Origin of the sequence: Candidatus Aquiluna sp. IMCC13023 (genome assembly GCF_000257665.1) — a bacterium.
Taxonomy (GTDB): domain Bacteria; phylum Actinomycetota; class Actinomycetes; order Actinomycetales; family Microbacteriaceae; genus Aquiluna.
Genome location: NZ_AJKR01000002.1, coordinates 453,300 through 510,970 on the forward strand (window position 1 = coordinate 453,300; position 57,671 = coordinate 510,970).

General features: G+C 52.3%; 54 protein-coding genes and 2 tRNA genes (2 of these 56 cut by a window edge). 43 read left to right on the plus strand and 13 right to left on the minus strand.

The genetic code is table 11. The features are described from left to right. Positions 1-1,099 carry the final stretch of an ATP-dependent helicase gene (locus tag IMCC13023_RS03210; RefSeq protein WP_007541192.1) on the plus strand. Its footprint begins 1,970 nt before the window's first position, so the window shows 1,099 of its 3,069 coding nt (coding positions 1,971-3,069); its start codon lies beyond the left edge, outside the window; it ends in the stop codon at positions 1,097-1,099. On the opposite strand, the gene IMCC13023_RS03215 is transcribed toward IMCC13023_RS03210, so the two are convergent. Next, positions 1,074-2,189, minus strand: a complete 1,116-nt coding sequence (locus IMCC13023_RS03215; protein WP_162097427.1) for a phosphotransferase — start codon at positions 2,187-2,189, stop codon at positions 1,074-1,076. The genes IMCC13023_RS03210 and IMCC13023_RS03215 overlap by 26 nt on opposite strands. Before the next feature lie 65 nt (positions 2,190-2,254). Between IMCC13023_RS03215 and IMCC13023_RS03220 the strand changes: the two genes are divergently transcribed. Beyond that, positions 2,255-3,895, plus strand: coding sequence for an ATP-dependent helicase (locus IMCC13023_RS03220; RefSeq protein ID WP_007541196.1), 1,641 nt, complete (start codon positions 2,255-2,257; stop codon positions 3,893-3,895). Here IMCC13023_RS03220 and IMCC13023_RS03225 read toward each other — a convergent pair. Further along, a complete protein-coding gene (locus IMCC13023_RS03225; protein ID WP_007541198.1) occupies positions 3,858-4,910 on the minus strand; it encodes a hypothetical protein in 1,053 nt (350 codons plus the stop codon). The two genes, IMCC13023_RS03220 and IMCC13023_RS03225, sit on opposite strands and share 38 nt — an antisense overlap. Before the next feature lie 32 nt (positions 4,911-4,942). Next, entirely contained in the window at positions 4,943-6,220 is a 1,278-nt protein-coding gene (locus IMCC13023_RS03230) for a zinc-dependent metalloprotease (protein WP_007541201.1), read from the minus strand. Between the two features lie 136 nt (positions 6,221-6,356). Between IMCC13023_RS03230 and IMCC13023_RS03235 the strand changes: the two genes are divergently transcribed. From IMCC13023_RS03235 to IMCC13023_RS03260, 6 genes are all read left to right on the plus strand, one after another. Beyond that, a complete protein-coding gene (locus tag IMCC13023_RS03235; RefSeq protein WP_007541203.1) occupies positions 6,357-7,424 on the plus strand; it encodes a YlbL family protein in 1,068 nt (355 codons plus the stop codon). A 10-nt stretch (positions 7,425-7,434) separates the two neighbouring features. Continuing rightward, on the plus strand, positions 7,435-10,317 hold the full coding sequence (locus IMCC13023_RS03240; RefSeq protein WP_007541205.1) for a UPF0182 family membrane protein: 2,883 nt from the start codon (positions 7,435-7,437) through the stop codon (positions 10,315-10,317). 32 nt (positions 10,318-10,349) lie between these two features. Continuing rightward, positions 10,350-10,423, plus strand: a tRNA-Met gene (locus IMCC13023_RS03245). Positions 10,424-10,711: 288 nt separating this feature from the next. Beyond that, complete coding sequence (locus tag IMCC13023_RS03250) at positions 10,712-11,263, plus strand: hypothetical protein (protein WP_040324870.1); 552 nt, start codon at positions 10,712-10,714, stop codon at positions 11,261-11,263. A gap of 77 nt (positions 11,264-11,340) precedes the next feature. After that, positions 11,341-12,534, plus strand: coding sequence for a S1C family serine protease (locus IMCC13023_RS03255; protein ID WP_007541211.1), 1,194 nt, complete (start codon positions 11,341-11,343; stop codon positions 12,532-12,534). Positions 12,535-12,540: 6 nt separating this feature from the next. Further along, on the plus strand, positions 12,541-12,777 hold the full coding sequence (locus tag IMCC13023_RS03260) for a DUF3039 domain-containing protein (protein ID WP_007541213.1): 237 nt from the start codon (positions 12,541-12,543) through the stop codon (positions 12,775-12,777). On the opposite strand, the gene IMCC13023_RS03265 is transcribed toward IMCC13023_RS03260, so the two are convergent. Then, positions 12,774-14,045 carry a nicotinate phosphoribosyltransferase gene (locus tag IMCC13023_RS03265; protein ID WP_007541215.1) on the minus strand — a complete coding sequence of 424 codons (1,272 nt, stop codon included), beginning with the start codon at positions 14,043-14,045 and terminating at the stop codon, positions 12,774-12,776. The genes IMCC13023_RS03260 and IMCC13023_RS03265 overlap by 4 nt on opposite strands. A gap of 56 nt (positions 14,046-14,101) precedes the next feature. On the opposite strand from IMCC13023_RS03265, the gene murI reads away from it, so the two are divergent. From murI to rdgB, 3 genes are read left to right on the plus strand one after another with little or no spacing between them, the layout of a single operon-like run. Further along, entirely contained in the window at positions 14,102-14,923 is an 822-nt protein-coding gene (gene murI / locus IMCC13023_RS03270) for a glutamate racemase (protein ID WP_007541217.1), read from the plus strand. Next, positions 14,916-15,656, plus strand: coding sequence for a ribonuclease PH (gene rph, locus IMCC13023_RS03275; protein WP_040324871.1), 741 nt, complete (start codon positions 14,916-14,918; stop codon positions 15,654-15,656). The genes murI and rph overlap by 8 nt, the downstream gene beginning before the upstream one ends. Further along, entirely contained in the window at positions 15,656-16,231 is a 576-nt protein-coding gene (gene rdgB / locus IMCC13023_RS03280; protein ID WP_007541221.1) for an RdgB/HAM1 family non-canonical purine NTP pyrophosphatase, read from the plus strand. The genes rph and rdgB overlap by 1 nt, the downstream gene beginning before the upstream one ends. Here rdgB and IMCC13023_RS03285 read toward each other — a convergent pair. Continuing rightward, a tRNA-Arg gene (locus IMCC13023_RS03285) sits at positions 16,232-16,303 on the minus strand. It abuts the gene before it with no gap. 255 nt (positions 16,304-16,558) lie between these two features. On the opposite strand from IMCC13023_RS03285, the gene argS reads away from it, so the two are divergent. From argS to yaaA, 20 genes are all read left to right on the plus strand, one after another. Beyond that, positions 16,559-18,217 (plus strand): arginine--tRNA ligase, encoded by a 1,659-nt coding sequence (gene argS, locus IMCC13023_RS03290; RefSeq protein WP_007541223.1) that lies wholly within the window; start codon positions 16,559-16,561, stop codon positions 18,215-18,217. A gap of 2 nt (positions 18,218-18,219) precedes the next feature. Further along, on the plus strand, positions 18,220-19,623 hold the full coding sequence (gene lysA, locus IMCC13023_RS03295; RefSeq protein ID WP_007541225.1) for a diaminopimelate decarboxylase: 1,404 nt from the start codon (positions 18,220-18,222) through the stop codon (positions 19,621-19,623). A gap of 2 nt (positions 19,624-19,625) precedes the next feature. Continuing rightward, complete coding sequence (locus IMCC13023_RS03300; RefSeq protein ID WP_007541227.1) at positions 19,626-20,930, plus strand: homoserine dehydrogenase; 1,305 nt, start codon at positions 19,626-19,628, stop codon at positions 20,928-20,930. Continuing rightward, positions 20,930-22,012, plus strand: coding sequence for a threonine synthase (gene thrC / locus IMCC13023_RS03305; RefSeq protein ID WP_040324874.1), 1,083 nt, complete (start codon positions 20,930-20,932; stop codon positions 22,010-22,012). Before IMCC13023_RS03300 ends, thrC begins: the two co-directional genes overlap by 1 nt. Next, positions 22,009-22,926, plus strand: a complete 918-nt coding sequence (thrB, locus tag IMCC13023_RS03310) for a homoserine kinase (protein ID WP_040324875.1) — start codon at positions 22,009-22,011, stop codon at positions 22,924-22,926. The genes thrC and thrB overlap by 4 nt, the downstream gene beginning before the upstream one ends. A 74-nt stretch (positions 22,927-23,000) precedes the next feature. Continuing rightward, the gene (gene rho, locus IMCC13023_RS03315) at positions 23,001-24,680 is read left to right on the plus strand and encodes a transcription termination factor Rho (RefSeq protein ID WP_007541232.1); all 1,680 of its coding nucleotides are present in this window, start codon (positions 23,001-23,003) and stop codon (positions 24,678-24,680) included. Between the two features lies 1 nt (position 24,681). Then, entirely contained in the window at positions 24,682-25,758 is a 1,077-nt protein-coding gene (prfA, locus tag IMCC13023_RS03320; RefSeq protein ID WP_007541234.1) for a peptide chain release factor 1, read from the plus strand. Then, positions 25,758-26,594 (plus strand): peptide chain release factor N(5)-glutamine methyltransferase, encoded by an 837-nt coding sequence (prmC, locus tag IMCC13023_RS03325; RefSeq protein ID WP_007541236.1) that lies wholly within the window; start codon positions 25,758-25,760, stop codon positions 26,592-26,594. Before prfA ends, prmC begins: the two co-directional genes overlap by 1 nt. Before the next feature lie 12 nt (positions 26,595-26,606). Then, a complete protein-coding gene (locus IMCC13023_RS03330; RefSeq protein WP_040324876.1) occupies positions 26,607-27,269 on the plus strand; it encodes an L-threonylcarbamoyladenylate synthase in 663 nt (220 codons plus the stop codon). Beyond that, positions 27,269-28,384, plus strand: coding sequence for a glycosyltransferase family 4 protein (locus tag IMCC13023_RS03335; RefSeq protein ID WP_007541243.1), 1,116 nt, complete (start codon positions 27,269-27,271; stop codon positions 28,382-28,384). The genes IMCC13023_RS03330 and IMCC13023_RS03335 overlap by 1 nt, the downstream gene beginning before the upstream one ends. Then, complete coding sequence (locus tag IMCC13023_RS03340) at positions 28,374-28,778, plus strand: Cg1360 family ATP-synthase-associated protein (protein ID WP_050816719.1); 405 nt, start codon at positions 28,374-28,376, stop codon at positions 28,776-28,778. Before IMCC13023_RS03335 ends, IMCC13023_RS03340 begins: the two co-directional genes overlap by 11 nt. A 110-nt stretch (positions 28,779-28,888) precedes the next feature. Continuing rightward, positions 28,889-29,710, plus strand: a complete 822-nt coding sequence (gene atpB, locus IMCC13023_RS03345) for a F0F1 ATP synthase subunit A (RefSeq protein ID WP_040324877.1) — start codon at positions 28,889-28,891, stop codon at positions 29,708-29,710. A gap of 21 nt (positions 29,711-29,731) precedes the next feature. Continuing rightward, on the plus strand, positions 29,732-29,962 hold the full coding sequence (atpE, locus tag IMCC13023_RS03350; protein ID WP_007541251.1) for an ATP synthase F0 subunit C: 231 nt from the start codon (positions 29,732-29,734) through the stop codon (positions 29,960-29,962). A gap of 15 nt (positions 29,963-29,977) precedes the next feature. After that, positions 29,978-30,529 (plus strand): F0F1 ATP synthase subunit B, encoded by a 552-nt coding sequence (locus IMCC13023_RS03355; RefSeq protein ID WP_007541254.1) that lies wholly within the window; start codon positions 29,978-29,980, stop codon positions 30,527-30,529. A 3-nt stretch (positions 30,530-30,532) separates the two neighbouring features. Next, positions 30,533-31,324 carry a F0F1 ATP synthase subunit delta gene (locus IMCC13023_RS03360; protein WP_007541255.1) on the plus strand — a complete coding sequence of 264 codons (792 nt, stop codon included), beginning with the start codon at positions 30,533-30,535 and terminating at the stop codon, positions 31,322-31,324. A 30-nt stretch (positions 31,325-31,354) separates the two neighbouring features. Then, a complete protein-coding gene (gene atpA, locus IMCC13023_RS03365; RefSeq protein WP_007541257.1) occupies positions 31,355-32,992 on the plus strand; it encodes a F0F1 ATP synthase subunit alpha in 1,638 nt (545 codons plus the stop codon). A gap of 20 nt (positions 32,993-33,012) precedes the next feature. Then, positions 33,013-33,912: a F0F1 ATP synthase subunit gamma gene (locus tag IMCC13023_RS03370; protein ID WP_007541259.1), complete on the plus strand. Its 900-nt coding sequence runs from the start codon at positions 33,013-33,015 to the stop codon at positions 33,910-33,912. A 15-nt stretch (positions 33,913-33,927) separates the two neighbouring features. Next, positions 33,928-35,364, plus strand: a complete 1,437-nt coding sequence (gene atpD, locus IMCC13023_RS03375) for a F0F1 ATP synthase subunit beta (protein WP_040324878.1) — start codon at positions 33,928-33,930, stop codon at positions 35,362-35,364. Beyond that, complete coding sequence (locus tag IMCC13023_RS03380; protein WP_007541264.1) at positions 35,364-35,633, plus strand: F0F1 ATP synthase subunit epsilon; 270 nt, start codon at positions 35,364-35,366, stop codon at positions 35,631-35,633. The genes atpD and IMCC13023_RS03380 overlap by 1 nt, the downstream gene beginning before the upstream one ends. After that, positions 35,634-36,371: a peroxide stress protein YaaA gene (yaaA, locus tag IMCC13023_RS03385; protein WP_007541267.1), complete on the plus strand. Its 738-nt coding sequence runs from the start codon at positions 35,634-35,636 to the stop codon at positions 36,369-36,371. Here yaaA and IMCC13023_RS03390 read toward each other — a convergent pair. The 6 genes from IMCC13023_RS03390 to IMCC13023_RS03415 all read right to left on the minus strand — a co-directional run bounded on the left by IMCC13023_RS03390 (position 36,368) and on the right by IMCC13023_RS03415 (position 41,440). After that, positions 36,368-37,798: a hypothetical protein gene (locus tag IMCC13023_RS03390; RefSeq protein ID WP_157775968.1), complete on the minus strand. Its 1,431-nt coding sequence runs from the start codon at positions 37,796-37,798 to the stop codon at positions 36,368-36,370. The two genes, yaaA and IMCC13023_RS03390, sit on opposite strands and share 4 nt — an antisense overlap. Further along, on the minus strand, positions 37,782-38,267 hold the full coding sequence (locus IMCC13023_RS03395) for an RNA polymerase sigma factor (RefSeq protein WP_007541271.1): 486 nt from the start codon (positions 38,265-38,267) through the stop codon (positions 37,782-37,784). Before IMCC13023_RS03395 ends, IMCC13023_RS03390 begins: the two co-directional genes overlap by 17 nt. A 43-nt stretch (positions 38,268-38,310) precedes the next feature. After that, positions 38,311-38,865, minus strand: coding sequence for a DNA-3-methyladenine glycosylase I (locus IMCC13023_RS03400; RefSeq protein WP_007541273.1), 555 nt, complete (start codon positions 38,863-38,865; stop codon positions 38,311-38,313). Then, positions 38,862-39,359, minus strand: coding sequence for a methylated-DNA--[protein]-cysteine S-methyltransferase (locus IMCC13023_RS03405; protein WP_007541275.1), 498 nt, complete (start codon positions 39,357-39,359; stop codon positions 38,862-38,864). The genes IMCC13023_RS03400 and IMCC13023_RS03405 overlap by 4 nt, the downstream gene beginning before the upstream one ends. A 71-nt stretch (positions 39,360-39,430) precedes the next feature. Next, on the minus strand, positions 39,431-40,924 hold the full coding sequence (locus IMCC13023_RS03410) for an aspartate aminotransferase family protein (protein WP_007541277.1): 1,494 nt from the start codon (positions 40,922-40,924) through the stop codon (positions 39,431-39,433). 42 nt (positions 40,925-40,966) lie between these two features. After that, positions 40,967-41,440, minus strand: coding sequence for an Lrp/AsnC family transcriptional regulator (locus tag IMCC13023_RS03415; RefSeq protein ID WP_007541280.1), 474 nt, complete (start codon positions 41,438-41,440; stop codon positions 40,967-40,969). Positions 41,441-41,596: 156 nt separating this feature from the next. Between IMCC13023_RS03415 and IMCC13023_RS03420 the strand changes: the two genes are divergently transcribed. The 5 genes from IMCC13023_RS03420 (at position 41,597) to IMCC13023_RS03440 (ending at position 47,252) form a co-directional block, all read left to right on the plus strand. Next, complete coding sequence (locus IMCC13023_RS03420; protein ID WP_007541282.1) at positions 41,597-43,033, plus strand: gamma-aminobutyraldehyde dehydrogenase; 1,437 nt, start codon at positions 41,597-41,599, stop codon at positions 43,031-43,033. A gap of 135 nt (positions 43,034-43,168) precedes the next feature. After that, positions 43,169-44,413: a polyamine ABC transporter substrate-binding protein gene (locus IMCC13023_RS03425; RefSeq protein WP_007541284.1), complete on the plus strand. Its 1,245-nt coding sequence runs from the start codon at positions 43,169-43,171 to the stop codon at positions 44,411-44,413. After that, positions 44,414-45,541 carry an ABC transporter ATP-binding protein gene (locus tag IMCC13023_RS03430; protein WP_007541286.1) on the plus strand — a complete coding sequence of 376 codons (1,128 nt, stop codon included), beginning with the start codon at positions 44,414-44,416 and terminating at the stop codon, positions 45,539-45,541. Then, entirely contained in the window at positions 45,541-46,455 is a 915-nt protein-coding gene (locus IMCC13023_RS03435; protein ID WP_007541289.1) for an ABC transporter permease, read from the plus strand. Before IMCC13023_RS03430 ends, IMCC13023_RS03435 begins: the two co-directional genes overlap by 1 nt. Continuing rightward, positions 46,452-47,252: an ABC transporter permease gene (locus IMCC13023_RS03440; RefSeq protein WP_040324880.1), complete on the plus strand. Its 801-nt coding sequence runs from the start codon at positions 46,452-46,454 to the stop codon at positions 47,250-47,252. The genes IMCC13023_RS03435 and IMCC13023_RS03440 overlap by 4 nt, the downstream gene beginning before the upstream one ends. Here IMCC13023_RS03440 and IMCC13023_RS03445 read toward each other — a convergent pair. Further along, positions 47,238-48,599, minus strand: a complete 1,362-nt coding sequence (locus tag IMCC13023_RS03445; RefSeq protein ID WP_007541294.1) for a transaminase — start codon at positions 48,597-48,599, stop codon at positions 47,238-47,240. The genes IMCC13023_RS03440 and IMCC13023_RS03445 overlap by 15 nt on opposite strands. Before the next feature lie 68 nt (positions 48,600-48,667). Then, positions 48,668-49,993, minus strand: coding sequence for a 4-aminobutyrate--2-oxoglutarate transaminase (gene gabT / locus IMCC13023_RS03450; RefSeq protein ID WP_007541296.1), 1,326 nt, complete (start codon positions 49,991-49,993; stop codon positions 48,668-48,670). A 76-nt stretch (positions 49,994-50,069) separates the two neighbouring features. Between gabT and dxr the strand changes: the two genes are divergently transcribed. The 7 genes from dxr to infB form a co-directional block, all read left to right on the plus strand. Continuing rightward, complete coding sequence (gene dxr / locus IMCC13023_RS03455; RefSeq protein ID WP_007541298.1) at positions 50,070-51,155, plus strand: 1-deoxy-D-xylulose-5-phosphate reductoisomerase; 1,086 nt, start codon at positions 50,070-50,072, stop codon at positions 51,153-51,155. 28 nt (positions 51,156-51,183) lie between these two features. Next, complete coding sequence (locus IMCC13023_RS03460) at positions 51,184-52,485, plus strand: M50 family metallopeptidase (protein WP_007541300.1); 1,302 nt, start codon at positions 51,184-51,186, stop codon at positions 52,483-52,485. Positions 52,486-52,538: 53 nt separating this feature from the next. Continuing rightward, entirely contained in the window at positions 52,539-53,693 is a 1,155-nt protein-coding gene (gene ispG / locus IMCC13023_RS03465) for a flavodoxin-dependent (E)-4-hydroxy-3-methylbut-2-enyl-diphosphate synthase (protein WP_040324881.1), read from the plus strand. A 14-nt stretch (positions 53,694-53,707) separates the two neighbouring features. Beyond that, positions 53,708-55,471, plus strand: coding sequence for a proline--tRNA ligase (locus tag IMCC13023_RS03470; protein ID WP_040324883.1), 1,764 nt, complete (start codon positions 53,708-53,710; stop codon positions 55,469-55,471). 20 nt (positions 55,472-55,491) lie between these two features. Continuing rightward, entirely contained in the window at positions 55,492-56,469 is a 978-nt protein-coding gene (nusA, locus tag IMCC13023_RS03475) for a transcription termination factor NusA (RefSeq protein ID WP_007541305.1), read from the plus strand. Between the two features lie 24 nt (positions 56,470-56,493). Next, the gene (locus IMCC13023_RS03480; protein WP_040324884.1) at positions 56,494-56,751 is read left to right on the plus strand and encodes a YlxR family protein; all 258 of its coding nucleotides are present in this window, start codon (positions 56,494-56,496) and stop codon (positions 56,749-56,751) included. Between the two features lie 73 nt (positions 56,752-56,824). Continuing rightward, on the plus strand, positions 56,825-57,671 hold the start of the coding sequence (gene infB / locus IMCC13023_RS03485) for a translation initiation factor IF-2 (RefSeq protein WP_040324886.1). The gene runs 1,769 nt beyond the window's last position; 847 of the gene's 2,616 nt are visible here — the first part of the coding sequence; its start codon is at positions 56,825-56,827; the stop codon falls past the right edge of the window.

A 57,671-nucleotide genomic window follows, 5' to 3' on the forward strand; every position in this document is an offset into this window, starting at 1 on the left:
GGACTCAAAAGGCTGGCTGGCAATTGGGAAGCTTCCCAATGAAATAAGGCAGGACCGCGATTGGATTCCCCAGCTGTCTTGGCGTCAGGCAACTACTCAAAAGCAACTGAAGGCGGCTACAGAGGAATTTGCTTCAGAAAACCGATCCAAGCACGATATCGAAGAACGCAGACTCGCCTACGTTGCAATCACTCGAGCTGGCAAGGACCTTTTGTTGTCTGCCAGTTATTACAAGGCAGGGATACTCAATGCCCGCCCGATCGCCCCTTACCTGGAGGAGCTAATTAGCGCTGGGCTTGTTTCGTTGCTCGAACCCATTCCAGAGCCAGCCGTAGCAAACCCACTTGCCAACCTGGCCAAGTCCGAAATTTGGCCTGCCGACCCACTTGGCAACGGTCGCGATCCCCAGCTTGCTGCCGCCCGAGCTGTGATCAGTGCGACACCGACGAAGGTCAGTCAGAGTCTGCAGCTGGCTGCAATCATTGAACAGGCAGAACTACTGAGAAACCCAAAGCCAGTCGAGCTTCCTTTGCGTTTATCTGCGTCCAAAATTGTCCAGCTACTTACTGAGTCAGATGCCTTCTGGGCGCAGATTGCCCGCCCGCTGCCAGTGTCGTTCTCTGAGGCTGCTGCGAGAGGAACTCAGTTCCACGAGCGCCTAGAGGAGGCGTTTGACTTGGAGGCGGATTTGGATGTGTCCGATTGGCAAGAGCAAGATCAGAAACTTGGGCAGGCTTTCCTCGACTCCAGGTTCAATAGTCTCGAGCCTCTATATGTTGAACAATCACTCGAGTTCGAACTCGGCGGAACGGTGGTTGTATGCAAGTTAGATGCGGTCTATCAAACTGATGACGGCTTCGAAGTTGTCGACTGGAAATCAGGCTCTTCACCAAAGTCAAAAGTGGAAGTCACCAATAAGGCAGTGCAGCTAGCCCTTTATCGAATTGGACTATCGCGATGGCTTGGGGTTGGGGTGGAGAGAGTGAAAGCTTCATTCTTTTTCGCGGGCGACGCCAAGGAAATATCTCCCGAAGTGCCGTCGGAGAAGGAACTAGCTGAAAAGCTGAGGGCTCTTAGAAAAGCTCCTCTTCGTTTTTAGTTTCTGGGTCGGCATCTTCAATGAAGTCGGCTTCCAGGATTTCGGCTAACCCCTCGTCCGGTTGCTGAGTAAGCTCTTGGGTCTCGAGGTCTTGATCTTCTTCAACGCTAGAGGCGTCGTCGTGAGGCACTGCGGCAACACCGAGGGATGCAATTCCGGCAAAGCTTGAGGCCCTGAGGCTTCGAAGGTTCCCGCTCTCGAGCTGGTTACGAAGCTCGGCAATCATGTCCTCGGCCTGACTGATTTCCTTTTCATCTTTGTTTTCGATGCAGTAGACCAGCCAACTACCAAGCTCAAGCTCGGAGTAGAGCTGGGCGCGTTGGCTGATGTTTTCGTCAGCCGTTTCTCTTGCCGCACGGTAGTTCAGAATGGTGTCCTCGAGGGTGGTCCTGAGAGCCCCTCCGGTTAGCCAACGAAGGTCTTCCGCGGGGTCGCCGACCTTTAGCGAGCTCCAACCTGAAAGGCCGTTGACTTTCTGGGAACTGACCATGACGGTGTCTTGACTCACGTTTCCATGAATAACTGTCGGGTGAAAACGAAACAGTCCAATATCTTCGGTCGCCGCCTCCCACCTAGAAAGCAGGGCTGCGGGGACTCTACCGGTCTGGGCAATGCTGTCTATCTCGGCAACCTTGTGTCTCAGGATGGCTGCGGAGTCATACTCCAGGAGACCGGCGTCTCTAATGATTTCTGGGCTTAGGTTGTGGATGCGCGCTAGCACCTCACCTATGCTCCTGGAAAATAGTCCGGGAGCATATTTCGCTAGGTCTGTAGTTTCCCCACCTAAGAGAGTCAGTAACAGGGCGCCGGTTCCATCGGAATCCATGCTTTGACCAATAAGTCGGGGAGTTTCTATCCCCAAGATTTCTTGGTGGGGCTCAATTATTTTGAGGGCCTGTAGTTCTATGGCAACTTCAGATTCCCCGGCTGGCGTGGCAGGAATCAACAGCTGGTAAGAGGCACCATCTTGGTCCCAGAGCTGGAGCTGATCCATGTCAGGGTTAGTTTCAACCCTCCGATAGCTACGGAAGGTGAACCCCGGGGCAGCATCGGCTGCCAGCGCGGCTAATATCAGACTAGGTCTTCCCACGGTCACAGGTTAGATTGTTCACCGCGCTCTTGGAGTAAACGCCACGCGCAGCATAAGGATTGCTAATGACTTCAGATCTGACTCCGAGCCAGCTTTTGGCCGGACTAGATGATGACCAAGCCGCTGCTGCCCAGGCACTGCAGGGCCCCGTCGCCATAATTGCAGGTGCCGGTAGTGGAAAAACTAGAACTGTCAGCCACCGCATTGCCTACGGTATTCAGACAGGTAGCTATGCCGCCAACCGAGTATTTGCTCTTACCTATACCAACCGTGCGGCTGCCGAGCTTAGAACCCGGCTCAGGTCCTTAGGGGCTCAAGACGTGGCGGTCAGGACCTTTCACTCTGCAGCGCTTGCACAGCTGCAATTTTTTTGGCCCCAACTGACAGACAGCTTCGCCCCGAAGCTTGTCACTCACAAGGGACCCCTGATTCAAGAGGTTCTAGAGCAAATGGGGATTCGCGCAACTGCCGAACTGAAGTCGAGCCTCCAAGCAGAAGTCGAATTCGTCAGGTATTCCATGAGGGATTTGGAGAAGTATCAAACTACAAGACCCGAGGGCTCTAGCCTCGGTGCCGAAAGATTCGGAGAGTTTTTCGGTGCTTTTGAATTACTCAAGCAAAAGCGACGAGTAATCGACTGGGAAGATGCCCTATTGCTCTGCGTTGGAATGCTAAGAGACCAGCCGCGAATGCTGGCGCATGTCCAGCAGCAATATCGTTTTTTCACCGTGGATGAGTACCAGGATATTTCGCCACTCCAGCAGGCTCTTCTCGAAACCTGGCTAGGGGAGAGGCAAGAGCTATGCGTGGTCGGAGACCCCAGACAGACCATCTATACGTTTGCGGGCGCTCGCAGCGACTTTTTGACCGGCTTTCAGGACCGGTATGAAAAAGCGCAAGTGTTTGAACTGAACCGAAACTATAGATCGAGCCAGGAAGTAGTGGCGCTTGCAAATCGAGTCAGTCCTCACACTCCTCTTGAGGCAATTCGTCAAGTTTCTGAAAAGCCCGTTTTTAGAACCTTCAAGAATGCCGGCGATGAAGCTGCGGGTGTGGTGCGGCAAATAAACGAGTTTCTGGAAAACAGCGTTGGCCGAGGTGAGATGGCGGTGCTTGCTCGAACCAACGCTCAGCTTGTAAAAATGGAGCAAGAACTAAAAGCCTCCGGAATCGATTACCAAGTCCGTGGATCTGGAAGGTTTTTTAAGCGTCCAGAGGTTATCCAGGGCACTGGTGCCATTAGAGCTCTTCAGACTTCAGAGCTTAAAGAGCCGTTGTTCATAGAAGTTTCCAAAATCATCTCTGCACTTGGCTGGAAATCAACAGCCGATAGGGATGAAAAGTGGCTCGCTTTGAACTGGTTCTTAGAGGTTCTTGAGGAGCTTGATGAGCCGAACTTGGACGAGTATTTGCGGGAACTGGACGAGCGGGAGCGCTCGGGACATGAGCCGATGCGTGACGCGGTTATGTTGGCAACCATTCATGGGACAAAAGGCCTGGAGTTTGCCAAGGTGTTTCTAATAGGAGTAAACCAGAACTATTTCCCAATCGGGTATGCAAAGACTGATGCCGAAATTGCAGAAGAACAGCGGCTTTTCTACGTTGCGATTACTCGAGCTAAGGATTTTTTGCAGGTCAGTTCAAGACTGGACAAGCACCCCTCAGATTTCATAAAGCGTTTCGGCAGCCACACTCCGACCAGCTAGCCTGGCTCGTTACCACCTCACCTGAACGCTCAAGGCGAATCATGTCTAAAGGTTCCTGATTCTCTAGCCCGTCAAGGAAGTTCAGGGACTTCGACAGGGCAATCCCAGTCGAGAACAACATCAGTGCACTATCGGCTAGATCACGGTCAAGGTTTGTCAACTGGGTCGCTATCTTGATCCAGTTGGGCTCATTGTTTATGCGGTGAAGCTCAATGCACCCTAGACATGGCGTGACACCGGGAATCACGATATGAGAGATCTCCACGCCTGATTCATCGAAACAAATAGCCAGGTGTGGGACGTCACGCGATAACCAAGGCTGATAGTCGGCGGGCTGGATGATGTCGTGGCACACAAGGATTGCTAAATCCGCCTGATCAAAAGCTGTGCTCACTCGGCTGTGAAGCTGAATGCTAAGGCCATCCGCATCGGATTTGGCGGCCCTTACTCGCTGCGATCCAAGTAAGGACTGCGGGTAGCCCAGTTCAACAGTGTCTCCCGGTAAGACTTTCGAGTGGTCATTGGTAAAGACTTTTGTAACCGCGGAGGCGTTCAGGGCCCTCAGCAGGGTCAGACCAGTTCGGTCTAGTTTGGAAAGAAAAACGCGAAGGCTCCTTCTTGCTCGTAAGGTTTCTGCTGGATCATCGAGCCCAAGCAGGTAGAGCCTCATTATTTCCGAGAAACGCTTGGAGACTTCATGCTCCGTGAAGGTGGGCATAAATGACGATGTTCTAGAAAGTAGCGGCCCTAAGCGTTCGATGAGTTCGTTGGTGGTTTCTGCATCGGCGCTCGCCATTTTTGGCAAGAGCGACAGCTGATTGTCGCTGACGCCAGCCTCTAAAAAATCCAAAGCTCTCCATTGTGCATTGGAAAGATTTGTAAGGACTGCTTCAGAGTTAGCTCCGTATTGTCTTGTTGTGTCGTCGATCCACAGTCTTGCAAGGCCAGGGTTTATTTGTCTTACCACCTGAGGTAGTTTGCAGCTCCCGAGAGATTCTCGTGAGACGTTCTCCACAGCCGGTGCCGCACTGACGAAATTGATCGGCTCTAGTCGGTCAGGAACTTGCGGAGTTCATCTTCAAAGTCTTCCCCACCATTTTTGATGCGGGCAATCAATGAATCTGGATTTTCAATTTCAAGTGCGGTGGGCATTTGGTCAGGGTGTGACCAGAGGGCATCCGAAGCGCCTTTGCCGATATCTGTTACCACCCGCTGCCACATCAAAGTAGCTTCTCTCCTGAGTCGAGGCCTCATTTCAAGGCCAAGCAGGGCTTCAAAGGTTTTGGCAGATGCCCCGCTGGTGGCTCGTTTGCGATTATATATTTCAACTACTGCTTGAATGTTCGGCAACCTTTTGGTTGCCTCCAGCGAGGTCGCGTCGACCCATCCTTCGATCAGTGCCAGAACGGTTTCTATGCGCTCTAAGGCCTGCTCCTGCTCGGGACTTCTTGGCGAAACCATTGCGCTTGCTTCAATGATTTGCTCCATTGAACCAGGATCAGTCGGGTCGATTCGAGACGCAATCTCCTCGATGCCGCTTAAGTCGACAGTGAGTCCGGCGGCAAACTCCCTTACCTGGGTGATGATTTGCTCTCGCAACCAACCGGCTTGGTTGTATAGCGAAGAGATTGCCAGCTCGCGGGTTGCAAGATAAATGACAACCTCGCTCTTTGGGGTCTCTAGGTCTTGAAGAAACTCTCCTAAGTTTTGTGCGATGATCCCGGGCCTGGTGCTCAGAGGTATACCAATTTCTCCTGACAGTAAAACCTCTGAAGAAAGCTTTCCGATGGCTTGACCCAACTGCATGGCAAATATCGAAGCTCCGGCATTGCCAATAAAGTTTTGCGCCGGCGCCAACATCTGGCTTAGCTCGGGTGGCAGTGTATTTCCTAAGTTCTCATTTAGCGCTGCGGCCATGCTGTTGGCGACCGGCTCCGACAGCTCTCTGAACAGCGGCATCGCTTCTTGTGCCCACATCGATCGAGTGAGCTTTTTTGGTGGATTTGGGTTCGTGAATTCCGTGGCCTCGCTTAGCCAGAGACGGGCCATGTCAAACGCAGTTTCCAGTTCGGCTTCGAGGGCGGAATTTGCCTGCTTCTCTGTTTTTTTGGAAAGTTCGAGCGCTTGATCAAGGGCAAGTTTCCAGTTCACCGGCTCTCCGGCTTCCCCGGTCATCTCCGATACTTGCCCAAAAAGGTCGCTCAGCATCGAGGGGTCCGCACTGAATCCGGCTATTTTGGCAAGATCCTCGGGGTCCAATTGCCCTGATTCCATCATCTTTCGAATCAAGCGTTCAAGTTCTTCACGATTTGGCTGTTCTTCCACGGGGCACCCCTTCTAGTAGAAAACTACCTCGACCTTGGGGCGGCAGACTGCAAATACGCTGCCAAATCGCGCATGTTCGCCAAGGGCGTTAGTGTCTTTGGCGCTATTACGAGCTTCACTGCCTAGCATTGGAAGGATGACTTTTTTCGATGCACCGAAATCGCCCAAACGAAGACGCTTCGCTGGCTGGATTGCTTTTGGAGTCGCCTCAATCGTCGCCGTTGGGCTGTTGGTAGTTCCGACCGGTTTTGTAATCGAACGCCCCGGACAAGTCTTCAATGTCATGGGGCAGATTGACGGGACGCAGGTCATCAGCTCAGCGGAAGTAGAGACCTTTGAATCTGAATCGCGATTCGATGTGACCACGGTCTCTTTGCTGGGGAACCGGGAATCGACCCCTAGTTGGGTGCAAGTTCTCTATGCATGGGCTGATCCCGATCAAGTGGTGCTACCCCTGGACGAAATCTTTCCTCCAAGCTTTACCGCCGAGCAATTCAGAGCCGAATCTTCGTTGCAAATGGAAGTTTCTCAGCAGGACGCAATCGCAGTGGCTTTGAAAAAGCTGGGGTATGAAGTCCCGAGGGCCCTTTACGTAAATACAGTCCTAGAGGGCACTCCGTCCTCCGGGATTTTGATTGCTGGCGACCTCATCACCTCGGCTGGCGGAGTACCGGTCGACACATTCGATGCATTTAAAGCACAAATTCAACTTGCCAAAGACTCTGCCTTGAGCATAGAAGTCATCAGGGACGGCCAGAAAACCTCCCTTTTGGTGACTCCTTCACTTCGAGATGAAACCTGGGTTATAGGTTCGACGATTGGCTACACATACAACTTTCCATTCGAACTCGATCTCCAGCTCGGAGATGTTGGTGGGCCAAGCGGCGGCCTGATTTTTAGCCTTGGAGTCCTTGATGCGCTCACCGAGGGGTCCTTGGCCGGCAGCGCACACGTGGCGGGCACTGGAACTATTGACCCGGACGGAAATGTGGGGCCAATTGGTGGCATTGCCCTAAAAATGCTTGGAGCCAAACAGGCTGGCGCAGAGTTGTTTTTGGCACCCGAGGCAAACTGCCAAGAAGCCATTGACAAGATTCCCAGTAACTTGACAGTTGTTTCAGTGAGAGACTTGACTGAAGCTCTTGAAAAAATAGAACTGTTTGCCAACGGTGAACAACTACCAGCAATGCAATGTAATAACTAGGAGATAGATATTGTCTGAAGCACAAGCAAAACCACAGCGACGAGTTTCGCCGCTGTCCATCGCCTTTGGAATCTTGGCTGTAATAGTTTTCGCTCTAGTGAGCGCCGCAGGCATTTACACCGATTGGCTCTGGTTCAGGCAACTTGACTTCGAAGTGGTCTTCTTCACTCAAATAGTTGGTCAGATAGTGGCATTCCTAATCGGATTTGTCATTATGACCCTTCTGGTTGCGATTGGCCTGATGACCGCGTGGCGATCTCGCCCGGTTTATCTAAAGATGCCGGATGAGTCACCGTTCCAGGCCTATCAGCAGTTGCTTGATGGACTAAGACGAGTAATCATGCTTGGCCTGCCAGCTCTTCTTGGAGTTTTTGGCGGTCTAATAGCTGCTCGCGAGTGGCAAACCGCAGCCTTGTGGCTAAACGGCGGCCTGTTTGGTGTTACCGACCCGCAGTTCGGGTTGGATGTTGGATTCTTTGTTTTTGATCTACCGTTTTACGGCTTCGCCGTGAGCTACGTGTCCGGCGGTATTTTTCTAGCGGCGCTAATCAATGCCGGCGTTCACTTGATTTACGGCGGCATCCGTTTCTCGGGTCGCGAAGTTACGGTTTCTAAGCCGGCTCGTATTCAGCTTTCAATCTTGATCGCGACTTACTTTATTCTTCAGGGCCTTAGCCTTTGGTTGGACCAGTATGGGACTGCAACTAGTGCTGGCGAACTCTTCACTGGAGTTACCTATACGGATGACAATGCTGTCATTCCTGGATTGCAGATCTTGGCTCTTATTTCTCTTGCGGTCGCGGTGGCATTCATCGTGACGGCCGTCCTGGGACAGTGGAGAGTTTCGATCATTGCGACTGCGTTGATGGTTGCCAGCTCACTGGTTCTTGGTGGACTCTACCCTTGGATTGTACAAACCTTCCAGGTGGTGCCAAACGAGAGAACTCTCGAGGGGCCTTACTTACAAAAGAACATCGACGCAACCAGAGTGGCTTACGGTTTGGACAAGGTCGAAGTTGTCGACTATGCAGCCAACGTCATCCCAGAACCCGGTGCTCTTCGAAACGACGCCAGGACGACCTCATCCATAAGAATTATGGACCCGGCTTTGGTCGGCGACGCTTTCCGTCAGCTAGAGCAATACCGTCAGTACTACAGCTTCCCGAACCGTTTGCACGTTGATCGCTACGCAGTCGATGGCGAGACTCGAGACACAATAATTGCGGTTCGCGAGCTTAATCAAGCGGGCCTTGGCGAGTCACAGTCTTGGTACAACTCATCGGTTGTCTACACACATGGGTTTGGCCTAGTCGCAGCCTATGGAAATAAGGTCGACAGCGATGGTAAGCCTCTGTTTTTCCAGTCCGGAATTCCAACCGTTGGAGACCTAGGGGATTTTGAGCCCAGGATTTACTTTGGTGCTAACTCACCGACCTACTCAATTGTCGGCGCTGATGATGGAGCCGAGCCTCTGGAATTTGATTTCCCAGCCGGCGAGGGTGAGAGCAACGAAACCTACACAACCTTCAGTGGTAATGGCGGTCCTTTAGTGGGAAACATCTTCACTAAAATCGCGTACTCATTGAAATTCCAAAGCGAGCAGATCTTGCTCTCAGACGCAATCAACGCTGAGTCGCAAATTCTCTACAACCGTTCCCCTGCGGAGCGAATTGCCGAAGTTGCGCCTTATTTGACCGTGGACACGGAAATTTACCCTGCGATTGTTGACGGAAGAATCAAGTGGATTGTGGATGGCTACACAACCACGACTCAGTATCCATATTCGAACCTAGAGTCATTCAACCTTTCGATTCTGGATTCCTCCTCTGAGACATTCAACAGGGACACTTCGACTGTGAACTACATCCGAAACTCTGTGAAGGCCACCGTTGACGCGTATGACGGCTCGGTAGATCTTTACCAGTGGGATGAAGACGATCCTCTGCTAGAGGCCTGGATGAAGCTATACCCAGACACCGTGCAGCCAAAGTCAGCAATGTCGGGCGATCTAATGGCTCACGTTAGGTACCCATCTGATCTATTCAAGACTCAGCGTTCGGTGCTTGGTAACTATCACGTGAAAGAGGCTGGAGCTTTCTACTCTCAGCAGGACGCATGGATGACACCAAATGACCCAGTGGAAGGTACCGGGCTTGGATCACTCCAGCCTCCCTACTACTTGACGATGCAAACCCCTGGTGAAACCGACAGCGCGTTTTCGCTCTACTCGACCTTCATCCCTCAGTCCACCGGTGAGAGCACCAGAAACGTGCTGACCGGATATCTGATTGCGAATGCTGATGCTGGAAGTGAAGCTGGCCAAGTCAGCGACAACTACGGCAAGCTGACATTGCTCAGCCTTCCAAGGGAGACCGTAGTTCCTGGGCCGGGTCAGGTGCAGAACAACTTCAATGCTGACAGCGAAGTATCGTCACTGTTGAACATCCTTAGACAGGGTTCGACCAATGTTATTAGCGGAAACTTGCTGACACTCCCTGTAGCCGGCGGCCTGCTTTACGTTCAGCCGGTGTACATCGAGTCAACTGGTGAGACCAGCTACCCGTTGCTTGAAAAGGTACTGGTGGCATTTGGTGATCAGATCGCCTTTGAGGACAGCCTAGATCAGGCTCTTGACGCCCTATTCGGCGGTGACTCCGGATTTGACCCTAATGACACAGATGCGCCAGTAGCCGACGACGCTGGCGAAGAGCCTGTCACAGAACCTGCTCCAACTGAGTCTGGCAACACCGCTTTGGACGAGGCCTTGACTGCTGCTAACAGCGCGTTGGCGGACAAGCAGGCGGCCTTGATGGCTGGAGACTTGGCGGCATTCGCAAAGGCAGATGATCGATTAACTAGGGCTATTGAAGACGCTTTGGCAGCATTAGATTAACCATCTAAAACCTGCTAGTGTTGGGACTTCGCCGCGGGGTGGAGCAGTTCGGTAGCTCGCCGGGCTCATAACCCGGAGGTCGTAGGTTCAAATCCTGCCCCCGCAACTAGTAAAAAACCCCTGAACCTAACAAGGTCAGGGGTTTTTTCTATGCTGTGGATAATTCAAATCCGCCATCTAGGTTTTGCTTTATTTTTTAGCCATGAACCAGAACCTAAGCACCTCGAGATCGGCCGGCTAAATGTTTATGGAGTTCGCAATACTGTTGGCCGCAACTACTTGCCAACCTCATAGCAGCACGGCCGACAGCTTTACTATTTGCGCCGAAAAGGTGGAACAAAGTACCTCCCGAACGGGCTCCAGCACTATCGGAAGCGCGCCAAAGGCTAAGCCCATGCGGCTGTGTTCCTATTACTTAAATAACTCGATTGACTCTCCGACCGAAGGGGTGATCACCGCTTGGGTCCCGGTGGGCGCAAGAAGTTGTATCGGTGACGACCCGCCGGAGCCTCAAGTGACCAAGAAAACTAGCGTCGTTCAAAGCTCCAATGCGCTTCGGGATTCCCTAACAAGCTTCTCAAATCGCCCCTTCGCAGCTTGGACTCCGGGTGAGGAGCTGGAGATTTTCGAATTTGGTCAATTCAGCGTGGAGGTAAATAACCGGACCACCACCGGCCAACTGCTGGGGCAAACCGCCCAGATTCGCTTCACTGCAAGCTCGATTGCTTGGCAATTCTCTGACTCGAGCACTGCGTCGGGAAGGTCTGTCGCGAAGTCTTTTCAGAATGTCGGTTCATTTTTAGCACGGGCGAAAGTCAGTTATCGTGTCGATTATCAAATGTTGGGAGGGAACTGGGTCCTTGATGCCGCTACCGTAACGCTCTGGTCAAATCAGCTGGAGATAGAGGTCACGGAGCCCCCAAGGAGAACTCTTTTGATTTTGTGAGGAAACTTTTCAGCTGGGACTCATACAATCCTCAGTGTTGTTGACCATAATCAGGTAGACAACGAAAGGTTTTATAAATGTCTCAGTGGAATCGCTCTGGAGAAAATCAATTTAGCTTCAGTCAGCCATACCTTGCTCCCTTGCAGGCTCCAGTCAAAAAGAAGAGACGCAATTTGCTTCCCGTTGCGGCGTTAGCTCTTGGTGCGGCCCTCGTCGGAGGCATTATTGGATCGAGCGGACTAACGCTCTCCGTTGCAAACTTGAGTCAGCCCGCTCCCATAGTTGTAAATAACGCTACCGAGGTGAACTGGGTCACGGGTGCAGCAGCAGCAGCTTCTCCCTCGGTTGTCACCCTGGCGGTCAACTCAGCCTCGAGTGGTGGTTCTGGTTCCGGTGTGGTGCTGACTGAGGATGGCTACATCTTGACCAATGCGCACGTCGCAACTCTCGGAGGACTCACTGAAACTGCCGCTATCTCAGTAATGCTTTGGGATGGTCAAGTACTTGCTGCTGATTTAGTCGGTTTTGACTCTGTCTACGACTTGGCAGTTTTGAAAATAGAAGCTGCGGGGCTAAAGCCAATTGTCTTTGCCGATTCGAACACCTTAAATGTTGGGCAGAACGTGGTGGCAATCGGTGCACCGCTTGGGCTTTCTTCCACTGTAACCCAGGGCATTATTTCGGCTCTCAACCGCACAATTCAGGTTGCAAGCTCCGAAGTAAGCGACGATCCGGGGCTTCAGTTTTATACCGGAAGTGGTGGAATACCAATTTCGCTTCAGGTGATTCAAACCGATGCGGCGATTAACCCGGGCAATTCAGGTGGTGCTCTTGTCAACAACAGCGGAGAATTAATCGGTATCAACGTTGCAATCGCCACTGCCGGGTCCGGGACCTCGGGAAGCATTGGCGTTGGATTTGCTATTCCGTCGAACACTTCGGAGAGAATCGCAAACGAAATTATCGAAACCGGCGTCGCTACCCACGGCTTGCTGGGCGCCCTAGTCGGGGATAGCCGAGAGGCCACCGGTGGATTCTCGAATGGTGCCTATGTTGAAGGAGTTACCGATGACGGTGCGGCCAAGGCCGCCGGCATTATGCAGGGTGACATCATCACTGTTTTTGAAGGGAGACGCGTTGAGGGCGCGAGTGACCTCACTGCTTTGGTAAGGGCGGAACCCGCTGGGGCCGAAGTTGAGGTCCAGGTGATTCGAGATGGCCAGAAGTTGGTTTTCAAGGTGACACTTGGCAGCGCTGCTGACCTACAATAAGGTCCTATGAGCGATTTAGATTCTGGAACTACTCTCGATAAAGAGCGTGTTGAGCAATTTGATCAAGGCGACCACGAGCGTTACTCCCACTACGTGAAAAAGAATAAAATTGTTGAATCAGCTGTATTGGGAGAACCAGTAATTGCACTTTGCGGCAAAGCCTGGGTCCCAAGCCGAGATCCAGGCAAGTTTCCGGTTTGCCCAGATTGTAAAAAGATTTACGAAACCTTCAAGGGCGACTAAACAAAATAAGTGGGGATCGCAGGGTCGCCATTTGACAATCTGAATCCAGAAGCATTTAGCTCGGAAATCGCCATTTTGTGGTGATTTCTTGCCTCAAAAACACCCTCTGGTCCCATCGCGCCGACAGAGCACTCTCCGTCTGCAACCAGCTGGACCTGAAGAGGCCTACCTTGAGACTCTCCGCCAACAAGTTCTGCAACAGCTGTGTTGTCCTGGATTTTTCTGCTGGCAAACTTTTTGCCACCCCTGTTGGCCTTTGAAGTTGAAGTCTTCGCGACGTCTACCCAACCCTCACCGTCCGAGTGAGCCACGAGCTTGTAGACGAACCCAACCGTCGGATGCCCAGAGCCAGTAACCAGAGATGTGCCAACGCCATACCTATCCACGGGCGCGGCGGCCAGCGCGGCGATTGTGTATTCGTCTAGGTCGCTAGTGACGACTATTTTTGTTTCAGTTGCACCCAGGGAATCGAGTAGCTGGCGGACCTTGCCGGCCGCCATGGAAAGATCGCCGGAATCTATCCGCACTGCGGCAATTTTGCCCTCGGTGAGCCTGACGGCTTCCTTCACCGCTGGTTCGATGTCGTAGGTGTCGACAAGCAATGTGGTTTCGGCACCCATTGATTCGATTTGAGACCGAAAGGCCTCGGTTTCGCTGTCGTGCAACAAGGTGAATGAGTGAGCGCTGGTTCCCATCGTCGGGACTCCCCAGCTTCTTCCAGCTTCAAGGTTGCTCGTGGCATCAAACCCGACGATATACGCAGCTCGAGCTGCGGCTACCGCCGCGTGCTCATTTGCCCGTCTGGCACCCATTTCAGCCAAGTAACGATCTCCAGCTGCGTAGCGCATGCGGGCTGCCGCACTTGCCACAGCGCTGTCATAGTTCAGAATTGAGAGTATTACCGTTTCCAGAATTACCGCTTCCGCAAAGCTCCCTTCTACCCTAAGAACTGGGGAGTTAGCGAAGAATAGCTCACCCTCCTGGTAGCCATAGATGTTGCCCTTGAAGCGAAAGTTCTCAAGCCAGACAGCAGTAGAGTCATCGACTATCTCGTTTTTCAGAAGAAACGCGATCTCTTCTTTTTCGAATCTAAATTTTTGGATTGCTTCCAGCAGGCGGCCGTTGCCAGCCAGGACACCAAACCTTCGACCGGCCGGCAGAGACCTAGTAAAAACTTCGAAAACTGTTTGGCGGTCCGCTTTACCCGAGCGCAGTGCAGCTTGAACCATGGTTAGTTCATAGCGATCGGTTAGCAGGGCTGTTGTCACGACTCCAGCCTACCTAAGCCACAACCGCTATTGCACCTCGGGCCTAGACTTGTGGGGTGGATACTAGACCAATTGGAGTTTTCGACTCGGGAGTCGGTGGGCTCACTGTTGCCCGGGCGATTATTGATCAGCTTCCAAATGAATCTGTTCATTACGTGGGGGACACTCTTAATTCTCCCTACGGTCCGAAGCCGCTGTCACTAGTTCGCTCATTGGCGCTCGAGGTTATGGATGACCTGGTGGCCTCCGGCGTAAAGGTTTTGGTTATAGCCTGCAATTCAGCCTCGGCGGCTGTTCTGAGGGACGCCAGAGAACGCTACACGGAAGGCTTAGGGGTGCCGGTGGTAGAGGTGATTCAGCCCGCCGTGCGGACAGCGGTTGCAACGAGTGGAAATAAAAAAGTCGGTGTAATCGGTACCAGCGCAACAATTTCCTCTCGGGCCTACGACGATGCCTTTGCTGCCGCGGTTGACTTTCAAATAAACAGCGTCGCCTGCCCGAGCTTTGTCGATTTAGTCGAGCGGGGAGTTACGTCCGGCCCTGAGGTTGTTGAAGCTGCGACTAGGTATTTGGCGCCCTTGATTCAGGCAGGCGTGGACACTTTGGTCTTGGGCTGCACGCACTATCCGTTATTGCAGGGAGTTTTGGGTTATGTAATGGGCGAGGGCGTGAACCTTGTTTCTTCGGCCGATGAAACAGCGAAGGACGTTTTTCGAGTTTTGACGGAGCACGATCTGCTGGCGCCAACTGGAAACCAGGCTAAGTATCAATTTTTTGCAACCGGCGATGAACAAGAATTCGAGTCGTTGGCCCAGCGATTTTTAGGACCGGAAGTTACCAAAGTGCAGCATCTAGAAAGAAAGAGCATTGATGACTAGGCAAGACAATAGAACCAACACAGAACTCAGGCAGATTAGTTTCGAACGAAACTTCACCTTGCACGCCGAAGGTTCCTGCCTCGTCTCTTTTGGAAACACGAGAGTTTTATGCAACGCCTCTTTCACTGAGGGCGTTCCCCGTTTCAAAAAGGGTTCTGGAGAGGGCTGGGTGACAGCCGAGTACTCGATGCTGCCAAGAGCCACTCACACTCGATCGGATCGCGAGAGCGTAAAGGGCAAAATCGGCGGCAGGACCCATGAAATCTCCCGACTCATCGGCCGCTCACTGAGAGCCGTGATAGATGTGAAGAGCCTCGGTGAAAACACCATAGTTTTAGATTGCGACGTGTTGCAGGCCGATGGGGGAACCAGGACGGCGGCAATTACTGGAGCGTTCATCGCACTCGCTGACGCGGTCAACTGGGGAAAACAAAATGGATTTATCGCGAAATCGGCGACCCCATTACTGGACACTGTTTCGGCAGTTTCGGTTGGAATCGTCGGCGGAGAGCCGATGACCGATCTTGCATACGTTGAAGATGTCCGAGCTGACACCGACATGAACGTCGTCGTCACCGGCAGAGGTTTGTTCGTTGAAGTCCAGGGAACGGCAGAAGCTGCACCTTTTGACAAAAGTGAGCTTGATGCGCTTTTGGCGCTGGCTTTGCAATCAACCAGTGAGCTATCCATCAAGCAGAAGGAGTCTCTTGGCTCGATTCTGGAAACTCGCTGATGGAGTTGATATTCGCCACCGGCAATAAGCACAAGCTCGCCGAAGCGGAGTTCATCCTCGGAGCATCTTTGCCGCAGCTGAAGCTTTTGCCACACGAAGGGCCAGAGCCAGTTGAAAACGGAATTAGCTTTTTAGAAAACGCCGCCATCAAGGCTCGCGCGGCTTTTGAGGCCACTGGCCAACCTTCTTTTGCGGACGATTCTGGAATCTGCGTGGAGGTAATGGGTGGTGCCCCCGGTATCTTTTCTGCCATCTGGGCTGGGGGACGGGACGATGCGATCAACAGGCAGCTGCTTCTAGATCAGCTAAGAGACATCTCATCCGAGCATCGCAGTGCGTCTTTTGTTTGCACGATTGCGCTCGTCGAGGAGTCGGGGGAGACATTTTTTACCGGTGTTTGGCCCGGGTCCATAGCAATGCGAGCTTCTGGCGATGGGGGATTCGGTTACGATCCGGTGTTTACTCCGGAAGGTTTCGGGGTTACGGCGGCACAGCTTGAGCCGGAAGTGAAGTCCAGCCTGTCGCACAGGGCAATGGCCATGAATCAAATGGCGAGTTTTCTAGCTAACAGGTAGTGCCCCCAGCAGGATTCGAACCTGCGCTCCCGCCTCCGGAGGGCGGTGCTCTATCCCCTGAGCTATGGGGGCTTTAGGGTGATGCCAGCTTACTAGCCGAGCACCTGAATCCGACTTCCGGGTGCTGAGGGTTCTTGATTCTTTAACTTTCAAAAAAAGCGGAGGTGTGCTGACTGTCTTTTCATCCGTTGTGTCGCTCAAAATAGGGATTTTTTCGACGCGCTGCTTGGGATGCGAACTCACGGCGCAAAGAGCATTGAGGGTATGATTTAAGTTCATAACGGCTTGTGTAGAGCATCTCACCGTGCCTAAATTTAGGAAATACCCATGACTCCAGAACAGCTGTCAAGTGCGATTCTCAATGCACTAAGTCAGCTGATGGCTGAAGGGGGACTGGCCAAGGCCGACCTTCCAGCCGCTGTGGTTGTTGAGCGACCCAAGAACCGTGACCATGGCGATTGGGCAACTAACGTGGCGATGCAGCTGGGTAAGTCTTTCGGGATGACTCCAAGGCAATTCGCCGAAATTCTTGCATTGAAACTGGAGACAGTCGAGGGCATCTCCAAGGTTGAAATAGCAGGCCCTGGTTTTATTAACTTGTTCGTTTCAACCGGGGCTTCTGCGTCGCTTGTAAAAACCATCGTCGATCAGGGTGCTGACTTTGGTCGGGGAGACAGCCTGGTCGGAGTAAAGCTGAACCTTGAGTTTGTCTCGGCAAACCCCACTGGCCCCATTCACTTAGGCGGAACCCGTTGGGCCGCGGTCGGAGACTCCCTAGCCCGAATCTTTGACTTTTGCGGTGCCGAAGTGACTCGGGAGTATTACTTTAATGATCATGGTGGCCAGATTGACAGGTTTGCTAGGTCCTTGGTCGCCGCAGCAAAAAACGAACCGGCTCCCGAAGATGGCTATTCTGGCCAATATATTTTCGACATTGCCAAAACTGTCATGGATCAAGCCGGAAAAGACCTTCTCAGTCTCGAGTCCGATGAAACTCAGGAGGCCTTCAGGTCGATTGGCGTCGAGTTCATGTTTGCTCAAATAAGACAGTCGCTTCATGATTTTGGAGTTGATTTTGATGTTTTTTTCCACGAGAACTCGCTTTATGAGTCCGGAGCGGTCGAAAGGTCGATTCTGAGGCTTGGTGAAAAAGGGCACACGTTTGTTGATGAGGGTGCGACCTGGTTGCGCTCGAGTACCTTCGGGGACGATCGCGACCGTGTGATTGTGAAATCTGATGGTTCTAATGCATACATCGCTGGAGATATCGCTTATTACCTGGATAAGCGAGAACGCGGCTTTGATCAGTGCATTTACATGCTGGGCGCAGATCATCACGGCTATGTTCAGCGGATGATGGCTATTTGCGCTGCCTTTGGCGACACTCCCGGCAAGCATATGGAGATTTTGATTGGGCAAATGGTGAATCTGGTTCGAGCAGGTCAGCCGGTGAAAATGTCCAAGCGTGCTGGAACGGTAATAACCATGGAGGATCTTGTCGAGGCGGTTGGCGTTGATGCAGCCAGATATTCACTGGCTCGATCATCAATCAACTCGAGCCTGGATGTTGATCTTGAGATTTTGACAAAAAAGACCAACGACAATCCAGTTTTCTACGTCCAATATGCTCACGCTAGGACCAGACAGGTGTCCAAGAATGCATCGACTCAGCTCGTGGAACGAAGTGAGTTTGTTCCAGAGGCGCTCTCACATTTGAGCGAGCAGAATTTGATTGCACAACTTGCTCAGTTTCCTCAGGTGGTCGAAACCGCAAGTGAATTCCGTGAGCCGCACCGGGTCGCAAGATATCTGGAAGAATTGGCGGGGACCTATCACCGCTTCTATGATCACTGTCGAGTAATTCCACTCTCCGGGGATCCCGTAGAAACTGTCCATCGTTCCAGGCTTTGGCTGAATGACGCTTGCACGCAGGTGCTTGCTAATGGACTTGGGTTACTTGGGGTTAGCGCCCCGGAGAGGATGTAGTCATGAAGAATCCGCTCACGCCCGATTGGCTGGATACGCCAGCTAGCCTTTCCGATCTGGACCCAAGAATTTGGCCGAGAACTGCGAAGCGCAATGAACGCGGTGAGCTTTTAGTTGGCGGCCAGACCGCTTCTGACTTAGTGCGTCAGTTTGGCTCTCCGCTTTATGTTGTCGACCAAGAAGATTTTGAGTCGCGTCTTATGAGCACGCGCAGAGCCTTCTCTGATGCCGCCCAGAAAATCGGCACGACCGCTAAGTGCTACTACGCCTCTAAGGCGCTCTTGACGACCGAGGTTGTTAGGTGGGTCGACCAAGCTGGTCTTTCGATAGATGTTTCTACAAGCGGAGAGCTCGCAGTGGCCTTGGCTGCCGGAATTGAAGGACCGAGAATCGGACTTCACGGGAACAACAAGTCACTCGTCGAGATCGGCAGGGCTATTTCTGCTGGAGTCGGGGCCATTGTCATTGACTCAGAGCTAGAGATAGAACGCATTGCTTCGGTCGCTAGCGCTCAGGACAAAGTACAAGCAGTTCGGTTGCGAGTAAACACTGGTGTCCACGCATTTACCCATGAATATTTGGCAACCGCGCGTGAGGATCAAAAATTTGGAATTGCGCTGGTCGACGTGCCAGACATGGTCGAGAAGATTCGGTCGCACTCGCAGTTGAAATTTCTCGGGCTTCACTCGCACATAGGGTCGCAGATCTTTGTTGTTGACGGTTTTATTGCTGCTGCTGAGCGCTTGCTCGACGTGCACGCGAAGCTTTTGGCCGGTGGCGATGTGCCGGAGCTAAATCTCGGTGGAGGCTTTGGCATTAGCTACACTCAGGCCGATCGGCCATTGCCGCTTGATGAAATGGCGGGTCGAATAACAACCGCCGTGGCGCAGAAGTGCGAGCAGCTTGGAATTCCGGTGCCTGCGCTTGCCTTTGAACCAGGCAGGGTTATTGCCGGCCCAGCCGGCATAACATTTTATTCGGTTGGAACCCTGAAAGATGTTCAGGTAACTGATCAAGGCGCTTCGGCTACAAGAAAATATGTAAGCGTCGATGGCGGCATGAGCGACAACATCAGGTCGGCTCTTTACGAGGCCGAGTACAGCGCGACAATTGCCTCTCGCTCGTCCGATGCCGAAGCAACATTGAGCCGCGTCGTCGGTAAGCACTGCGAGTCAGGCGACATTGTTGTCAGACATGCATTGCTCCCATCTGATGTCTCGGTTAATGATTTGCTCGCCGTGCCAGCAACCGGAGCGTATTGCTTTTCGCTATCTTCTAACTACAACTATCTGCCTAGACCTGCTGTGATAGCAGTCAAGGGCGGTACCGCCAAGGTGCTCATCAGGGCGGAAACCGAGAGAGACTTGCTAGAACGAGATGCCGGCTTTGAGCCAGGAGAGGCTTAGAAATGCAAAGCGCGTATAGACCGATCAGAGTTGCCCTTTTAGGCGCAGGCTCGGTTGGATCACAGGTAGCCAGGTTGCTGCTTGAGAACTCTGAGGAACTAGCAAGCCGAGTAGGAACGAGCCTCGAACTGTCAGGCATCGCGGTTAGAAACTTGGAGGCGAAGCGGGATTTTGATGTTCCGCAAGAGTTGTTGACCGAGGATGCGGAATCGCTAATCCTTGGAAGCGACATAGTCATAGAACTAATTGGAGGCATTGAGCCAGCCAGGTCATGGATAAAGCTTGCTCTCGAGTCTGGCGCAGATGTTGTAACCGCCAATAAGGCCCTAATTGCAGCCCACGGGCCGGAATTATTCGGATTGGCTGACCAACTTGGCGCACAGCTTTACTTTGAGGCAGCGGTAGCAGGCGCAATTCCGATTATTAGGCCGCTGCGTGAGTCTTTGGCCGGCGACAAAATAAATCGTGTGATGGGCATCGTAAACGGCACGACGAACTTCATTTTGGATCGCATGGAGTCGACCGGCGCTGAGTTCGGCGACGCTCTGGAGCTTGCGAAGAAGCTTGGCTATGCCGAGGCTGACCCAACAGCAGACATTGAAGGCTTTGATGCTCAAAGTAAAGCGTCGATCATCGCGTCTTTGGCTTTCCACTCAGAGGTTCCGGTCGAGTCGGTTTATCGCGAGGGAATAACGAAGATCTCCGCGCAGCAGATAAACGCTGCCCGCACTGCTGGTTACGCTGTGAAGCTTCTGGCGATTTGCGAACGTGCCTCTAATGGAGAAAAAGAAGGAATAGTAATTAGAGTCCACCCGACTTTGATTCCGTTGTCTCACCCTCTTGCCGCGGTTCATGGAGCCTACAACGCCGTTTTTGTTGAAGCGGAGTCCGCAGGGGAGTTGATGTTTTATGGCGCGGGTGCCGGTGGTAAAGAGACCGCTTCAGCCATCCTCGGCGATTTGGTTAGCGCTGCGAAGCGCCACTTGGCCGGAGGCCCAGGACTCGCAGACTCAACCCATGCGAATTTAGAAATTCTTCCGGTTCAATCAGTAGTGACCAGATTCCAAATCACTCTCGAGGTGTCAGATGAGGCCGGAGTGCTGGCGTCGATAGCGTCGGTGTTTGCCGAGAATGGTGTGAGCGTCGAGACTGTTCAGCAGAGTCCTGCGGATCAGGATGCGGCTGCAGTGCTAACCGTGATGACACACGTGGCTTTGGAGTCCGACCTAGAGAAGGTCGTAATTGCACTTCGCAAAAATCCGGCGGTCGTAGACGTGAACTCGGTAATCCGAGTGGAAGGACTCTGATGGCGCACCAATGGCGTGGAGTAATTCGCGAGTATATGGATCGGCTTCCATTTGAAACTGGTGATCCGATTGTGACTCTGGGCGAAGGCGGCACCCCTCTAATCGAGGCACCTGCTCTTGCAAAATTGCTAGACGTTGGCAATGTCCACTTGAAATTTGAAGGAATGAACCCTACCGGATCGTTCAAGGACCGAGGGATGACCACGGCTGTCTCAAAGGCAAAAGCACACGGCGCCAAAGCAGTGATCGCTGCTTCTACGGGGAACACTTCCGCAGCCGCAGCTGCCTACGCTGTCAAGGCCGGAATGCAGTCGGTTGTATTGGTGCCGGCTGGAAAAATTTCTTGGGGAAAGCTGTCCCAGGCCGTTGCGCACAAGGCAAAGATTTTGCAGGTTCGTGGAAACTTCGATGACTGCCTTCGGCTTGCTCGTGAGTTGAGCGAAAACTATCCGGTGTTCTTGGTGAACTCCGTGAACCCGGATCGTCTGCAGGGCCAAAAGACCGCGGCTTTTGAAGTGGTTGATGTTCTTGGTGAGGCGCCAGATCTTCATGCGATGCCGCTAGGTAATGCCGGTAACATCTCCGCCTACCACCTGGGTTACCGGGAAGAGGTGGCGGATGGGAGAATCAAGAAGCTTCCGAAGCTCTTTGGCATTCAGGCTGAAGGGTCTGCTCCGTTTATAAAAGGATCACCGGTGGCGAAGCCAGAAACTATTGCTACTGCCATCAGGATCGGAAACCCAGCTTCTTGGGATTTAGCTCAAGAGGCCAAACGGGACACCGATGGCGGTTTTGACGCCGTGAGCGACAAGCAGATTTTGTGGATGCATCGGTTCTTATCTCAGGAGTGCGGCGTTTTCGTTGAGCCTTCGAGTGCGACCGGTGCTGCTGGTCTTTATAAGATCAAGCAGCAAGGAAACCTTCCGGCCGTGAATACCGTTGTGGTTACAGTTACGGGCCACGGCCTGAAAGATCCCGACTGGGCTCTAAAAGACGAGCGTGGTCGCTCAATCAAGCCAAAAAAGGTTGGAGCAACCGCTGACGCGGTGGCTGGAATCCTGGGACTGGAGCGCGAAAAGTGAAGATAGTAACCGTTAAAATTCCAGCAACTACTGCGAACCTTGGTCCCGGCTTCGACACTCTGGGGATGGCACTTTCCTTTTACGACAGCTACGAAGCAGAAGTAGTTTCTTCGGGTCTAGAAATTTCAGTTTCGGGTGAGGGGGTCGGCGACATTCTTCTAGATGAATCAAATCTGATTTATAAGTCTTTGGCCCTAGTTTTCAACAAGCTCGGTAAAAAAGTCCCGGGTCTAAAAATTAGATGCGACAACAACATTCCTCACGGCAGAGGAATGGGGTCTTCCGGGGCAGCGGTTGCCGGCGGAATCATGCTTGCAGCCGGGCTCTTGCAAGACGAGATTGAAATTAGCGAACAGCAGCTGTTGGGCTTTGCCACGGAACTAGAGGGTCACCCCGACAATGTGGCGCCGGCACTATTTGGCGGTTTGACCATTGCATGGGTGGAGGAGGACGGGGTTCCCCGCCACAAGAAACTAACGGTTCACCGAGGAGTTTCTCCATTGGTCTTGGTTCCACCGCATCAGATGTCCACAAAGCTAGCCAGAAGCTTGCAGCCGGAATCTGTTCCACACACGGATGCCGTATTCAACGTCTCCAGGTCGGCACTGCTTGTTGCTGCCCTAACCCAGAGCCCAGAGCTAATGCTGGCGGCAACCGAGGACCGGTTGCACCAGAGCTATCGATCCAGCGCAATGCCGGAGACATCGGCTCTCATCAAAAAGCTGAGAGCTCACGGTCACCCCGCAGTAGTTTCTGGGGCGGGCCCGTCGGTTTTGGTTTTGGAAGACGACCCAGCAAAACGAATGGAAGCCATAGCTCTTGTGGAGAGCTCTTTTCCCGACTGGCGAGTTTTAGCTCTTGCAGTTGATGTCAAAGGTGCTAGTCTTTTAGTGCAGTCAGGATCAGGCACCTAAACGCCCGCCACTGTATCTTTCTTCAAGTTTCCAGACAACGGCAGTTCGCCGCATAGAAATGAGTAATAAAAAACATGGATGAAATCCAACAAGATAAGCCCGTTCGCCGTTCCAGGCGAGCAACCGGTTCTGACTCATCAGAGACCAAGGTAGGAACCGAGGCGTCAGAGCAGTCAGACAAAACAGCCAAGGCCGAAAAGCCTGAGGCCAGTTCAGGCGCCGAGCCAAAGAAGGCACCGGCCAGACGACGCACTACAGCTTCGAAGTCAACTTCCGAAACTTCTGAAACTTCTGCCAAGAAGGCCCCATCTGAGTCTTCGAGCGACAAGGCCGGCCCAAGCAAGCCAGAATCCAACAATGACCGGTCTGAGAAAAAGACTGATTCTGGTAACGACGCTGAGCCAAAAACTGGTCAGGGGCCAGAACGTTCAAATAAAGAAGATAGCGAAACCCGAAGTGGTGACCGCGAAAACCAGCGCGATAGAGATGACGAGCGTCGCGGGGGAAACCGTAACCGACGTGGACGTTACCGCGATCGTGACCGCGACCGTGGACGTGGACGCGGACCACAGGACGAGGCTGAGCCTGAAGTAAGCGAAGACGATGTCCTCATCCCAGTTGCTGGAATCTTGGACGTGCTGGATAACTACGCGTTCTTGCGTACCTCCGGTTACCTTCCTGGCGACAACGATGTTTATGTTTCCTTGGGCCAGGTAAAGAAATACGGCATGCGCAAGGGCGATGCGGTAGTTGGTTCTATTCGCCAACCGCGTGATAACGAGAACAACCAGCGTCAAAAATTCAACGCTTTAGTGAAGGTTGAATCCTTGAACGGGCAGACTCTTGAAGAGTCGGCCGAGAGGGTTGAATTCGGGAAGTTGACTCCGCTTTACCCGGACACTCGCTTGCGTCTAGAAACTGACAACAAGCGTCTCTCGACAAGAATTATTGACCTAGTCGCTCCGATCGGTAAGGGGCAGCGTGGACTCATTGTTTCGCCGCCAAAGGCCGGTAAGACACTAGTTCTTCAGGCTATTGCTAACGCTATTTCAACTAACAACCCTGAGGTTCACCTCATGGTCGTTTTGGTTGACGAGCGACCAGAAGAAGTTACGGACATGCAGCGCACCGTCAAGGGTGAGGTAATTGCCTCCACATTTGATCGCCCTGCAGAAGACCACACAACTGTTGCCGAGCTCGCCATCGAGCGCGCAAAGCGTCTGGTGGAGATGGGTCATGACGTGGTTATTTTGCTTGACTCGATCACGAGATTGGGTCGTGCCTACAACCTGAGCGCACCGGCATCTGGACGAATTTTGTCCGGTGGAGTTGACTCCTCGGCTCTGTACCCACCAAAGCGTTTCTTTGGTGCTGCCAGAAACATTGAATTCGGCGGATCGCTGACCATTTTGGCAACTGCCCTTGTTGATACCGGATCCAAAATGGACGAGGTTATCTTCGAGGAGTTCAAGGGAACCGGAAACATGGAGCTCAGGCTCTCTCGTCAGCTTGCTGACAAGCGAATCTTCCCTGCCGTTGACATCAATGCTTCTGGTACCAGACGTGAGGAGCTTCTAATGAGCCCTCAGGAGACCAAGATTATTTGGAAGCTCCGCAGAGCGCTTGCAGGCCTTGAGCAGCAGCAGGCCCTCGAGCTAGTTCTGAATCGCTTGAAGGAAACAGCGAGCAACGTTGAGTTCTTGCTGAAGCTGGAGAAGTCAATGCCAGTTCCTTCAGATTCCGACGGAGAATAACTTGGCTGATTCGCTTGCGGGCCTAAGGGCTGAGCACGCGAGTTTGCAGGAGCAACTCAGTGACTCGGCAGTACACGCCAACCCTGGCTTGGCTAAGAAGATTAATAGACGCTATGCCGAGCTCAGTGCGATTATTGGCGCTGACGAGCAGGTTCGTGGTTTAGGTGATGACTTGGCAGCGGCCAAGGAGCTCTCTAAAGAGGATTCCGCATTTGCCGAGGAACTTCCAATCTTGGAAAAGCAACTCGCTGAAGCCAGCGAAAAGCTCAGACGACTACTTATCCCGAGAGACCCGGATGACGGCAGAGATGTAATTATCGAAGTCAAGGCCGGTGAAGGCGGAGCTGAGTCAGCTCTGTTCGCGGCCGATCTTTTGAGAATGTATTTGCACTACGCGACCTCTAAGGGTTGGAAAACCGAGGTTCTTAGCAAGACAGAGAGCGATTTGGGCGGAATCAAAGACGTTCAGGTGGCCATTAAGTCAAATGCAACGGATCCGGCCCAGGGTGTTTGGGCGCACATGAAATATGAGGGTGGAGTCCACAGGGTTCAGCGAGTTCCAGTAACTGAAACTCAGGGAAGAATTCACACTTCAGCTGTCGGTGTTTTAGCTTTTCCTGAGGTTGATGAGCCCGAAGAGGTAGAGATTTCTCAGAACGATATTCGAATTGACGTTTTTCGCTCCTCGGGACCGGGCGGACAGTCGGTTAACACGACGGATTCGGCTGTTCGAATAACTCACTTGCCAACGGGCATAGTAGTTTCAATGCAGAACGAGAAGTCTCAGCTGCAGAACCGTGATGCGGCGATGCGAGTTCTGCGTGCCAGAATTTTGGCGGCTCAGCAAGAAGAGCTAAACGCCGAGCTGTCTGCGGCCAGGAAGTCACAAGTCAGAAGCGTCGACCGCTCCGAGCGCATCAGAACTTATAACTTTCCTGAGAACCGGATTGCCGATCATCGCACTGGTTATAAGTCGTACAACTTGGATCAGGTGATGGACGGAGCTTTGGAGCCGGTGGTGCAGTCTTGCATCCAAACCGACGAAGAGGCCCAGCTGGCGGCATTCGGCGATAGCTAGTGCTCGCCTCCACATCTTTGAAACAGGCCGAAGCTTCACTTTCGGCCGCAGGGATAATTTCGGCAGCAGTAGAGGCAGAGCTTCTGATGTGTCATTGCCTGGAAATCTCAAGGGGTGAGTTAGCCACTCAGCTTGTTCTTGATACTGACCTTCAGGCACCAAGCGGGTTTTTTGATCTAGTCGATCTGCGCTGCACCAGAGTTCCATTGCAGCACATAACCGGCAAGGCTCCTTTTCGCTCAATAGAGCTCAGTGTTGGCGAAGGTGTTTTCATTCCACGTCCAGAGACCGAACAGGTCGTTCAGGTCGCAATTGATTTCCTCGCATTGCTGCCGGGAGAGCCCCTGGCATTGGATATTGGAACCGGCTCAGGTGCTATCGCGATTTCGATTGCCAAGGAAACTCATGCCAAAGTAACCGCGATTGAATTATCAAGAGCTGCCGCAGAATTTGCGCGGGCAAACATAGGCGCCCTAAAGGCGAATGTCGAGTTGCTGGAGGGCGACTTCATGGAGCTCATTGGTGATTTGCCGCAATTTGACTTGATTATTTCCAACCCTCCTTATATCCCCAGCACCATGGTTCCACTCGACCAAGAAGTTAGGGATTACGACCCGGCTCTGGCTCTCTACGGCGGCGAGGATGGCCTCGAAATTGTTCGAGATCTCGTGGCTAGTACGAAGCTGATTCTTAGAGAGGGCGGATTGCTTGTTTTGGAGCATGCCGATGGTCAGTCTGATTCGATCTGTGAATTACTATTAGAAAACAATTGGCGCAGGATTCAAGTCCATCCGGATCCAACCGGAAGACTTCGCGCCGTGAGTGCGACAGCGTAGCCGGAGGCAGGGATGCAGCGAGTGTATGACTGTTCAGTGGACACTGATTTACTGACGGGTTTCAGGCAGGCAAAAGTAGCCTTGCAGCGCCATGAAGTTGTTGTAATACCCACAGATACCGTCTACGGCATTGCGGTGGATGCTTTTAGCCACAAGGCTGTCGAGCTCCTTCTTAAAACCAAGGGCAGAGAACGAAGCGTTCCGCCACCGGTGCTTATTCCAAAAGTTGAAACTCTTTCTGCTTTAGCCACTGACTTGCCTCTGGTTGCAAGCAAGCTGGCAGCAGCTTTTTGGCCCGGAGCTCTAACCATGGTTCTTCGAGCTCAGCCGTCACTGGACTGGGATTTAGGGGAAACTCGGGGGACAGTGGCACTTCGAGTCCCGGATCATAAAATCACTCTCGCGCTTTTAGAGGATGTTGGGCCGTTGGCCGTATCGAGTGCGAATACCACCGGGAATCCGGCGGCTGTTACCGCGCAGCAAGCGTTTGATTATTTTGGCGACAAAGTGCCTGTCTACCTAGATGGCGGCGGTAGCCCTAAGGGAGAAGCGTCCACCATTTTGGACTTGACTCAAGTCAGAGATGGCGAGGCAATACGCGTTTTACGAAAGGGCGCATTGTCGCTCGAGCGAATCAGAAGTGTGATTGGCGATGTGGAGCTTGAGGTCGACTAGTGCGGGCATACTTACTAGTCGCCATAATCACTGCGGTGGTTAGCTATCTGGCGACCTGGGCAGTTCGGTACTTAGCAAAGCGCTACGACATCACTCCTGCCATCAGGGCTCGAGATGTACACAAGACGCCCACCCCAAGAATCGGTGGCGTTGCAATCTTTTTTGCAATCGTGGTCGGCATTATTGCAGCTGGATCCTTCGGTTGGTTCGAGTCGGTATTTAGAGATCCAGGTCCGATCTGGGCAATAGTCGGAGCCGGTGGACTTATCGTCGTTGTGGGGCTACTGGATGACCTAATTGAACTTGACTGGACAGCCAAAATGGGAGGCCAAATAGCCGCAGCCTGGATCTTGGCTTCCAGCGGTGTGCAGATTGTCTCACTACCGATTGGTGGTTTGACCGTCGGCAGTTTTGGGGTCTCTCTTGCAATAACTGTTTTCGTGGTGGTGCTTGTAATGAACGCGGTCAACTTCATTGATGGCCTTGATGGCCTTGCTGCTGGCGTAGTGGGCATCGGGACATTGGCCTTCTTCATATACAGCTACGTTTTAGCTCAGCAGACGTCTCCAACGGACTACTTTTCGATTGCCGGCATGCTGTCGGCGGTCGTGCTGGGAGCTATTGCAGGCTTCCTGCCGCATAATTTCAGCCCCGCAAAAATATTTATGGGCGATTCCGGGGCGATGCTGCTTGGACTAATGATGGCTACCAGCGCTATCGCTGTCACCGGATCAATTGATCCGGCTACGGTCACCAGAAATGATCTGCTACCCGCTTTGATTCCATTGGTTCTGCCGGTGGTGATTCTATTGGTGCCGCTTTTGGATCTTCTGCTGGCCGTCGTTCGCAGGGTGCGAAGGGGGCAATCTCCGTTCGCGGCAGACCGAGAGCACCTTCATCACCAGTTGCAGGACCTGGGCCACTCGCATCGGGGAGCGGTGCTGGTTTTCTATCACTGGACTACGGTTGTTTCGCTATGTCTCCTGCTTTTTTTCTGGATCGATGCCGCGCCAGTTATCATCATTTTTGGGGTGTGGATGATCATCGCCCTAATTCATACTTACTGGCCGGTTTTTCGGAGAGTAACTCGAGCAAGGAGCAGTCTTGGCAAATAGTTCAGACACTTTATTTTCCAAAGCACTAAGGCTCAGCACATTGCTGGCGGTTGCAATAGCGATTGTCGGCTCTCTGCTGGGTTATCTGTTTTATCAATTGCCAGGAGTTTTCGCGGCTCTGTTAGGCGCTGGAGTCTCAGCTTTGTTTGGGACGATGACGATTCTGAGCATCTGGTTCGGTGGCAAGCTATCCCTAAATGGTTTCTACGCGATGGTGCTTGGTGGCTGGTTGTTCAAATTTTTGTTGTTCGCAGGGGTCTTGCTCGCTTTACAGAACGCAGAAGGCTTTGCTGGTCCGGTGTTTTTCTTCGCGGTCGTGGCAACCGTGCTTGGTGGCCTGGCCATAGATTCTTGGCTGGTCTTGAAGGGCAGAGTTCCAACTGTTGGGAAATAGTCACTTTTTTTCGATTTTGCTCCACGAGGCGTCGTGCGTCTTTTATACTAATTACAAATCCATGATCATCTCGCGGACTGAAGTATGCCGCCCGGACCAGGAGAACAACGTTGTTAAGTGCGCTAAGCCTGTTTAAGGCTGAAGATGGGGAGTTCAGTCCCCCGAGCATTTTCGAGTTTTATCCTGAAATAGTCGCTTTTGCTGACACTCCTTTTGCAATCAACCGGATCATGATGATTCGTTTAATTGTCATGGTCCTGCTGATCGTTATTTTCTGGCTGTGGACCGCAAAGTTTAATAAGGCTGTCAAAACCGGAAACGTTGTCCCGGGCCGTTTTCAACTGCTCGGTGAGCTAGCGCTAAATTTCGTTCGGAAATCCATTGCTCATGACCAACTGGGCGAAAAAGATGGAGAACGATTCCTTCCGCTTTTGACCACAATCTTCTTCATGGTGTTCGGAATGAACATCACCGGAGTGATTCCGTTTGCGAATATCGCGGGAACCTCTGTGATTGGTATTCCACTTGTCCTTGCCGGAGTTGCCTACGTGACATTTATCTACGCTGGAACCAAGAAGCACGGCATTCGATTCTTTAAGAATTCACTGTTTCCTTCGGGGGTTCCAAAACCTTTCTACATCTTGGTGACCCCGATTGAGCTGTTGTCGACTTTCATCCTGCGACCAGTCACCTTGGCGCTTCGATTGTTGATGAACATGATTGCCGGCCACTTGCTGCTGGTTCTTTGTTTTTCCGCAACACAGTTCTTCTTTTTTCAGGCCGACGGACTCATGAGCCTATTCGGAGTCGGAACCTTGCTATTTGGTTTTGCCTTCACTCTTTTTGAGATCTTGGTTTCGGTTTTGCAGGCTTACGTATTTACACTTCTGACTACTGTCTACATCCAGTTGGCATTAGCAGACGAACACTAAACCCCCACGGAAGGAAATAAAGTGGACGCAGTAAACATCGCCGAACTATCCGGCAACATAGCAGTCGTAGGCTACGGTCTGGCTGCAATTGGACCAGGAATTGGTGTAGGACTGGTGGTTTCAAAGACCATCGAATCCATTGCTCGCCAACCTGAGCTAGCAGGACGACTACAGGTCACAATGTGGCTAGGTATCGCCTTCACTGAGGCTCTTGCCCTGATTGGTCTTGCGACCCCATTCATCTTCGTCTAAGAAAGCGATAAAACGATGATTTCCAGAATTCTTGCAGCAGCCGCACCAGAGGGGGCCGAAACGCCTAACCCACTGTTGCCGGCTGACTATGACATTCTCTGGTCGTCAGTTGTCTTCGTAGTTCTTTTGGTGTTCTTCTGGTTCAAGGTTTTGCCTGGATTCAAAAGAATGCTCGACGAGAGGGCACAGGCTATCGAAGGCAGGCTTGCCGACGCCGAAGCTGCGCAGAAAGCAGCCGAGGCTCGAACTGCAGAGGTTGAGGCCGACAAGGCTCAACTTCGAGCCGAGTCTTCTTCGATTAGAGAAGATGCTCGAGCTGAAGGAGCCGCGATTCTTTCGGAACTAAAGCAGCAGGCGGCTAAAGATGCAGACCGACTCTCCGAAACAACAAAGGCGAGTTTGCTGGCAGAGCGAGACTCAGCAGCGAACGCACTTAGGGGAGAAATTGGCGCTCTAGCGATCGAACTGGCTTCTCGCATAGTTGGCGAAAAGCTTGACGATGACAAGGTTGCCAACAGAGTCGTTGACGAGTTCATAGCTGAACTAGAAGGCAAGAAGGCGAAGTAAAAAGTGGCATCAAGCACGAGGCAATCAAGGCTATTAGCCGAGCAGGAACTCTCCAAGCTCGGCAAAGTTGGCCTGCTCATGACAAGTGAGCTTTTTGCCGCCACCAACGCTTTGCTTTCAAGCCCACAGCTTCGTTCGGCACTTTCTGATCCTTCGGCCCAGGCCGCAGGCAAGTCCAAGCTGGTTGAGGCCGTATTTGGACCCAAGCTTTCGAAAGAAACCGTGGGACTGCTGGGCAAAATGGCTCAAATGCGATGGTCTGCGACTAGGGACTTGGCGCTAACCGCCGAAGCTCTGGGTGTTCGAGCTGCTGCAGCCGCTTCAAAAGACATCGATGCTGTCCAGGCAGAATTATTTGCCGTTGGTCAGATAGTGTCCTCCGATCCGCAGCTAGAGCTAGCGCTGTCTTCGACCAGAGCATCGGTAGAGGCAAAAATGGTGCTAGTTGCAAAGCTTTTGAACAACAAAGCAACTGAAACCACGAGCATCTTGGCCGGTCAGGCTGTTCACTCGAGAACCTTTAAGCGATTCGCTGAGGTTCTGGAGCAGTATGGAATGTGGATTGCCGAGTTCGCTGGCGAATCGGTTGCAAATATTCGGGCCTCAAAAGAGCTGTCCGAAGATCAACTGTCAAGATTGTCAGCAGCACTGACGAAAGTTTTTGGTAGGGAACTTCAACTTAATGTTGAGATAGACCAAGAAATAATCGGTGGATTGCACATCACCGTGAACGGTGAAGTCTTGGACGCCACCGTTCTAACAAAACTTCAAAACGCAAGATTGCAACTCGGTTGAGTTGAAACCAACAAGTAAGCAGAGGAACCAATGTCAGAGCTAAAGATCAACCCGAACGAAATTCGGGATGCCCTGAAGGACTTCGTGTCGTCCTACGAGTCAAAGGGGACCGACAAGCAAGAGGTTGGCTACGTCACGGACGCAGCTGACGGTATTGCACACGTGGAGGGATTGCCGTCCGCGATGGCGAATGAGTTGCTCAAGTTTGCCGATGGCACTCTGGGTCTAGCTCTCAACCTAGACGAGCGTGAAATCGGTGTAGTTATCCTCGGTGAGTTCGGCGGTATCGAACAGGGCATGGAGGTTCACCGAACCGGTGAGGTTTTGTCTGTTCCGGTTGGAGACGGCTTCATGGGTCGCGTTGTGGACCCACTGGGTGTCCCAATTGACGGACTGGGTGAGATTAAGGCAGAGGGTCGCCGTGCGCTTGAGCTTCAGGCTCCAGGCGTGATGGATCGCAAGTCAGTGCACGAGCCGCTACAAACCGGTATCAAGGCCATTGACGCCATGATCCCAGTTGGGCGTGGTCAGCGACAGCTAATCATCGGTGACCGCCAGACAGGTAAGACCGCTATTGCGGTTGACGCGATTATCAACCAGGTTGAAAACTGGAAGTCGAAGGACCCAAATAAGCAGGTTCGTTGTATCTACGTGGCTATTGGTCAAAAGGGCTCAACAATCGCAGGTGTGCGCGGAGCTTTGGAAGAAGCCGGCGCAATGGAGTACACGACAATCGTTGCTTCTCCAGCGTCTGATGCTGCTGGATTCAAGTACCTGGCTCCTTATACCGGTAGCGCCATAGGGCAGCACTGGATGTATGCGGGCAAGCACGTTCTGATCGTCTTTGATGACCTGAGCAAGCAGGCAGAGGCCTACCGATCAGTGTCATTGCTACTTCGCAGGCCACCGGGTCGCGAGGCCTACCCAGGCGACGTTTTCTATCTTCACTCCAGATTGCTTGAGCGTTGTGCAAAGCTCTCGGATGCAATGGGTGCCGGTTCGATGACTGGCCTACCAATCGTGGAGACAAAGGCGAATGACGTATCCGCATTCATTCCGACCAACGTGATTTCCATCACCGACGGTCAGATCTTCTTGCAGTCAGATTTGTTCAACGCCAATCAGCGACCAGCTATCGACGTTGGTATCTCGGTCTCCCGTGTTGGTGGAGCTGCTCAGCAAAAGGGCATCAAGAAGGTTTCTGGAACCTTGAAGCTTGAGCTAGCTCAGTACCGATCCCTTGAAGCGTTTGCAATGTTCGCATCTGATCTTGATGCTGCGAGCAGGAAACAGCTTGCCCGCGGAGCGAGACTCACAGAGCTATTGAAGCAGCCTCAGTATTCACCGTACCCAGTTGAAGACCAGACAGTTTCAATCTGGGCCGGAACTGCAGGCTTGCTTGATGAGTTGCCGGTAGAGGACATCCTGAGATTTGAGCAGGAGTTCTTGGATTACCTAAAGCGCAACTCGAAGGCTCTGACAACTATCCGCGAGACTGAGAAGCTAGAAGATGACACCATCAACGAGCTTCAGAAGGCGATGGATCAGTTCAAGAAGATGTTCCAGTTGCACACCGGGGAGCCACTAATCGGTTCTGGTAAGGACAACGTTGAGGCGCTAGCCGACGACGAAATTGACCAAGAGAAAATCGTTCGCCAAAAGCGATAGAGACAAGTAAGGGTTAGGTTATGGGATCGCAACTTCGGGTCTACAGGCAGAAAATAAAGTCTGCCAAGACGACCAAGAAGATCACCCGTGCCATGGAGTTAATCTCGGCATCGAGAATCCAGAAGGCACAGCAGCGTGTGAGCGCGTCAAATCCGTATACCCGGGCTGTTAACAAGGCTGTTTCCGCAGTCGCGACCTACTCAGATGTTGATCACCCTCTTACTCGAAAGATTGAGTCACCTACTCGTTCCGCAATTGTGGTGTTTACATCTGACAGAGGTCTTGCCGGAGCGTTTTCTTCATCTGTCCTCAAAGAAGTTGAGCAGCTGACAAAACTTCTGAAAGATCAGGGTCAAGAGGTTCTTTACTACCTAGTGGGGCGCAAGGCTGTGGCGAACTTCAAGTTCCGTCAGCGTGCAGCGCAGAAGGTGTGGACCGGCGGTACCGACGTCCCGACTCTAGAAACCGCTCGCGAGATTGCTGACGAAATAACTGAGTTGTTCATTAAGTCGACTGAAGACGGTGGCGTTGACCAGATTTATCTTGTGGGAAACCAATTTGTTTCCATGATGGTCCAGGAGCCAAACACCACCAGGCTGTTGCCCTTAGAGATCGTTGAGCAGGAGGCCGAGGAGAGTGAAGTTCATCCACTCTACGAGTTCGAGCCTGAGGTAGAAAAGGTTCTTGACAGTTTGCTTCCGGTTTACATCGAAAACCGCATCTACAACAAAATGCTGCAGTCCGCGGCTGCCGAGCACGCCGCAAGACAAAAAGCGATGAAGAGCGCAACAGACAACGCTGAAAAGTTAATACTGAACTACACCAGACTCTCCAACCAGGCGCGTCAGGCAGAGATCACCCAGCAAATTTCGGAAATTGTTGGAGGCGCAGATGCGCTCTCAACGGTGTCCGAGGACTAAGAAAGAGAAATCATAATGGCCGAGAGCACAAAGACCGCAACGGGTCGTATCGCGCGAGTCAATGGACCGGTGGTAGACATCGAGTTTCCGCATGACTCCATCCCGGAAATCTACAACGCCCTGACCACAGAGGTGGCCTTCGGCGACCAGAAGAGCACCTTGACTCTAGAGGTAGCTCAGCACTTAGGCGACGACCTTGTCAGAGCGATTGCCATGCAGCCGACGGATGGTCTGGTCCGCGGTGGAGTAGTGCACGACTCAGGTAGTCCAATCATGGTTCCAGTTGGTGATGTCACCAAGGGTAAGGTTTTCAACGTTCTAGGCGAGATCTTGAACGGCAAGCCTGGCGAAAAATTTGATATCAAGGAGCGCTGGCCAATCCACCGCACGCCACCTGCCTTCGATCAGCTTGAGTCTAAAACTCAGATGTTCGAGACTGGCATCAAGGTCATTGATTTGCTGACCCCATATGTACAGGGTGGAAAAATTGGACTGTTCGGTGGGGCCGGTGTAGGTAAGACCGTTTTGATCCAGGAAATGATTTACCGTGTTGCTGAGAACCACGACGGTGTCTCGGTATTCGCCGGTGTTGGTGAGCGTACTCGTGAGGGTAACGACCTGATCGAAGAGATGGAAGAAGCAGGCGTTTTGGAGAAGACCGCGCTGGTCTTCGGCCAGATGGATGAGCCACCTGGGACTCGCTTGCGTGTGGCGCTTTCGGCACTGACCATGGCGGAGTACTTCCGTGACGTTCAAGGCCAGGATGTATTGCTCTTCATTGACAACATCTTCCGATTCACTCAGGCCGGAGCCGAGGTATCGACACTTCTTGGTCGTATGCCATCAGCCGTTGGGTACCAGCCAAACTTGGCTGACGAGATGGGTCTATTGCAGGAGCGCATTACTTCTACCAAGGGTCACTCAATTACCTCACTTCAGGCCATTTATGTTCCTGCCGATGACTACACCGACCCGGCTCCAGCAACCACCTTCGCTCACTTGGACGCAACCACTGAGCTAAGCCGTGAGATTGCTTCACGTGGTCTTTACCCAGCCGTGGATCCACTGAGCTCAACCTCGCGTATTTTGAGCGCCGCCTACCTAGGCGACGACCACTACAACACTGCGATTCGTGTCAAGGCCATCCTCCAGAAGAACAAGGAACTCCAAGAGATCATCGCAATTCTGGGTGTCGAGGAGCTTTCCGAGGAAGACAAGATCACCGTTTCAAGAGCGCGACGCATGGAGCAGTTCCTGAGCCAGAACACCTTCATGGCAACCAAGTTCACCGGTGTTGCTGGATCGACTGTGCCGCTAAAGGACACCATCGAGGGATTCACTATGATCGCCGATGGAGAACTTGATCACGTGCCAGAGCAGGCTTTCTATAACTGCGGTGGCATAGATGACGTGATGAAGGCCTATGAGCGCATCAAGAAAGACCTCGGCTAGTGGCCAACCTTATTCAGGTGAACTTAGTTGCCGCGGACCGCGAGATTTGGTCCGGGGAGGCATCTATGGTCATTGCTAAAACCTCAGAGGGCGAGATTGGATTACTTGCTGGGCATGAGCCCATGCTTGCAATTCTGATTCCTGGCTCAATCAGAGTGACTACAGCCGACGGCGGGAAAGTTGTTGCCGAAACTGAAGCGGGTGGCTTTTTGTCGATGGAGCATGACACTCTGACTCTCGTGGTCAGGGACGCTCACTTAGTTAGCTAAATGCTAGTTCTACTGCCGCCGTCGGAGACCAAGCGTCCCGGCGGCGTTGGTGTTTCCATAGATAAAGCCGCAATTATTTGGGCGGCCCTGGATCCCGCAAGAGATGTTGCGGTAAAAGCTCTAATTCAGCTGTGCCAGGACGAAGAGGCGGCTGCAAAGTCCCTAAAGCTTGGCAAGACAAACAGAAAAGACATTCAGGCAAACCTAGAGATTATGACTTCCGGGACAATGCCTGCCCTGCAGCGCTACACAGGTGTGTTGTATGACGCACTTGGTTACGATGAGCTTTCCAAAGACGCTCTCCAGCGAGCAGAAAATCAGATGTTCATACAGTCTTCTTTGTTTGGGCTAGTCCCGGCTATGGAGCGGATTCCTTACTATCGGCTTTCCGCAGGCTCTTTGCTTCCGGGGGTTTCTCTTTCAAGACTTTGGGCGGATGCCCATAAGGATGTCTGGCCGAGGCTCAAGGGTCAAATTTTGGATATGAGATCCAAAGCATATGTTTCTTTGAATCCAATTCCGAAGGACAAGGACTCCTTTTTCTTGGAAGTGCTAGACGCCAACAGTGGCAGAGCACTCAATCACTTCAACAAAAAGGCCAAGGGCGCTTTTGCCAAGGCCTTTTTGGAGACGGGGCTTCAATCCAGTTCGGAGATTCCAATGGTCGCAAAGCGTGCTGGCTTGGAAGCCAGAGTTTCGGGGCGAATAGTAGAGCTGTTCGTGCCAGCAGGCTTTTAGTCGATCATTTCCGAGACAGCGGGTCCCTTTTGGTTCACATCCATCGGCAGCATGACCATCGGTTCGGGAAGTTCAATAACTCCTTCTTCCAAGGAAATGACTGAATCAAACCAACCCTGATCATTGAAAAGCACATATCCCGGCACTAACCAGTAGTTTCCCAACGAGTCCCAAACTGACAACATGGTTGCTTCGGCCCGTTCAACGGTTAGCTGGATGATTTCTGGCTCATAGTTTTGATTTGGATCCTGTATGTACGGATCGTCGATTGAGACAGCTCCAGGTTCTGTGGCAGGCGCTGTTCCATCCTCTAAGTAGGGTTCGGGCTGAATCTCGTCGCTAATTCCAGCCTCTACTGGTTCGCTACTCGCCGTTCTTGAATCGGCGGCCATTTGGCCCTCAATGCTTCGGTAGAAACGCTCTGGAGGGTTTCCATACCAGCGACCCTCCGAAATACGGCTAACCGCGTCGATAGCAGAAACGGTATCGAATGAACCTCTGGGGACAAGCTCAATGCTGTGGCTAGAGAAGTAGGTCAGTTGGCCATCCATTCCCCAGTTCAAATACGTTTGCAAGCCGCTTTCAACTGAGTTAGTCAGGTAGGGAAGGGATGCGTATGCTCCCCAGTCGTCGCGGTAGATCGTGATCGAGTCCTCTTGGAAATCAAGGCCCGCACGCTCAAGCAGTGAGACGGCTTCGATCTTCAGCTCTGAGGCCGAGGGAATTAGTTCAGGGGTTGGTTGGGGCTCGCAAGACTGTAATTCGTCATTTGAAGCTTCCGCTGCATCGGCCGCGCAGTCGTATCGGTAATCGCTCCAATTTGAGAATGACCAGCTACCGGTTCCGCTCCAGTAGATGCTGAGGTAGGCGTTTTCTTCCGTTATCGAATAGCTCGGGTAACTATCGTCTGACCATTCGTCACGAACTGGCTCGCCAGTTACTCCAAACAGAATGCTCATTTTCTTCAAGATATCTAGAGGGTCGCCGACAAGTTTTCCTTGAAAAACCTGACCGTTGCCGGTTGCGTCAGTGACTCCTGGCCCTGCGTTATATTCGTAGCTAATCCAGCTGGGCCAATAGACCGAGGATTCTGCCATGTCCGAGGTTCCCTCGGCACTCGAGCTCAGCTTCTGGCCGCCACCCGATGCATCTGCGACGGTGAACAACGCAGGGGGCGTCATAACTGCGGGCAGGGTCACAGCAAGCGCTACCGCGGTCACAGCAAGCGAGAAACCGCCAACCCCGACCCCTAGCCTTAGTCCGCGAAAGCCGAACTGCCTTTGGGGTTTGCCAAGGGATGCACCTGTGACAACCGTGTGGTCTAGTACGGGGGCATCTCGCCCAGGATCAGCTGATGCGATTCTTTTCTGAAGCTCAAATTCTTCGTTCATGTCAGTTATGCGTAACCAGCTACTGAATATTTTCAAGATTTAGCAAACCTTTTAGTTTTTGCTTTGCCCGGGTTAGCCTTATAGCCGCCGCATTTTCGGACATCTCGAGTACTTTCGAGATTTCTGCGTTTGAAAGACCTTCAAGCGCCCAAAGCGAAATTATTTCTCGCTCCGCTGGGATCAGGCCGGCAAAAGCATCGCTGAGCTCTATATCTGCCAGGGCGATTGATTCAGCGGATGGTGCTGCTACTGGTTCGGCGAGCCTGGCCAGGATGCCATTGCGCCCGGATTGCTTGCGATGAAAGTTAGAGACCAGATACCGAGCTGTTTTGTAAAGCCACGGCAATTCGAAGCCCTCAGGAATTTGTTCTTTCTTGCTCCAGGCAATCTCAAAAAGATCCGATGCTAGATCTTCGACCTCACTAATAGGAACTCGCCTGGACAAATATGCGCTGATCATTGGCAACTGAGCGCGAAACACTCGGTTGAATTCCTCTGGCGACATATGGCTCCTCTAACTACTAAATGTAGTCAGTGCACAAATATTTTCAGCTAGATAAGAAGCAATTTACTGAGTGATCTTTTACCATTCCTGTTGATTGCATAAGGGCATACATGGTCGTGGAGCCAACAAATTTTATTCCGAGCCGCTTGAGCTCTTTGCTGAGGGCATCGGACTCTGGACTCGTTGTGATCGATTCTTGAGATCTGCCGGATGACGATGGGTTTGGGGCGAAGGACCAAAGAATTTGTGTCAGGTCCAGGGACTTGTCCAGGATTACCCGCGCATTATTTACGGCGGCGGATATTTTGGCTCGATTCCTGATTATGCGCGAATCGGACATCAGCTCTTCGATCTTCGATTCGTCAAAGGCTGCGACTTTATCTAATTCGAAGTTATCAAAAGCTTCCCGAAAGCCCTCTCTTCGCTTCAGGATTGTTAGCCAGCTCAGACCCGCCTGAAAGCCTTCGAGGGTCATTTTCTCGAAGAGGTTTCGTTGCCCCGTAAGTTCTTTGCCCCACTCGTTGTCGTGGTAGTCGATGTAAATCTGATCCGAGTTGACCCAAGGACACCGGACGAGATCTTGGGAGCCGGTGCTCATTCTTTGAACTCAATCTGCTCAAAGGCCAAGAGCCAACGCTTGGTAACCAGGCCCTCGCCACCGGAGTACCCAGTAATTCGTCTCTCTGCACCTAAAATCCGGTGGCAACCGACCAGTAGTGGCAACGGGTTCGCACCCACTGCACCGCCAACGGCACGAACCGCCCTTGGGTTTCCGACGGCCAAGGCTAACTCTGCATAGGTGCTCTGCTCACCGAAGTCCAGCTTGGCTATTTGCGCCCAGACTGCCAGCTGGAAAGCGGTTCCGGCTATGTCCAAAGGAACAGAGAAGCCCTTCCTGGAACCTTCGAAGAATTCAGACAGCTGATCGGCCGCATCTAGAGCAAAACGGTGTGCTTTCGCCGAGTCTGAAAATTCAATTCGAACGGAACCAGGCGGCAAAATTTCTATTCGAGCGACACCAGCCTGAGTAGCGCCAATGGAAATTTTTCCTATGGGGGATTTAATCAGCTTGAGCGACGATAGTTCTGTCATGTCAAGAAGTATTGCAAAGTTTCCAGCAGGTCCGAAATTTAGGCTCCGGGACCTGTGGAAAAATTACCAAGTTAGAGTCGCTTACCGGCCTCTATCAGAACCGATCTCAGTATTTGCTCGATCTCTTCGAATTCCTTCGGACCGCAGGTAAGGGGAGGGGCAAGTTGAATTACCGGATCCCCACGATCGTCGGCACGGCAGTAGAGACCCTGTTCGTAAAGAGCGTTATTCAAGAATCCTCGAAGAATTTTCTCGGACTCTTCTCGAGTCAGAGACTCCTTAGTTTCCTGATTTCGAACTAGCTCTATTGCGAAGAAGTAACCATCGCCTCTAACGTCTCCAACGATTGGCAGGTCCTTCAGCTTTTCAAGTGTCTTGCGGAAGATCGGGGAGTTGATCCGGACGTTGTCGACCAGTCTTTCCTTGTCATAGATGTCCAAGTTTGCCAATGCCACCGCGCAAGCGACCGGATGGGCCGCGAACGTATAGCCATGGGCAAGAGTGACGGTGCCCTCGTTGAAAGGAGTGAAGTATTTTTCCTTTATGAATAGAGCGCCGAGTGGTGCGACACCTGAAGTAATCGCCTTGGCGGTGATCATCATGTCTGGATTTATGTCGTATCGCTGTGATCCAAACATTTCTCCGGTGCGGCCAAAGCCGGTGATGGTTTCGTCTGCGACCAAGATAACGTCGTACTTATCGCAGATTTCGCGAATGCGCTTGAAGTAGCTGTTTGGTGCCGTGAAGCATCCACCCGCATTTTGAATTGGCTCGACAAAGAATGCCGCAACAGTATCGGGCCCTTCAAATAAGATAACTTCTTCTAAGCGGTTGGCAGCCCAGAGCGCGAATTCATCCTCGGTTTTGAAACGTGAATCTGCTCGATACCAGTTGGTGTTCGGGATGCGGAATGTGGATGGAACAAGCGGCTCAAACATCTGCTTGAAGGCGGCAATTCCAGTTATTGAAAGCGCACCGTGGCTGGTGCCGTGATAGGCGGTCTGCCGAGAAATCACCTTGTGTTTTAGGGGTTTGCCCGTCATCTTGAAATACTGCTTGGCGATCTTCCAAGCCGATTCCACTGCTTCGCCACCACCGGTGGTGAAAAAGATTCTGGTCAGGTCCTTTGGCGCGTATGAAATCAACCTCTCGGCAAGCTCTACGGCTCTTGGGTGTGCGTAGGACCATAGCGGCATGAAGTCAAGCTCCATGGTTTGTTTGGCAGCAGCATCAGCTAGTTCTTGTCTGCCGTGCCCAGCGTTGACCGTGAAGAGTCCGGATAGTCCGTCGATGACTCTGCGGCCCTTTGAATCAGTCAGGTAGTGACCATCGGCCTTCTGAATAATGGTCATGTCAATTTTGTTGTATGGGCTGTGACGAGTGAAGTGCATCCAAAGGTGCTTCTTCGCACTCTTTTGAAGCGCCTTGTCCCCGACCTCTTGACCGGCTGCCATGGCGTGGACTATCGGGAAGTCGGACTTGGATGCATTTGAAACGTGGCTTTTTTTCTTGGAACTGAACAGATCCCTTAGGGATTTAGTCTTGTTGTTCTCCTGGATTGCCATTTCATATCACTTCTTACTGTTTTTTAGTTGGAGAGAAACTCGTCATCGAGTTCCCCAGTTGTAGTGCTGCTTTTCTAGTTTTAGGTACACAAAACTTTCGGCGGAAATGACTCCGGGCAATGCTCGTATTTGCTCATGGATAAGGGCTAGCAGGGCATCATCGTCCTCGCAGACAGCCTCAGCCATGATGTCGAAGCTTCCGGCAGTCAGCACCACATAGTCAACGGAGGCTATCTCTGCCAGCGACTTAGCGATAATCAGAGCATTTCCGGAGCATTTGATTCCGATCATCGCTTGTCTCGAAAAACCCAAGACAAGAGGGTCGGTTACCGCGACAATTTGCATAACCTTGGCTTCAGTCAACTTCTGGACTCGCTGCCTCACGGCCGCTTCAGATAGTCCGACGACCTTTCCAATTTCCGCGTAGGACTTCCTACCGTCATGCTGCAGCTCTTCGACGATGAGCTTAGAAGTCTCGTCAAGTTGCGACCGGCGGGTCCTTAGGGTTTTGGACATACCGTCAGTATCACACTTTTTAGCGTCCCAAATGGTCTTTTCCGCCGAATTATTGTCAATTTGTTACGAAATCGGTCCTGTTTGGAGACTTGAGTGTCGAAATGCTTATTTGGGTTTAGAGTTTTAGTGGATTAACTCGAAGAGGAGTGGTGAACAGTGGCCGTAAAAAAATTGCAGAACTTTATTGGTGGCAAATATCAGCCACCTGTAACCGACAGTGTTAGCGACGTTATCGACCCGTCGACTGAGCAGGTTTATGCGCATGCTCCAGTATCTAGCGCCGCTGATGTCGACCACGCTTATAAGGTCGCTGCTAAAGCTTTCGAAACTTGGTCACAGACAACCCCCTCCGAACGCCAGCTTGCGCTGTTTAGAATTGCGGACGCTCTTGAGGCAAGGGCCGAAGAAGCGGCTGATGTTGAGTCTGAAAATACCGGCAAGCCCCGAACCACATTGGTTGACTACGAAATCGGACCTTCGATTGATCAGATTCGATTTTTCGCGGGAGCAGCCAGGAACCTGGAGGGCAGGGCGACTGCCGAATACTTGAGGGATCACACTTCTTCTATTAGAAGAGAGCCAATCGGCGTTATCGGTCAAGTGACCCCTTGGAACTACCCACTCAATATGGCGGTTTGGAAGTTTGCACCGGCCATTGCCGCGGGAAACACAATCGTTCTAAAGCCCTCGGACACCACTCCGGCCTCGACTCTGCTGCTTGCCGAGATCGCGAGCGAGTTTCTGCCAGAAGGGGTCTTCAACGTTGTCACCGGTGATCGAGATACTGGTCGGGCAATGATTGAGAACCACATACCTCAGATGGTTTCCATCACCGGTTCAGTGCGCGCAGGAATGGAGGTTGCGAAGAGCGCTTCCAGTGACCTAAAGCGCGTCCACCTTGAGCTGGGCGGTAAGGCTCCGGTGATAGTTTTTGCCGATGCCGACTTCCAGAAGGCTGCCGAGGGCATTGTTGCTGCAGGCTTCTTCAACGCGGGTCAGGATTGCACTGCGGCCACGAGGTTGCTAGTTCAGGAATCGGGATATGACGATTTCATGAGTGCACTTATTGCCGAGGTAAAAAAGAGTGCAAAGGTTGGCATGCCGAGTGAGCCAGATATTTTGTTTGGCCCGGTTAATAATGCTAACCAGCTGGCTCGGGCCCAGGGTTTCATCGACAGGTTGCCTGACCACGCAAAGATTGAAACCGGAGGATCACGAATCCCCGGTAGCGGTTACTTCTTTGAGCCGACTGTGCTGTCTGGCCTAAAGCAAACTGACGAGCACATTCAGGACGAGATCTTTGGCCCAGTCATGACCGTCCAGAAATTCAAGGATGATGCCCAGGCATTGGAGTGGGCTAATGACATCAGATATGGCCTGGCATCTTCGGTTTGGACAACTAACCACACCAGGGCAATGCGTTTCGCTAAGTATCTGGATTTTGGAACCGTCTGGGTAAATACCCACATTCCATTGGCCGCTGAAATGCCACACGGTGGCTTCAAGCACTCCGGATACGGAAAAGATCTATCTCACTACGGCTTCGAGGACTACACGAGAATCAAACACGTGATGCACTACATAGGAGATTGAAAAGTAAAGATTAGATTTCATTGCCTCTTTTTTGGTGAAAGTTGTGCAAAGCTTTCCCTTGCCTTTGGACCCTAAAGAAAATAGGACGTGAAAAACCGATAACCGCAGGAAGCTGCGTAAACCTAGGAGAATGCTATGAAGCGAGGACTACCTCAAGACCCAATGTTGGCTCAGCTTGTTCAGATGGCTAGACAGCACCAAATCTCTCGAAGAACGGCTCTTGCCGGCGTCGGTGGAACCGCCGCAGCGTTATCGCTTGCATCATGTGCTGCCGCCGAAGAGACGGTTGTTGCGGCTACCGACCTTTCCGACAGTGAGAAGGTACTTACCTGGCACAACTGGGCGGCCTACATGGACGAAGATGATGACGGTAACTACCCAACCTTGCTTCGCTTCCAAGAACAGAGCGGAATCACTGTCGATTACCGCATTGAGATTGATGACAACGACACTTGGTACGCCAAGGTCAAGGACCAGCTAGAGCTTGGCCAGGACATCGGTGCTGATGTTGCCTGTCCAACCACCTGGATGGCAGCTCGCCTTCGCGGTCGTGGATACCTTCAGGCGATGGACAACGCAAACATGCCAAACAAAGTTGCGAACCTAGCTCCTGGCTACCAGGGTAACCCGGATGACCCAGACCGCGTTTACTCAATTCCTTGGCAGGGTGGATTTGCTGGAATTGGCTACAACAAGCAGGCCTACAAAGAAGCAACCGGCAAGGATGAGCCGGCAACCATGTCCGACCTTTGGGCTGCAGAGCTAAAGGGCCGTGTCGGGTTGCTTTCCGAGATGCGCGACACCGTCGGGCTTGTTCTTTTGAGCCAGGGCATCGACATTGCTTCCGCGGACAGCCTCACTGAGGATGCTTTCAACGCAGCTCTCGAAGAGATCAAGACTCAGATTGGCAGCGGACAGATCTATAACGTCCGCGGAAATAGCTATCTTGACGACCTAACTACCGGAAACATCATCGCTGCAACCGCTTGGTCCGGTGACATCACTGTCATCAACTACGAAAGCGGCACCGATGAAGACCCAGAACCATTCGGCTTCGTTTTCCCCGAATCTGGTGCGACTCTTTGGGCTGACGAGTTCGTTGTCCCAATTGGCGCAACTCACAAACGCAATGTTGAAGCTCTAATCGAGTACTACTACGACCCAGTAAACGCAGCTGAGCTTGCTCTTTGGGTGAACTACATCACTCCAGTAGTTGGAGCCAAGGAAATTGCCGCTGAAGCCGACCCAGAATTGGCAGAAAATCAGCTTATTTTCCCGAACGCTGACACTCTGGCTAAGAGCCATTCGTTCCGGAGCTTGACTGGACCAGAGGAGCAACGTTTCTCGGCTGCTTGGCAAAACCTTCTTCTAGGTTCCTAGGTGGCCACTGAGTTCATAGCCAGAGGTCAAGATCTGGAGCTAAAAGGTATTCGCAAGGAGTTCCCCGGTTTTGTTGCTGTCGATAATCTCGACCTCAAGATTCCTGCCGGGGAGTTCTTTGCTCTTTTAGGGCCATCGGGCTGCGGTAAGACAACGACTCTGCGCATGATTGCAGGGCTCGAGAGTCCCTCAAAGGGCGAAATATTACTGGGCGGCAAAGATATCGCCGGCATGAAACCTCATGAGCGACCCGTAAACACAGTCTTTCAAAACTATGCGCTGTTTCCGCACATGAGTGTTTTGGAAAATGTGGCTTTTGGAATTCGGCAGCGGAAGTTAAACGAACCACTTGCAAAGGCTGAAAAAGCTCTTGCGATGGTGGAGCTTGAACATCTGGCACAACGCAGGCCGCAGCAATTATCCGGTGGACAGCAGCAACGAGTCGCTCTTGCACGAGCCCTGGTTAACCGACCGTCCCTGCTTCTACTAGACGAGCCACTGGGAGCGTTAGACCTAAAGCTTCGTCGTCAGATGCAGATTGAGCTAAAGGCGATTCAGATGGAAGTTGGACTTACCTTCCTGCACGTAACTCACGACCAGGAAGAAGCCATGGACATGGCCGATACTGTGGCGGTTATGAATCAGGGGCACATCGAACAGCTTGGTTCACCCGAGGTCCTTTATGACCGACCTAAGACTGCCTTTGTGGCCAAGTTCCTGGGTCAATCAAACATGTTTATCGGCAAGGTAACCGAAACTAACTCTGAAACCACAAGCATCGAATACAAGGGTAAGAAAATTACCGGCTTGACTAAGAGAAGTGAGAAGGTAACTGGAGTCATTGCAATCGGCGTAAGACCCGAAAAAACCTACTTCCACGAGACTCAGCCAATCGATGACCCAGGCCTGAACATTTTGGGCCCAGGAGAGATAACCGATATTCGATTCACCGGAGTTTCCAATCAGTATCAGATTGACATTCCAGGAATCGGCGTCATGACTGTTTTCGCTCAGAACATCGGCCGTTCTCCGGTCGTTGAGCTTGGGGCGCAGGTTTATGTCAGCTGGAAAATTGAGCACAGCTTTGGGCTGTCCGATCTTCCCTCCGGAGTAGAAGAAGAGCAGTAATGGCTTTCGTGGCATTCGGGTCACAGACTCCGGCTAAGGAGCAGGGACCTTCAAAGACCGGTCGTGTGGCGCTGTTTTTATTGCTGCCAGGCTTGTTCTACCTAGCGCTATTTTTTATCACACCTCTGGTGTCTCTGATCATCACCTCGTTGAAAGCCCCCAGTGCTACCGGGGCTATCGGAAGGTATGACTTCGGTCTGGAATTTGGTAACTACGTGTATGCGGTCACGCAGTACGCTCCCCAGATTTTTCGTTCGTTTAGCTTCGCGGTCCTTGCAACCGTACTTGCCCTAGCCATCAGCTACCCCATTGCATACTTCATCGCCGTCAAGTCAAGAAACAGACCGCTTCTGAAAGGAATCCTGCTAACCCTGGTTGTGGCGCCTTTCTTCATCTCGTTTTTGCTGCGTACTTTTGCCTGGAAGCAGATTTTCTCGAATGATTCGCTGGTCGTGAACGTTCTCAAAGACATCGGTATTTTTGGAGCGGACAGCTACATAATCGGCACTAACTTTGCGGTGGTTTTTGGTTTGGTTTATAACTTCATCCCGTTTATGACGCTGCCAATTTATGCCAACCTGGACCGACTTGATTTGAGCCTGGTTGAAGCCGGGTCGGACCTGTATGCAAGCCCGTCAAAAACCTTCCGGAAAATCACCCTTCCACTGTCACTTCCAGGAATCATCTCGGGAACTCTTTTGACGTTTATCCCGATTAGCGGAGACTATGTGGTGGCCAGCAGAGACTTCTTGGGAGGCCCAGATACTGCAATGATTGGCAACGTGGTTGAGGCTAACTTCCTTAGAATTCAGGATTACCCGACCGCATCGGCAATCTCGGTAATGCTAATGGCAACAATCGTGGTGTTGGTCTCAGCGTATGTTCGACGCAGTGGAACGGACGACCTACTATGACACGTTTCTCACTGGGCAAGTACCTGCTTCCAACCTATGTGTTCCTGACGTTCTTGTTCCTTATGGTCCCAATCGGATACACCTTCGTGTTCTCCTTCAATGATTCTATTAAGTCGAACATAATCTGGCGCGGCTTCACTCTTGATAACTGGCTAAACGTTTGCGATCAAGCGGATGTTTGTGGGGCTTTCGGTAACTCCCTGCTGGTTGCAGTAACTGCAACGGCAGTGTCGACAGTCCTGGGGACAATGATTGCTATTGCGCTCGTGCGATACCGTTTTAAATTCCGCAGCGCGACCAACTTGCTGCTGTTTTTGCCGCTGGCAACCCCCGAGGTCGTCATGGGCGCAGGGCTCGCGGCTCAGTTTCTTGACTTTGGTTGGACCAAGGGTCTAACCACAGTGATCATCGCTCACGTCATGTTCACCCTGAGTTTCGTTGTTGTCACCGTTAAGGCAAGGGTCGCAACTTTGGACCCGGCCTTAGAGGAAGCAGGCCGAGACCTCTATGCGTCTCCAATGCAGGTGTTTTGGAAGATTACGTTCCCACTATTGCTCCCCGGAATTCTTTCGGCGGCAATGCTTGCGTTCGCTCTGAGTTTTGATGATTTCATCATTACTCAATTCAACTCCGGCTCAGTTGACACTTTTCCTAAGTTTGTCTACACGGCCGCAGCCAGAGGGATCCCGCCGGAGGCGAACGTCGTTGGCTCATTTGTTTTCATTGTCGCAATCGCAATTGTTATTGCGGTGCAGGTCAGATCGGCACTAAAGAAGCGAAAACTACTTAGCAAATAGTAGTTCCACCGCATCGCGAAAGTGGCGGTGGTGTTTTTCAATGTCGACGGCGGTGGTATCAGGCGAGACTAAAACCATATTGTGAAATGGCGTCATCAGAATGCCTTGGTTTATTGCGTGAAGCTGAAGGAACTGCCCCAATTCAAAGTCCTCGGCAGCCGCGGCTTCGGCTCCTGTTGAGGGCGCCGTTTCTCTAAAGCTATATTCGCCTCGGCAGCCAATTCTGGACACCTGCCAAGGTAATTGATATTCATCGATGGTGGCCTGAATGTTTGCCTGCCAGGTCACTGCCAACTGCTCCATGCGAGCGAAGTTCTCGGGCGTTAGCACTTCTTCGAGGGTGGCACGGACTGCGGCCATCGACAGGGCGTTCCCGGCCAATGTGCCGCCAACGCCTCCAACGTCGATGCTTTCAAGCTCAAGGCTGTTTGCTATCTTCTCTGAAAGCTCTTCCGAGAAACCAAGTGCGCCAACCGGAACTCCGCCACCTATGGTCTTGCCAAGGACAACTGCGTCGGGCTTGAGGCTATCCCGAGCCGTGATGCCGCCTGCGCCTGCGGAAAGAGTGTGGGTCTCATCAAGCGCAAAGATGACATCGTATTTTACGCACAGCGCTTGGAGGCCCTCTAGGTAGCCTGGCTCTGGTAATACGATGCCAATGTTTGTTAGCCCTGGTTCAATCAAGAGCAGTGCGACTTCGCCAGTCGCAAATGCCTTTTCGGCAGCAGCCAAGTCGTTGAATGGTAACGAGACGGTTGTGGTGTTTAGCTCCGATGGTTTGCCAATATTATTTGGCCTCGAAATTGTGTTTCCTTGATCATCAAGCACCGCAAAGGTCTCGTCAACGCTTCCGTGATAGCAGTAGTCGTGAACCGCGATCTTTGCCCTGCCGGTTACTTGCCTAGCAAAGCGTATTAGGTGGCGATTGGCGTCGGTCGCGCTAAGAGTGAACTGCCACTTTGGAAGACCGAACCTGGCTCCAAGCGTTTCGGCATTTCTTGACGCGTCGAGGGTCGGAAGCATAAAGGTGGCCCCCTTAGCTATCTGGTCCTGCACCGCCTTCACAGTCGGCGCTGAGGCATGTCCAGACATTGCTCCAGTGTCCCCAAGGCAAAAATCAGTGAAGTCATTGCCGTCAAGATCGGTAAAGTGAGCGCCTTTTGCGCTCTCTACGTAAACCGGAAAGGGTCCTGGCCATTTCGCCATCCAGAGCATTGGAACGCCATTGACCAACGACGCTTGAGATTTTTGGTGAGCCTTTTGCGAATTTGGATGGGTCGCGACGTAGGTGCTCACTTCTTTGGCAAATAGCTCAGCTAGAAGCCGGCGGTCCTCATATTGACTCATGTCGTTCCAGTCTTAGCTTTGGTTTAGTGGTTATTCGTACAGTTTTTGGCCGGGAGCTGGCCACGGAGCTAGAGGGTTGCCAGGCCTTCTGAAATGACATCCAATGCCTCGTGGAGTAGTTCATCGGAGATGGAAAGCGGCGGAAGCAAACGAACGACGTTTGCATAGGTTCCGGCATTGAGAACCACGACACCATTTTTGTGGCAGTGCCTTAAGAGGGCGTCCGTGGCGGGCTGGTTGGGGTCAAGAGTGCCAGGCATCACTAGTTCAAATGCTTGCATGGCGCCAACTCCACGAACTTCACCAATCACCGGATACATCGTCATCATCTCAGTTAGACGCTCTACGATTATGGCGCCAATTTCCTGAGCGCGATCTAGCCAGTTCCCTTGTTCAAGTTGTTCCATGACCGCCACTGCGGCCGCCACGGCAGTCGGTGAGCCACCAAAGGTACCACCTAGGCCACCGGCGTGTGCCGAGTCCATAATTTCGGCCCGGCCTACAACGCCGGAAAGCGGCATGCCGCCTGCAATTCCCTTGGCAACGGTCACTAAGTCGGGGTCGAAACCTTCTTCCCACTGGCTAGCAAACCATTTTCCGGTCCTGGCCATACCGCTTTGAACTTCGTCGGCAACCATGACAATTCCATTCGCCTTGCACCAGCTGTCGATTGTTTTCAGGAATCCTGGGGCCGGCACTATGAATCCGGCTTCTCCCTGAATGGGCTCGATGAAAACGGCGGCAAGTTGGGAGGCACCAACTCTTTTTTCTAGATAGGTAATGGTCCTTGCTGCCGCCTGCTCGCCTGTCATTCCCTCAGGGTCGCGGAACGGGTAGCTCATGGGTGCGTGGTGAATGCTTCCGGGAAGTGGACCGAAGCCAGTGGCATAGGGATGCGCCTTGAAGTTCATCGCCATCGTAAGGCTGGTTCTACCGTGGTAAGCGTGGTCGAAAACTGCGATCTCAGTCCTGCCGGTCGCACGTCTTGCAATCTTCACTGCATTTTCAACGGCTTCGGCACCTGAATTAAAAAAGGCGACTTTTTTTGGAAAAGAACCGGGGGAGTGAGCCGCTAGAAGTTCAGCTGCTCGAACATATTTCTCATAGGGGGCAACGGTGAACAGGGTGTGAGTCAGTTTTGCAACCTGCTCCTGAACTGCGGCAACCACGCCGGGGTTTGTGTGGCCGATTGTGACTACACCAATGCCTGTGCCCATGTCGATCAACTGGTTACCGTCGACATCCTCGAGGATCGCGCTGTGCGCTCGCTCAATGAACACCGGAAGCATTGTTCCGACACCCGAAGAAACAACCGCGGTTCGGCGCTTTTGAAGCTCTGCCGACTTAGGTCCTGGGATAGGGGTGTTCAAGATTCTTTTTTGTTCAAGGCTCATGTCTAAATTCTAGATACTTATATGGATTTTTATCATTCCTGACTCGCAATGCGGATGGAGTTCTAAGCTTTGGTAGATGCGCACTGTTTTGGTCTTAGGCTCCACCGGTTCTGTCGGTACTCAAACGCTGGAGTTGCTGGCGGCAAATCCCGACAAGTTTCAGCTCGTCGGGATCTCTGGAAACTCGAATATCGAGCTACTCGAATCTCAACGCGTCCAGTTCGGCTTGTCCAAGGAAAGAGCCGTCCTTGGTCCGGAGCTGGCCGCTGACTTAGCTGGTGAGCTGTCAGCAGATGTGGTGGTTAACGGAATAACCGGTTCTGCCGGATTGATGGCAACCCTTTCTGCTCTTCGCGCAGGAAGCAAGCTAGCGCTCGCCAATAAAGAGTCTCTGATAGTTGGTGGGTCGCTGGTTACTCAGCTTGCGGCGAAAGATCAAATCTTGCCCGTCGACTCCGAGCACTCGGCAATCGCTCAGTGCTTAATGGCAGGTCAAAAATCTGAAGTTTCGAGGCTCATATTGACTGCCTCCGGTGGTCCGTTTAGAAACATGTCGAGGGCCGAACTCGAGAACGTAACTCCAGCTCAGGCCCTCAAGCACCCGACTTGGAGCATGGGCAAGGTCATAACTACTAATTCGGCGACCATGGTAAACAAGGGCCTAGAGGTAATTGAGGCTCACATTTTATTTGGTATCGGGTTCGAAAATATTGCCGTGACAGTTCATCCTCAATCGATTGTTCACTCTATGGTCGAGTTTTATGACGGTTCGGTTATTGCACAGGCATCCGTACCGGATATGAAGCTTGCGATTGGCTTTGCTATCGGTTGGCCAGATCGGCTTGCCCACTCGACAAAGCCGTTGGATTTCACTCAAAGTCATCGATGGGATTTTGAACCGCTTGACGAGGATGCCTTCAACGCCGTCAAGTTGGCAAGACAGGTTGGGCAGGCAGGGCTTACTTTTCCAGCCGTCTATAACGCAGCAAATGAGCAGGCTGTTGAGGCTTTTCACCGCGGTGAAATATCTTTCCTGGGTATCACCGACACGATCGATAAGGTGCTTCAGGTTCATACTCCCGGGCCCTTGAGTCTCGAAAGTCTCTTGGCTGCAGAAAGCTGGGCCAGACGGACTGCCGATTCGCTGATAGCACAGAGCTAAAGCATCAAGTGTTAGGTACCCTTGAACCGTGATCGACATCCTCTTATACGCGGCCGGAATTGCAATTGTCCTAATTGGAATTGCTCTGTCAATTGGTCTGCACGAAATTGGTCACCTGATACCGGCGAAAATTTTTGGCATTCGAGTCAATCAATACATGATCGGATTTGGTCCGACCGTTAAGTCCTGGACCAGGGGCGATACCGAATACGGAATAAAGGCGATACCTCTGGGTGGCTATATCCTCATGACTGGAATGTATCCTCCCGAGTCCAAGCAGTATCGGGGCCCATTCGCGAGTTGGATTAGGGATGCCAGACAGCAAGTAAGACAGGGCATCGAGCCCAGCGATGAAAATCGCCAGTTCTACAAACTTTCCGCTCCAAAAAAGCTAACCATCATGCTCGGCGGACCGCTGATGAATCTTTTTTTGGGCATGCTGCTTATTCTTTTGGCGCTCAGCGGTGTTGGAACAATGCAATCCACGATGAGCGTCAGCAAAGTCTATGAATGCATCGAGGCCGATTCTGCCGGTAATTGCCCAAGTGGATCACCCGTTTCGCCTGCTATTGCCGCCGGGCTGTTACCTGGCGACATCGTCAATCAGGTCAACGGCAAACCAGTTCTGAACTGGAACGAAGTAATTGCTGGACTGAGCAAGAACCAAACGAGTCAGTCAATGCTGGGGGTTGCTCGCGACGGGGCGAATGTCACCCTGGCAATTACGCCGTCGTTTATTGAGACCCAAGTTTTCCTAGAGTCGGGAGCGGCAGCTTTAGACGCGGCTGGAAATAAAGTCACTGAACTCAGGCCAATTTTGGGTATTCAGTTGGGGTCTGAGATGACGCCACTAAGCATTAGAGAATCCGTCGGCTTCTCTCTCACCGCAACCGGCGGAATGCTTGCCTTCGTCGCTGATTTGCCGCAGCAGGTCTATAAGGTCGCGGCAAGTACCTTCGGAAGCACGGATCGAGATCCAAATGGTGCGGTCTCTATTTTGGGGGTGGGTCAGTTAGCGGGAGAGTTGACTGCAGCCGATATTGGCGTGGAGGCCAAGCTGGCCTCGCTGCTTTTGCTAATCGGATCTTTGAATCTCGCGCTATTTGTCTTTAATCTGATTCCGTTGCTGCCGCTAGATGGTGGACACGTTCTTGGGGCGCTTTACGAAAGCGCGAAGAGAAGGTCTTGGATGCTTGTTGGAAAGAGCGACCCGGGACCAATCGATACTGCTAGAGCACTACCTGTCGCATACGCGGTGTGGATGCTGCTGATTGCGACGGGCCTGATACTAATATTAGCGGACCTTGTAAACCCAATAACATTGGGTTAGGAAGCAACTTTCCTCCTTTGCTGTTGAAGCTTGGAGCAAACGAGAGGTAATAAGTGCCAGCTGTAAATCTTGGTCTTCCAGTAGGACCCCCTCCAACAATCGCCCCTAGGCGGAAGACTCGCCAAATAATGGTTGGGAAGGTGCCTGTCGGCTCGGATTCTCCAATTTCGGTGCAGTCGATGACCACCACTCAGACCACAGACATCAATGGAACGCTTCAGCAAATTGCTGAATTGACTGCAACGGGCTGTGACATTGTTCGGGTTGCTGTCCCAACCAGTGATGATGCAAAAGCTTTGAGGGTAATTGCCAAGCGATCCCAGCTTCCGGTGATCGCCGATATTCACTTCCAGCCAAAATATGTTTTCCAAGCTATTGAAGCTGGATGCGGAGCGGTGCGAGTCAATCCAGGAAACATTAGAAAATTTGATGACCAAGTTGGCGCAATTGCAAAAGCTGCCAAGGACGCCGGAGTTTCAATCCGCATCGGCGTGAATGCCGGATCTCTAGATCCAAGACTGTTGCAAAAGTATGGCAAGCCAACCGCTGAGGCCCTCGTGGAGTCCGCCGTTTGGGAAGCGAGCTTGTTCGAAGAGCATGATTTTCATGATTTCAAGATTTCCGTGAAGCACAATGACCCAGTTGTAATGGTCAAGGCCTATCAGCTACTTGCCGAACGGGGAGACTGGCCATTTCACTTAGGAGTTACCGAGGCCGGACCGGCATTCCAAGGAACAATCAAGTCCTCAGTGGCCTTTGGTGCTTTGTTGGCTCAAGGAATCGGTGACACGATTCGAGTCTCGCTGTCAGCTCCGCCGGTTGAGGAAATCAAGGTGGGCTCGCAGATCCTGGAGAGCCTGAACCTTCGTCCTAGAAAGCTAGAGATTGTCTCTTGCCCAAGCTGTGGGCGAGCGCAAGTAGATGTTTATACTCTTGCAAACGATGTTACCGAGGGGCTTTCTCACCTGACTGTTCCAATTCGCGTTGCCGTTATGGGTTGCGTTGTAAACGGACCGGGTGAAGCAAGGGAAGCAGATTTGGGAGTTGCCTCAGGAAACGGCAAGGGTCAGATTTTCGTTAAGGGCGAGATAATCAAAACGGTTCCGGAAAACGAGATTGTTGCCACTTTGATTGAAGAGGCAAACCGAATTGCGGCCGAAATGGACAGCGCACTTATCGGAACCGCTCAGGTAAGCGTCGGGGAGTAGCTAACATTGTGCTCATGCCATATCGCCTGAGCTCATTATTCCTAAGGACCCTTCGAGAAGACCCAGCTGACGCTGAGGTAGAAAGCCACAGGTTGCTTGTTCGCGCGGGCTACATACGGCGCGCGGCACCGGGAGTTTTCAGCTGGCTACCCCTTGGGCTGATGGTCAAATCCAAGATTGAACAAATCGTTAGAGAAGAAATGGCCGCCGCTGGTGCTCAAGAGGTTTTCTTTCCGGCTCTGCTCCCAAAAGAGCCCTATGAGGTAACCGGTCGGTGGGACGACTACGGAGATAACATTTTCCGCTTGAAAGACAGAAAAGACGCGGAGTACTTACTGGCGCCAACTCACGAAGAGGTTTTTACTCTTTTGGTGAAGGATCTTTATAACTCCTATAAAGATCTTCCATTGAGCATCTACCAAATTCAAAATAAATACCGCGATGAGGCCAGGCCACGAGCCGGTCTTCTGCGTGGTCGCGAGTTCGTAATGAAAGATGCGTACAGCTTTGATGTGACTGACGAGGGCCTCGAGGTTTCTTATCAGGCCCAGCGCGCAGCCTACGAGCGCATTTTCACGCGCCTGGGTCTTGAGTATGTGATCGTGAGCGCGGATGCCGGAGCAATGGGTGGATCGAAATCGGAGGAGTTTCTGAGCCCTTCGGAAATTGGCGAAGACTCATTTGTTCGATCAGCATCCGGCTTCGCTGCAAATGTCGAGGCGGTTAGGTTTGCGCAGTCACCGGCCATAACTCCGGATAACCAAGCGGCGGTGGATCACGCATCGCCCAACACTCCAACAATTGCTAGTTTGGTTAGCTTTTCAAATGAGAATCACCCCAAGGCAAATGGCACCTGGCACGCCGCTGACACCCTGAAAAACGTGGTGCTTGCGCTAATAGCCGGAGATGGAAAGCGAAGGCTGGTGACAGTTGGAATTCCCGGCGATCGAGAAGTTGACCAAAAGCGCGCCGAGGCCTGGTTTGGCTGCGATGTTGAGCCGGCCAACGAAGCCGATTTCAAGAGTCACCCCGAACTCGTCAAGGGCTACATCGGACCCCGTAAAGGCTCGAAACAATTTTTGGGCCTAAAAGCTGAGTCGAAGATCGAGTACCTTCTGGACCCCAGAATTGCTGAGGGAAGTTCGTGGATTACCGGTGCCAATAAGGATCAGATGCACACTTGGTACCTGACTTTTGGTCGAGACTTTTCTTCGGATGGAATTGCAGATATTGCCGAGATTCGCGCCGGAGATCCGGCCCCGGACGGTTCAGGGCCCTTGGAAATGGCTCGCGGCATCGAAATCGGTCACATTTTTCAGCTGGGTCGTAAATACGCCGAGGCGCTGGGCCTAAAGGTGCTTGATTCAAACGGAAAGCTTGTGACAGTAACCATGGGCTCATATGGGATTGGCGTGACCAGGTTGGTGGCAGTAATTGCTGAGTCGTTCCATGACGAAAAGGGTTTGATATGGCCAGATTCAGTGGCTCCTGCGAACCTTCACGTGATTGCGGCTGGTAAGGATGAGGCTGCCTTTGAGACCGCTGAGTCCCTGACCGTAGCCGCTGAGGCTCTTGGGCTTAGGGTCATGCTTGATGACCGACTAAAGGTCAGCCCCGGAGTGAAATTTGCGGACGCGGAACTGATTGGAAATCCTTGGATCATTATCTGCGGCCGAGGTGTCGCAGATGGCGAAGTGGAACTTTGGAACAGAGTGACAGGCGAACGTTCTCAAGTAAAGATAGACTCAGTTCTCGCTGAGCTAATGGCTAAGCGCTAGAAACTAAAAAGAGGCGAGTCATGGATATCGATTTACAAGTTCTTCGTCTACTGGAGCGCGAGCGGGAAATCCCATTTGACGAGCTAGTCCTGATAATCGAGGCCGCCATTCTGGCTGCTTTCGCCAAGGGCTTTCCGGAACCCGTAAAGGGAGCGCGAGCCGAGCTTGATCGCAAAACTGGTCATGTTCGAATCTTCCAATCCACTCTCGATGAGGACCTAGAGCCCGTTGGTGAAGAGGAAGTGACCCCCGAAGGTTTTGGTAGAGTCGCCGCTTACGCCGCTAAGCAGGTTATTGCGCAGCGGATGCGGGACATCTCAGACGAAGGCTTGTTAGGCGAGTTCAAGGGCAAAGAGGGCGACATAGTCTCTGGCCAGATTCAACAGGGCTCCAGATCACACATGGTTTATGTGAATTTAGGCTCAATCGAGGCGCTTATGCCTCCCGAAGAGCAGGTTCCAACCGAAGAGTATCTGCACGGAAGTCGCATCAGAGTCTATGTAACGAGCGTTCAAATGGGAACCAGAGGTCCTCAGATTACTGTTTCCAGGACCCACCCGGGCTTGGTTAGAAAACTTTTCGCCATGGAGGTACCAGAGGTCGCTTCCGGCCAAGTGGAAATTGCTTCCGTTGCTCGCGAGGCGGGCCACAGAACCAAGATTGCTGTTTTTGCAAAAGAACCCGGAATCAATGCCAAGGGAGCTTGCATTGGCGAACTTGGCCAGCGAGTCCGGGCTGTTAGCGCGGAATTGAATGAGGAAAAAATCGACGTTGTTGATTTCTCGGAGGACTTGGCGACCTTCGTAGCTCACGCCCTGTCACCAGCCAGAGTCTCGGACAGCTTCGTTTTAGACGCTGCAACCAAGGCAGTTAGAGTATTAGTGCCTGATTTTCAGCTTTCGCTGGCAATCGGCAAAGAGGGTCAGAACGCCCGCCTGGCAGCGAAATTGACCGGTGCCAAAATCGACATTCAGCCAGATAGCATCCTTGAGGGATAGCGTCATTAGGTAAGGGGCCCTAGAATGGAGCCTATTCGGACCTGTGTTGGCTGCCGCCAACGAGATTCGATGAAGCACCTGCTAAAAATTGTTTCAGAGGATCAAAGTTTTGTTCTTGACCAGCGGCGAAAGCTAGCCGGAAGAGGGGCTTGGGTTCATGAAAAATGTTTGCGGCTGGCGCTTGATCGAAAAGGTCTAGTTCGCGCCTTGGGTGACTCTAATTCGGAGTCTCTTGAGACATGGCTTAGAAATCAGGCACAAAACATGGCTGACACACAATGAGTTTCTCGAAATGAGAACCCCTCAGAACTAAGGCCTTCCCTGTTTGGGGTCGGCCCCGAACAGGAGAAAAAAAGTGGCGCTTCCACGCGTATACGACATTGCCAGAGAACTTGGGATTGATACCAAGACAGCTTTGGCCAAATTAGAAGAGCTCGGCGAATACGTCAAAGGTGGCTCTTCAACAATCACACCACCGGTAGCTGCAAGGCTAAAGGGAGCTTTCCCAAAGAAGGAAGCTCCAGCCAAGAAGGAGCCAGCAAAGCCAAAGGCTAAGCCTGCCCCAGAAGCCCCGGCTGTTGCCGAGAGCCCAAAACCCTCAGACATTACTGAGCCTGCTGCCCCCGTGGCAGTCGAGCCAGAACCGGCTTCTGCGCCGGAAGCCGGAGAGCCAGTCGTGGAGGAGAAATCCGCCGCCGCAACAATGCTTGGCACACCTCGACCCGGCAACAATCCATTTTCTTCGAACCAGGGCATGGGAATACCGCGCCCGATGGTTCGACCTGGAAACAACCCATTTGCTGCAAACCAGGGCATGGGGCGATCTCGACCAGGGGCACCAAGACCTGCCGGGTCAGCACCACGACCAGGAGCACCACGACCAGGGGCACCAAGACCTGCCGGCGGAGCACCGCGTCCAGGCGGCGGAGCACCGCGTCCAGGTGGAGCGCCAGCGTTCGGAGCACCGGGACAGAAGCCAGGGTTTGGACCTCCGGCCGGAAGACCAGGCCCGGCCGGCCGTGGTGGTCGCGGAGCGGGCACCGCAGGAGCATTTGGTAGAGGCGGTTCCCGAGGAAAATCTCGTAAGTCAAAAAGAACAAAGCGCGAAGAATTTGAACAAAGAGATGTTCCTAGCCTTGGTGGCACAATGGTGCCTCGTGGCGATGGAACAACTGTGTTGCGAGTTCGTCGTGGATCTTCGA

Bases quoted from the DNA above. Each gene is read 5' to 3' on its own strand.
- IMCC13023_RS03255 (WP_007541211.1), top strand. From the start codon at position 11,341: ATGTCTCAGTGGAATCGCTCTGGAGAAAATCAATTTAGCTTCAGTCAG.
- IMCC13023_RS03370 (WP_007541259.1), top strand. From the start codon at position 33,013: ATGGGATCGCAACTTCGGGTCTACAGGCAGAAAATAAAGTCTGCCAAG.
- IMCC13023_RS03300 (WP_007541227.1), top strand. From the start codon at position 19,626: ATGCAAAGCGCGTATAGACCGATCAGAGTTGCCCTTTTAGGCGCAGGC.
- IMCC13023_RS03250 (WP_040324870.1), top strand. From the start codon at position 10,712: ATGCGGCTGTGTTCCTATTACTTAAATAACTCGATTGACTCTCCGACC.
- IMCC13023_RS03445 (WP_007541294.1), bottom strand. From the start codon at position 48,599: ATGAGTCAATATGAGGACCGCCGGCTTCTAGCTGAGCTATTTGCCAAA.
- IMCC13023_RS03400 (WP_007541273.1), bottom strand. From the start codon at position 38,865: ATGAGCACCGGCTCCCAAGATCTCGTCCGGTGTCCTTGGGTCAACTCG.
- rdgB (WP_007541221.1), top strand. From the start codon at position 15,656: ATGGAGTTGATATTCGCCACCGGCAATAAGCACAAGCTCGCCGAAGCG.
- IMCC13023_RS03395 (WP_007541271.1), bottom strand. From the start codon at position 38,267: ATGTCGCCAGAGGAATTCAACCGAGTGTTTCGCGCTCAGTTGCCAATG.
- IMCC13023_RS03470 (WP_040324883.1), top strand. From the start codon at position 53,708: ATGCCATATCGCCTGAGCTCATTATTCCTAAGGACCCTTCGAGAAGAC.
- IMCC13023_RS03220 (WP_007541196.1), top strand. From the start codon at position 2,255: ATGACTTCAGATCTGACTCCGAGCCAGCTTTTGGCCGGACTAGATGAT.
- dxr (WP_007541298.1), top strand. From the start codon at position 50,070: ATGCGCACTGTTTTGGTCTTAGGCTCCACCGGTTCTGTCGGTACTCAA.
- argS (WP_007541223.1), top strand. From the start codon at position 16,559: ATGACTCCAGAACAGCTGTCAAGTGCGATTCTCAATGCACTAAGTCAG.
- yaaA (WP_007541267.1), top strand. From the start codon at position 35,634: ATGCTAGTTCTACTGCCGCCGTCGGAGACCAAGCGTCCCGGCGGCGTT.
- IMCC13023_RS03260 (WP_007541213.1), top strand. From the start codon at position 12,541: ATGAGCGATTTAGATTCTGGAACTACTCTCGATAAAGAGCGTGTTGAG.
- IMCC13023_RS03330 (WP_040324876.1), top strand. From the start codon at position 26,607: ATGCAGCGAGTGTATGACTGTTCAGTGGACACTGATTTACTGACGGGT.
- IMCC13023_RS03440 (WP_040324880.1), top strand. From the start codon at position 46,452: ATGACACGTTTCTCACTGGGCAAGTACCTGCTTCCAACCTATGTGTTC.
- nusA (WP_007541305.1), top strand. From the start codon at position 55,492: ATGGATATCGATTTACAAGTTCTTCGTCTACTGGAGCGCGAGCGGGAA.
- IMCC13023_RS03425 (WP_007541284.1), top strand. From the start codon at position 43,169: ATGAAGCGAGGACTACCTCAAGACCCAATGTTGGCTCAGCTTGTTCAG.
- rph (WP_040324871.1), top strand. From the start codon at position 14,916: ATGACTAGGCAAGACAATAGAACCAACACAGAACTCAGGCAGATTAGT.
- IMCC13023_RS03235 (WP_007541203.1), top strand. From the start codon at position 6,357: ATGACTTTTTTCGATGCACCGAAATCGCCCAAACGAAGACGCTTCGCT.
- IMCC13023_RS03410 (WP_007541277.1), bottom strand. From the start codon at position 40,924: ATGGCAATCCAGGAGAACAACAAGACTAAATCCCTAAGGGATCTGTTC.
- gabT (WP_007541296.1), bottom strand. From the start codon at position 49,993: ATGAGCCTTGAACAAAAAAGAATCTTGAACACCCCTATCCCAGGACCT.
- atpA (WP_007541257.1), top strand. From the start codon at position 31,355: ATGTCAGAGCTAAAGATCAACCCGAACGAAATTCGGGATGCCCTGAAG.
- thrC (WP_040324874.1), top strand. From the start codon at position 20,930: ATGGCGCACCAATGGCGTGGAGTAATTCGCGAGTATATGGATCGGCTT.
- IMCC13023_RS03415 (WP_007541280.1), bottom strand. From the start codon at position 41,440: ATGTCCAAAACCCTAAGGACCCGCCGGTCGCAACTTGACGAGACTTCT.
- IMCC13023_RS03355 (WP_007541254.1), top strand. From the start codon at position 29,978: ATGATTTCCAGAATTCTTGCAGCAGCCGCACCAGAGGGGGCCGAAACG.
- IMCC13023_RS03480 (WP_040324884.1), top strand. From the start codon at position 56,494: ATGGAGCCTATTCGGACCTGTGTTGGCTGCCGCCAACGAGATTCGATG.
- atpD (WP_040324878.1), top strand. From the start codon at position 33,928: ATGGCCGAGAGCACAAAGACCGCAACGGGTCGTATCGCGCGAGTCAAT.
- rho (WP_007541232.1), top strand. From the start codon at position 23,001: ATGGATGAAATCCAACAAGATAAGCCCGTTCGCCGTTCCAGGCGAGCA.
- IMCC13023_RS03435 (WP_007541289.1), top strand. From the start codon at position 45,541: ATGGCTTTCGTGGCATTCGGGTCACAGACTCCGGCTAAGGAGCAGGGA.
- IMCC13023_RS03405 (WP_007541275.1), bottom strand. From the start codon at position 39,359: ATGACAGAACTATCGTCGCTCAAGCTGATTAAATCCCCCATAGGAAAA.
- lysA (WP_007541225.1), top strand. From the start codon at position 18,220: ATGAAGAATCCGCTCACGCCCGATTGGCTGGATACGCCAGCTAGCCTT.